Here is a 57,671-nt window from a genome sequence, read left to right on the forward strand (position 1 = left end):
AATGATATCAAGAAAAATTATAAAATGAAACCTTAAAAACAGTTTTAACTCAATATCTTTTAAGTTGCTTATTTAACTCTTATCAACTACATTTATATATACATATATGATAGAGGTGGCCCTTTCATGATTCCATTGCTTTTCACTTTATTAATTTTAATAATATTGTTTTCTTTATTTTTCAACCAATTTATAACTTTAAGTATAACTGGATTTATTTCTACCATTATATTAGGTTTTATAACTCTAATTTACCATCTGATTAGTTATTCAATACCTTATGAACTAATAGCAATAATAATAATGATATTTATGTATATCATATTAAAGCATGCCTCTATCTTTCGTAATAAACAAGTGCGTCGTTTTATTAAGCAAATGACTTTAAGTGGAGTTCGGTTAATCCTATTTATAATTGCTTGTTTCTACATTAGTACTTGTCCTATTCCAATATTGAATGGCATTATACTATGGCTTAGTTTCATTGGTTTGTCTACTTTATTCGCTTTCTTTTGTTATGTCTTTTGGTCTTCTGCATATGGTTCAACTCATTTTCAAAAACCAATCGATTTAATCATTATTTTAGGGGCAGGTATTTTTACTGAAGAAGTTACACCTATGCTTAAAGAGCGTTTAGATCGAGCATATGATATTTACCGACAGTTCCATAATTCTCCTATGATTTTAGTTTCTGGTGGTCAAGGTCCAGATGAACCTATTACTGAAGCTTTAGCTATGCAACGCTATTTAATTCATCGCGGTGTCCCAAAAGAACATATATTATTGGAACAACAATCAACAAATACAAATACTAACTTTATATATTCGAAAGAAATAATTAGAAAATATTTCAATATTAAACCCAAAATACTATGTGTAACTAGTCAATTTCATATTTTAAGAGCACTTAAATTGGCTAAAAATCATGATATTCATGCCTATGGTATTGGCAGTCATACACCATACCATTTTTTCCATATTGCGTTAATCAGAGACTTTTTAGGTGTAATGTACCAGTATCGTCTTTTACTAACCATATACTTTGCACTAACCTTTTGGTTAAGTATTATCATTTTATGGATTAAATAAAAGAGACAGTGTACATTCTATACGAATGTATTACTGCCTCTATTTTTATATTAATTTTTAATTAGTCCATCTTCTAAGTAAATAACTTTATCTGCATATTCAAACAATCGCTGATCATGTGTCACCATAATCCCACACATTTGATTGTTTGAAATTTCTTTTTTAATGATTTTTACAACAGATAATGCTCTTTTAGCATCTAAACTTGCTGTGGGTTCATCAGCTAATAATACTTTAGGATTATTCATTAGCGCTCTCATAATAGCTACTCTTTGTTTTTCACCACCTGATAACATATGGGGGTAAGCATTCATTCTTTCATACAATCCTATATCACTTAATAATTTTTCTGCACGACGATATGCTATTTTTTTAGACATTCCTGCTTCACGTCCTACAATTATCAATTGATCAATGACGCTTAAATAAGGTACTAAGTGAGAAGATTGGAAGATAAAGCCTATCTCTGATAATCGACGTTCACTATTTTGTTTAGACGATGAAAATAAAGGTTGTTGTTCATAGTTTATATCCCCATCAGTAGGAGAAAGTAGACCTCCTAATATAGATAACAATGTTGATTTACCCGAACCTGATGCACCTGAAAGAATTACAAATTCACCAGGCTCTATTGTTAAATCGATACCTTTTAATACTTCTGTCTTAGTACTACCTTCTCCAAACGTTTTAATTAATTGTTTAACTTGCAATGTCACTATTCTCCACCTCCAATAGCATCTAATGGATCGATTTTAACGACTTTAATAAATGATAGTAATGAGCCTATGCATGCTACGAGAATGAAAATGACAATAACTAAAATGTAATTAGCGTAGGCTAAATGAAATGGCATTGTTACTGGTATTATGAACGAAACACTTATAATCATAGCGACTGATATTAAAACTGATAATAATGTAATCATTAAAATTTGTGAGGTTAAGGATTTAAGCAAGTGTCTTGTCTTTATACCAATCGCTTTTAAAATACCTATTTCTGATACTTTTTGGATTGTCATGACATAAAAGAAGGCACTAAGAACAATAGCAGAAATAACGAATAAACTCACTATCATCATGTTTAGTGGTGCTTGTTCAGCTTTATAACTAGCAATATTATCTTTTAATTCATTTTCATCTGTAACTTGGATACCTGTAATATCCTTTAGCTGTTGTTGTTCATGCTTCGATAGTTTATTGATTGGATAAAATGTAGCATACTGTCCTTTAATATCACTGAATCCTTGTTGATTCATCATTACGATTGAACTATGTGAATACATCGCATCTTTAAGAAATCCTGTTACTTTATACGCTTTTTCTTGATTTTTAAATTGGACTTGATCTCCAATATTTATCCCTTTTCCTGTTAATTTTTCATTCACAACAATTTGATTATCGTTTTTCGGATAATGGCCCTTTGACAATTTAAACTTATGTTGTAATGAAGAATCGATTGCTAATACATCTTCATTATTTTCTCCTTTAACATTTAAAGTTTGTTGTTTCATTTTCAAGGGTTTAGTGTTAATGATATTTTCAACCTTAGATTGTTGTTTTTTCGTTAATTGAGATTTTTCAATTTGAGGTGCTTTCATATCTTGGATAATATAATGTTTTGATTTAAGCTGACTAAATAATGAAACATTTTCTCTGCCAAGCCCTTGTGCTAAACCACTAATAAATAACACCATCATACTTAATAAGACAATAATTAGCATAATCAATATATATCTTAGCTTATAAAATTTTATTTCATTCCATGCTAATTTCATTTATATTCACTCCTATTCGATATTTTCACTAGTTGTATATTAATTACTTTTTATGAACTGAATATGAACAATTTCACACATTGTTTTATAAATTTTGCTCATAGTATAATTAAGTAAAAAAGATAGGAGTGTGTATATGAATCATTGTCTTATCGTCGATGATGATTTAAAAATATTAAATTATGTCTCGACACATTTAGAAAAAGAACACTTTCAAACTTATACTCATATGAATGCTAAGGATGCACTTGAATGTTTAAATCGTAATCAAATAGATATTGCTATTGTCGATATTATGATGGAAGGTATGGACGGGTTTGAATTATGTCAAATTATCAAAGAAGATTTTGAGTTACCTGTCATTATGTTGACTGCAAGAGATGCACTAAGTGATAAAGAACGAGCATTTCTAAGTGGTACGGATGACTACTTAACGAAGCCATTTGAAGTCAAAGAACTCATATTTCGTATTAAAGCTGTTTTACGTAGATATGATATACATGCAGAAGAACAATTAGTAATAGGTGATTTAACACTCCAACAAGCGTATATGGAAGTTATAGTAAACGATAAAACGATGATGTTACCGAATAAGGAATTTCAACTTCTTTTTCTATTAGCCACTAATAAGAAGCAAATACTTACAAGAGAGCATCTTATTGAAAAAATATGGGGGTTTGATTATGAAGGTGATGAAAGAACAGTTGATGTCCATATTAAGCGTTTACGACAACGTTTAGCTCAATTACATTCTAATGTCACAATTAAAACAGTTCGTAGACAAGGATATAAGGTGGAAGTAAATGTTTAAATCTTTATATATTCGAATTGCTGTTTATACAATCGTCGTCATTTTATTTAGTGCGTTTATCAGTTTTATTTTCACGAACATTTATTATCATTTTAATCTAAAACCCTCTAATGATGCGAAAATTATGAAGACATTAAAAGAAGCTAAGGAATTTGAAGATAAACAATCATTTGAACATATTAATACATATTTTAAACACTTGGGAGATATGAATTATCAAATTATGACTGTTGATCAACATGGTAACAAACACTTTTATGGCGCTCCTTTTAGAAAAGATAGCTTACCCAAACATGATATCCAAAAGGTTTTACACGGCGATACTTATCATGGGATAAAAGAGAAGCCTTTTAAACTTTTTATAACAGGTTTCTTTGATAATGAAACTGATAATACTGTAGGTCTTCAATTTAAAAATGATCATCAAGCTATTGCAGTATTTATGCGTCCTGATATAGGGGAAACATTTAGCGAATTCAGAATATTTTTAGCAGTGCTATTAGCATTATTGTTGATAATTTCAATCTCGTTAGTTATAGCTTCTACCTATTCTATAGTAAGACCTGTAAAACAATTGAAACGTGGTACAGAAAGATTAATGAATGGAGATTTTAACACGCCGATTAAACAAACACGAAAAGACGAAATCGGCACATTACAATATCGTTTTGACACAATGAGACAATCTTTAAAGCAAGTTGATGAAATGCGACAACACTTTGTACAGAATGTTACTCACGAGATCAAAACGCCCCTAACTCATATTAAACAATTATTAGTGGATTTAGAACAAACCGATAATGAAAATAAACGACAAAATAAAATAGAAGAAATCAATCAAATTACAACTCAACTTAGTGATTTAACAAGAGAATTGTTATTATTATCGGAACTTGATAATGCACAACATCTTACATTTTCAGACAATATACAACTTAATATATTGATCAAAGACATTATTCGACATGAACATTTCGCACTAGATAATAAGTCATTAATGATAATGTCTAACTTGGAATCTATTTATTTCCTTGGAAATGAAAGACTATTACACCAAGCTATAAATAATCTTATTATCAACGCCATTAAGTATGCTTATCACGATTCAGTTATTAACATTGCATTAACGCAAACATCACAACATGTTTTAATTCAAGTTACTAATCATGGTGATGTTATAAGCGAAACACAACAATCACGAATGTTTGAACGCTTTTATAAACTTAGCCATGATAACAATAGTAATGGCTTAGGTTTGGCAATTACAGAATCAATTATTAAACTTCATCACGGTAAAATTTACGTCTCAAGCACTCAACATGAAGGAACTACATTTACGATTCAATTACCTAACACTTAAATAGCCTATAATATACGATATGCGGTTAATATGATTATATTTTAACCGCATATCTTTATATAGCTACCACATATCTCAATTTCGAGGTATATATACTTAATTCATGATTAAATATGATGTATAGAGGAGGTTAACATTATGCAATTAAAGTTATTTATCAGTCCTAAAGAAAAAGAGCGTTTTGTAGAGATTCATTCCCCTAGTATGGATAATGATATCAATCACATCATTGAAGCCGTCCAAAATACTGAAAAATTAACTGAAATCAATGGAAGACAAGAAGAAGATATTTATAATTTGAAAATTGAAGATATCACTACATTTCGTACTTTTAACAAACAAGTTATAGCTATTACAAAAGGCGAAATCTATTACATCAAATATAGACTTTATGAATTAGAGCAACATTTGCCAACATCATTTATTCGTATATCCAAGTCTGAAATCGTAAATCGCGATGCAATTATAAAACTTCAATTAGAACCTAATGGATTGATTCGCATTTATTTAAAAAACTTAGATAATGATTTTACATACTCCTCTAGAAGATATTTAAAATCTATAAAGGAGAGATTATCATTATGAAAAATATTTATAAATCTCTATTCATTAGTTTAATGATTGGATTAAGTTTATCTATTATATTTAGTTACCTTTATGCTGAGGGAAATTATCATCCATTATCACCAGAATCAACAATAGGCAAAATTTATTACCAACATTTAACAGAACCAATCATCATGCTTTTATCTATCATCATTTGGATGCTAATAGGTTTATTATTCTCTATTAATAATTTGATATTTAGTGCAACAGATTGGGGTATTACAAAAGCTACTATTGTCCATTTTATTTGTAGCTATTTCCCTTTTACCATACTAGCTATTTTAGCCGGATGGTTCCCATTAAAATATGATAGTTTAGTTTTCTTCACATTCACCTTTATCATTATTTATATTATTATTTGGTTTGTTAGCTATATAAAAACTAAGAAAGAAATTTTAAAAATAAACCAACAACTTAAAAACTCGCATTCCAAATAAACAAGGATCTGGGACATAAAGTTCTTGGACAAATGAAAAAAGGTAATTTCTATTTTATTTTAATAGAAATTACCTTTTTATTACTTCTTTAATTTTTTAATATGAAATCACATATAAATACGTAGTATTTATGGCAAGACTCCTGAGGGAACAGTACTAGTTGAAGACCTTAGAAATTCTCACAAATTTATCTGTGTAGTATTTCTGGCTGAAACTGTACCATAGGAAGGGACCCAACACAGAGAAACTGATTAAATCAGTTTCTACAAGCAAAGCAAGTTGGGCATAGCGTATCCATACAATACGAAGTATTGGCATAAAGAAAGTACTAAGCTTATTAACATAAATCACCTTAATGCTATTATTTTGGATTTATGTCCCAGCCTCTTTACTATTTATTTAACTTTCAAATATTTAACTATTTCTTTATTAACAGCATGATAAACATCTTCATGTTCAGTTAATTTTAATCCGAATGAAGGAACCATTTCTTTTATAGCAGATTCCCAACTGTCAAAGTCATCTTTATAACATTTTTGAAGTACATCGAACATAATATCTACAGCAGTAGATGCACCTGGTGATGCACCAAGTAAAGCAGCTAACGTACCGTCTTCTGATGTAATTACTTCAGTACCAAATTGTAAATTACCTTTTGAATCTTTAGTATCTTTAATCACTTGAACACGTTGTCCTGCAGTAATAACTTCCCAATCTTCATCTTTAGCATTTGGTAAGAATACACGTAAGTCATCTATTCTTTCCTCATTAGAAAGCATTAATTGTGATACTAAATATTTTGTTAAGTCAAATTCTTTAACACCTGCAGTTAACATCGTAACGATATTATTAGGTTTCACTGATTTAATTAAATCTAAATATGATCCAGTTTTTAAGAATTTTGCTGAGAAACCTGCAAATGGTCCAAATAGTAATGAACGTTCACCATTTACAAATCGTGTATCTAAATGCGGTACTGACATAGGTGGCGCACCCACCTCAGCTTTACCATAAACTTTTGCATGATGACGTTTAATAACATCCGGATTTTTACATCTTAAGAATAAGCCACTAACTGGGAAGCCACCGATATGTTTAGATTCTTTAATTCCAGTTTTTTGTAGTAATGGTAGGCTTGCACCTCCAGCACCAATAAATACGAAATCAGTTTCATAAGTTGTAACTTGATTATTAGCTAAGTTTTTAACCTCAACTAACCAAGTTCCATCATTTTGTTTAGTTATATCTAAAACTTCATGTTTATAATTAATATCTACATTTTTTTGTTGTAAATTACTAAATAACTTTTTAGTTAGAGCTCCAAAGTTAACATCTGTACCAGTTTCATCATAAGTGATAGCAATTGGTTCTTCGTCTGTTCTACCTTCCATCATGAGAGGTACCCATTCAGCAATTTTATTTTTATCTTCAGAAATTTCCATTTTACTAAATAAAACATTCTTTTGAAGACTTTCAACACGTCTTTTTAAGAAATCAACATTATTCGCACCTTTAACGAAGCTCATATGAGGTACTGTTTTAATAAAGTTTTCTGGATTTTCTAATTGTCCTGTTCTAACTAAATAAGCCCAAAACTGTTTAGAAATTTGAAACTGCTCGTTGATTTTAATCGCTTTAGTAATATCTACAGATCCATCTTTACCTTCTTTAGTATAATTCAACTCACATAATGCTGAATGCCCTGTACCAGCATTATTCCAAACATTTGAACTTTCTTCACCGGGTTGATTCAACTTTTCAAATATTTTAATTTCTTTATCAGGTGATAATTCTTTCAATAATGTTCCTAACGTTGCACTCATGATACCGCCACCGATTAAGATGACATCTGTTTTGCTATGTTGTGTACTCATAACAAATACAGTCCCCCTTTTTTAGTTGATTAATAAAACTATCAAATGACCTAGATTTATATTAAAGCGCTTTCTAAATAGGTAAAAAAATAAAATCAACGATTTCCATTAATTCTAAACAACTTTTATTTTAGATTTATAATTAATGTAATCTAGTCATAATTACTCAATACATTACCTAAAATATGACACTTAAAACATTTAATATTGTACCATATAAACAATACTTAAATGAAATAAACACCTATTTGAAAATGTCAATTTCTTAGTAACATCACACATAGATCAAAATGATATATCTCATTTATTGTTAATACTTATATTTTAACATATTCATTTAACTCATTTGTGAACTATGTCATGATATAATCAATATAAATTCATAAAAATTAAGAGGTGTTCAAATGAAGTCGTTCACATTTTTCATGCATAACATCTATGCAATGGGCGGAACGGTTAAATCTATTTCACAACTTGCTAATGCATTAGCTGAAAAAGGTCATCCAGTTACTATTATTTCTGTCTTCAGAGGTGCCGACAAACCCTATTTCAAATTGCATAAAGATATCAATATTAAAGTATTAATTGATTACCGTATGAAACCATCTAATATTAATGCTATTATTGCCAATCGTATTAAAAAATATACACCGTTCTTAAAACCTAAACAATTATCACAGTATGAACCTGGACTTAATCAATTTTCGAGTTATGTTGAGAAGAAAATGATAAAAGCTATTAAACATGTTTCTACGGATGTTCTCATAGGTACAAGAGCAAGTTTTAATATTTTAATCGCTAAATATCAAAATAAAAAAGTTACAACTATCGCTATGGAACATATGAATTTCAATGCACATGATACAAAGTATCAAAATCAAATCATTAATGCATATCGAGAAATCAATAAAGTCACAACTTTAACTTCAGCAGATCGCGATATTTATCAATCAAAACTAAAAACACCTGTTTATGTTATACCTAATATCATTGATAACAAGAGAATTGCTTCTCAAAAGAAAAATATTATTATTGCTGCAGGAAGATTAGAATATGAAAAAGGATTCGATCTTTTATTAGAAAGCATTAGATTAATTCAAGACGATTTGAGACATTTAAACTATGTATTGCACTTATATGGCGATGGACAAGAAAAAGACTCATTAATTCAATTTATAAATCAATATCATTTACAAGATATTGTCGAACTTTATCCATCAACACCTAAACTTGATCAAAAGCTTGCTCAAAGTAAAATTACTGTCGTTCCATCAAGAAATGAAGGCTTTGGTATGGTCTTACTTGAAGCGATGGCTCAAGATAACATTGTCATTAGCTTTGCTGGTAATACTGGCCCTGATTCTATTATTAAAAATGGTAAAAATGGTTATTTAGTAGAACATGATGATACATCTCAATTGGCTAAACGAATTGATTTAACGATGCATAATGATAGTGAACTCCAATATATCATCAATGAGGGTCGACATACGCTAGAAAATTATACTGCCGAAGCTGTTTATAAAGATTTCATGAAAATGTTCAGCTAAAGTACATTATTAATTAATATTAGCTTTAAAATTTTTAACAGTATATACGTCAAGACACCTTAAAAAGCATATTAATAATATACAAAAAACTGATTTCTCGATATATGAGAAATCAGTTTTTTAAGTTTAACTACTAAATTTAATTTTATAATAATACTGATAAGATGAATGTCCAAATACAGATGAATATTAGTAAGCCAATACTATATCTCAAAGTCATTTTTAGTAATTCAGATTCTTTACCTACTTCTTTAACAGCTGCAGTTGCAATAGCAATAGATTGTGGTGAAATTAATTTAGCTGCAACCCCACCAACTGTATTAGAAGCAACAAGTAATGAACCACTTGTACCAATTTGTTGTGCTACAGATGCTTGGATAGGCGCAAATAATGAGTTGTTATTAACTACTGATCCAGTCATGAACACGCCAATCCAACCTAATATTGGAGAAAGTAATGGGAATACGTTTCCAGCTTTAGCAATACCTTGACCCATTGCACTACTTAATCCACCATAAGTAGTTATTTTAGAAATAGCTAATATGAAGCAAATTGTTAAAATAGGTAACCATAATTCTTTGAAAGTTACACCGAATAAACGTCCCGCATCACCAAAGCCAACTTTTTTAGACATTAATACTGTAATAATAATAGTGATTAAAATCGCAGTACCAGTTTGACCTATAAGATTTAATGATAATGTAATTGGTTTATGTGCAACTTCACTAAATGTTCCCGGTAAATTAAAGTTAAATACTAATCCAGAAAGTTTACCATTAGGTAAGAATAAATTCTTAAATGATGGTGCGCTCCAAATCATAACGATAATTGTTAAGATAACAAATGGGCTCCATGCATAGAAAATTGATTTTGCGCTATGATGTTTAACTGGTTCAGGTTCAACATCTTTTTGTATTCTAAATGTATGTTTCGGTTGGAATTTTCTTGAGAATAAAGCTAAAGCTAACATTGATGCTAATGGAGGAATAATATCTGCTAATTCTGGTCCATTAAATACAGTTAGTAAAGCTTGTAATACAGTATACGTAATAGAAACGACTAATATTGAAGGTAATGTTTCTTTAATTCCTTTAAAACCATCAATTATAAAGATTAATAAAAATGGTATGAAGAAGTTAATAATAACTAAAGTAAATACTGATGTTTGGGATACTCCCATTGCTGTTACACCACCAGGTAAATGAAGTGTATCAACGATCCCCACTGGAATACCAATGGCACCAAATGCACCTGAAGCTGCGTTAGCTACTAAACACAACATAGCAGCTTGTAAAGGTTTAAAGCCCAATTGCGCTAATAATAAAGCACAAATTGCAATCGGAACACCAAATCCTGCTGCCCCTTCTAAAAAGGCATTAAATGAAAAACCTATCAATAATAACTGGATACGTTGGTCTTGAGAAATACTTGTAATACTATCTTGAATCGTAGAAAATTGTCCAGATTCTAATGTGATTTTATATAGTAATACAGCCATCATTACAATATAACCAATTGGAATGATACCTTGGAAGAAACCTTCCACTACCGCACCTGAAGCAATTCCTACAGGTAATTTAAAGAATGGAATTGCAATCAATAAAGTAACGACTAATGTTGTTATAGCAGCATAAATCCCTTTCATTTTGAAAACAGTTAAACATAATAAAAATAAGATAATTGGTACTGCAGCAATAATACTTGATAACACTAAATTATCAAATGGATTGAATGAATTTACTAACATAGTATGACTCTTCCTTTACTTTAAATTTGTTTGTCTCTAGCTAGAGTTATATCAAAATAAAAATATTTATTATCTTTGATTGTGAGTCTTCTTCAAATTGAATTCATTTATAACTTGTGAACTTTTTCACAATTAAAATATATCATCTTATCGTTAAAATTACAACATTGATTTTATAGTTTTGCCCAATTATTTCCCTTTATTTTTTTATTCTTTATTTTTGTGTCAAAAGCTTGTGATGATAACGCTTACATAAATCATTAAACGTCCTCATTATGAATTAATGTGTTACACATGATAAAATAAGAAGAATAAATTTAGCCTAAAGAGGTCAGCGATATGATAAAGCAAATTAATATAACTAGTTTAGAAAACTTAGATATTCAACTCATGAAAGCTTTAGATGAAGGATACACACATTTTGTTCCATACTCTAATGATATAATGCTTCATCAAAAAATGCTTGATGCTGTTGAATTAAAGAGCACTTCAATTATTGTTGATTATACAATAGATAAAACCTATTTAAATGATTGCAGATATTTTGGGTTAGAAACAGTTGATTTTATAGATTGGGTTAAAAATATTAATCACTTTCCTAATGTGATTTATGAAATTAAATCTGCCCTAGTTCATCTTGAAAAATTTAATATTGAGACTATTTTTGATTTAGCTTTAGTAACCATTTTAAAAGGCCAACTTGCAGTAGATGGACATGTTGTCTTTGATTTTAAAACACCTATTTATACTAGTAGTCAACTTTGGTCATCTATTGATAAAAATAATATTAGTAAAATAAATCAATTTTATTTAAACAAAATCGCATATGAACATCGTCAAAAAATCCCATTCCCTAGATTTACTTATAATGATCATAGTGAATTAAGATACTCAGATTCTGTATTGTTAAGTACAAAATTCAGATTACCTAAGTGGATGTTCAAACCATTTAAAAATCATTCTTTAAAAAAACATAGAGAATTAAGTTATATCTATGATAAAGATAAGTCATTGCTTAAAGAACATGTTGTCTTTATGGGATTTGATTATGGTTATCGTGGTAATTCTAAATACTTATTTAATTATTTTGTTAAGAGAAATCCAACCATCAATACTTATTTTGTGACAAATGATAGACAAGGGCCACATTTTATATCACCTGAGGATTCTGAAACAAAATCTATGATAGAAACTGCTAAAGTAGTTGTCACGGAAAGTTATATTCCAGATGACATCAAACCAAATGGTACTATTATTCAACTTTGGCATGGTACTCCAATTAAAAAATTATTTTTAGATAGTCATGAACCAAACCAAAACTTAAATATATATAATTATAGAGCTCGTAAATATAACAAGTTAGCTAAACAAGATTACTTAGTATGTGATTCAAAATTTGCTATGGATATGTTCCATACAGCTTTCCCTACTCATGATACTGAAGTGTTACCTATTGGTTATCCACGCGTGCAATATTTACTAAACAAACTAAGTGAGTCATCATTTTATGAACAACTCAAACGCGACTTAAATTGCGATCTAAATAAACCAATATTACTTTATGCTCCAACTTGGTTATCAAATAATGAGTTAGACCCAACATTACCAATCACCGACCAATTATTGGATAAATATAACGTTATATTTAAAGGTCATGTCGAAAGTAGTCAAACCGTAAACTTACCTGATGAAGTGATTATTCCTCAAAAAGGAGTAGAAACTCAAGATTTACTACTTATTTCTGATATCGTACTTACAGATTATTCATCTATAGTATTTGATGCACTAACAATTGATAAACGTGTATGCTTATATACACCTTATCATGACCAATACAAGGAAGAGCGTGGTATTTATAATCGTGTGATGAAAAGCTTAGCTAATGTTTGGTATATGGACCCTGATTTATTACTAAATGATTTAGTAACAGATATGATTCCTAAAAACGATAATCCGTATATCAATAAAAATAATCAATCCTTACAATATCTTACGAAGCTAATTCAAAAAGAGTTAAAATAACTAGAAACTAATGTTCTTATAAAGGCGTATCACAATGTATTTACATTTGATGATACGCCTTTTTTATATCTATATATTTTGAAATAACATACTTTTATTTTCCATAAGCTGGGTCAACAACAACTGGTTCGCCTTGGCTATTTACAGTAACTATAGAATAAACACCATTTTGTTGTGGGTCTTTGAAACTAAATACATATCTATAATTGGCATTCTCACCTTCAATTGCATAGTCATTATACGTTTTATTACTACTGCCATATAAATTTGCTTCTTGTCTTGCTAAATCTAAAGCAGTTTGGAAGTTAGGTAATTGTTTTAATGCAGTTGATTGATTAACATTTGATTTTGATAAATTTCTAGCTACTGATGTGGCATTTTCTGATTGATATGGTGCTACGTAACCACTTGTACTTTGTGTTGATTGTGAAGATTGATTTGATGTTTTTTGATTGTTAGTATTACTAGCAGTTTGGTTTGAATTATTATTAGATGTATTCGCGTCATTCATATTATTAGATTGCTGAGTTGAATTGTCAGTACTTTTAGCTTGTTGATTTGAATCATTTCCACTATTATCATCTTGATTCTGACTTGTTGAATCATTACCACTTGTATTGTTTTGGTCATCGTTTTGATCATTATTTTGGTCATCTTTACTTTTTTCAGAATTCTTTTGATCATCTTTATTTGATGTTTTATTTTTTGAATGATCATTAGACTTCTTGTCCTTTTGTTCAGTTTTAGATGACTCATCTTTAGAGCTGTCTTTATCTTTGTTGCTATCATCATTCGAACATGCTGCGGCACCTAATAAAAGTGATAATGCCAACAAACTCGTATATAATTTTTTCATCAGTACAACCTCCTAAATAATATTTTTTATTTCCAAAACATCTTCTCACCCTTTTTGTATTTATCTCTTTTTTTAAATATATGAACACACCAATGTCTTGGTCTACAATTAAGCATGTATTTTTCATAAAAAGAAACGAATATAAAAAGGGTATAATATTTAATTACTCATAAATATTATACCCTAAATTTATTAATTTTTCGTGTTATTTTATTAAAGTTTATTCTTCAATATTTTTATGAATTAATTCACCAATATATTGTGATGCTTTACCATCATCTACTGAACAGAATCGATTATAAAAGGCATCAATTTTATCTTGATAATCATGTTGAACTTTATCTAAGTCTTTAAGTTGTTTAGCTAATCCGTATGGTTCAGTAAAAATAGGACCTGGTAAATCTTTTTTATAATCCATATAGAATCCACGTAAACCTTTATCATACTTGTCTATATCATATGCAAAGAAGAATTGTGGACGTTTTAAAATGCCGTAATCAAACATTACTGATGAGTAATCTGTGATTAGACAATCACTGACTAAGAATAATTCTGAAACATCATTATAATTTGATACATCGATAGCAAAGTTTTCAAATCCAGTTAAATCGATAGCATTTGAAATTAAATAATGCATACGTAATAAAATGACATAGTCTTCTCCTAAATCGTTGTATAGGTTGTCTAAGTCGATTTTTAATTCAAATAGATACTTACCTTTACTTACGAATTCATCATCTCTCCAAGTAGGTGCATACATGATGACTTTTTTATCTTCTGGAATGTTTAAATTCTTTTTGATTTCATTTTTAAATTCTTCGTCGTCTGCTCTATTTACTAAAACATCATTTCTAGGATATCCAATTTCTAAAATTCTTGGTTCATCCATCCAGAACGCACTTTTGAATATTTCTGATGAATATCTATTAGGTGAGATTAAATAATCCCATCTTGACGTTTCACGGTTGAAATTACGTTTATATTTTGGTGTTGTGGTACCTGGCATACGAACTACTTTCATATCATTTGCTAAACGTTTTAATGGTGTACCATGCCATGTTTGGATGTATGTTTGATTTTCTTTTTTATTTAAATATAAAGGCAATCTTGCATTTGAAACCCAGTGACTAGCTTCTGAATAAGCTTGATAAAATGCTTCTGAATTACGCTTAACCACTTCAGCGTCACCTGGGATAACATGGTTATTTGGGTTTTTAAATGACCATACATAACGATAATTTGGATAATATTTTTGCATATATTCATAAATATATTTTGGACTATCACTATAATTTTTACCACCGAATGATTCAAACACAATCGTTTTAGGTTTTACGTTTTCTTGTTTATCTGTTAATTCATAAACTGAACGATTTTTATTTTTATTACGTAAGACAATATTTTTCACATGTCTTAATGTTTTTCTGAACTGGTTAACTTGGAACGCTTTGTCAGTGTCATCATTAATCAGAAGAATCGTCTCAATTTTATTAATAAGATGTTGATGTTTGATTAAATTAACGTTTAAATAACGTGCTAATTCAACTAATGTTTCTTTGTGTGCAGCATATCTTTTCTTAATATCATGATGTGTTGGATCAAAATCTCTTGCAATTTGTTGTTCCAACTTGTCAATAATGAATGTTTTTGTTTCTTTAATTGTGACACGATTCATAGCATCGTAGAACATTTTGACATAATCTTCGAATAAAATATCAAAGTCTTGTTCACTCAATGTTGTACCTTCGAATGGGTCATATACTTCTCCTCGATAGTAGAAGGAGAAATTAGTAATTCTCATGAATTTATTTACATATTTAGAGTATTCGATGACGAAAGACCAATCCGTATATACACTCAAATCTTCGTTGAATTCCAATTGATGTGCTTTTACAATTGCTGTTCTAAAAATAATATTACAAGCTGTTTGCTTTCTTAAAAATGAATTTATATTACTTTTACCAACATAATAATTAACTTTTACTCTATCTAAATCAACAAATTGTGGCTTTTTAAGCGTAAACGAATGTATAGGAGCTATTAAACCATCAGTGAAATTAAATTTTTCCAAATAAAAAGTAATGGCATAAGATGCAAGTTCATCATCTGCATCTAAAAACATGAAATAAGGTGTTTCTACTTCTTTCATTGCAACATTACGAGCATGTGCATGTCCTTGATTCTCTTCTAATTTAATGTAATTGATTTTCTTATCATAATCTTTAAGTGACTCGTTCATTAATCTCTCAGTTTGATCGGTAGAACCATCGTTTACAATGATAACCTCAAAGTCCTGAGTACGTTGTTGCTTAATACTTTCTATACAATTTTGGATATATTCCTCTGAATTGTAATAAGTGACAATAATCGTCAATGAATGCATCTAATACGTCCTTTCCAACGATAAATCTTTTATTTATAACAATATATTTTAAACATAATTTAAAAAATTAACGTCATCATTATATCTGAATTTGAACTAAGATGCGAATATTTCAATACTTTTAATTGATTATAAAAGTCAATTATTTGAAATTATAATTCTTTTTCCATAATAATATCTCTATCAACAACATCACCTGTATAGAATTCATGTTGACCAGTCTGAACAAATCCTCTTGATTTATAAAATTGAATTGCATTTGGATTATGTTCCCACACACCAAGCCATATTTTAGATTTTCCAAATGATTTGGCTTTTTCTACAGCTAAATTAATCAATTCTTTACCTCTTCCTCCACCTTGATGAGTTTGATAGAAGTAAATACGTTGTACTTCTAGGTAATCTTCTCCATTAGGTTCAGTTTGTGCGTTATCAATATTAAATTTCGTATATCCAACAATTTCATTATTTTCTTTAAAAAAGTAATGGAAAGATTCGGGATTGTTTAATTCTGTTTTTAACTTTTCAATATTATATGCGTCCTCAAAAAACTTTTGTAAATTTTCTTCAGTATAATATGGTTTAAATGTTTCATAAAATGTATCAATAGCTATTTTTTGAAGTGCTTTAACATCTTCAATATTAATTTCTTCAATTTGTCTCATTATATGATAATCCCCCTTTAGTAATGCAATTTAACAATACTCTATATTATTTTTCAGAATATTTCATTTATTATATATTATAAACTAGAATAATTGAAGACGATTAAACTATTTTGAGTGAAATGCATTTAATATAACTACGACGATTAAATTACTACAAAAACCAAATTATTTATTGATAATCTTTATCAATAAGTATAAAGTTATAATTAATCAAGTACTATTATAAAGGATGATAAAAATGGAAAACATGTTTGTATTAGGAATCGCTGGACCAACAAGCCTTGTCATTATAAGTATTATTGCATTAATTATTTTTGGACCAACTAAATTACCTCAATTTGGTCGTGCTATTGGATCTACGTTAAAAGAATTTAAATCAGCTGCTGAAAATATAGATGAAGATTCTACAGAAACTCCCAGTAAATCTTCAAAATCACAACGTGAACAATCAAAATAGTGCTACTTTACTAGAGCACTTCACTGAATTAAGACAACGCTTAGTACGCGTACTCATATCATTTATTGTCGCAACTATTATCATTTATATATCGTCTCATTGGTGGATTAAACCTTTTTTACATTATATAAAGCGTTCAGATGTAACATTGCATACATTTTCTTTTACTGAAACGATTCAAATTTATATTATGATTATCTTTTCAGTAGCTGTATGTATCATCGCACCCATCATCTTCTACCAACTTTGGGCATTTATTGCACCAGGTTTACACCACTATGAACGCAAATTTATATATAAATATAGTATTTTTTGCGCTGGATTATTTTTAATTGGTGTTGTATTTGCCTTCTTTATTGGGTTTCCGCTTATTATTAATTTTTCAATTAATTTATCGGATGCTCTTAGTATTGAACCTATTATCGGTTTAAAGGCATACTTAGGTGAATTAATACGATGGTTACTTGTCTTTGGATTTTTATTCCAAATACCCGTGTTATTTATGGGATTAGCTCATTTTGGTTTGATAGATCCTCATCAATTAGGAAAATATCGTAAATATATTTACTTTGCTTGTTTTGTTGTAGCAAGTATTATAGCACCACCAGATTTAGTTCTTAATTTACTATTAACGTTACCTTTAATCATCTTATTTGAATTTAGTATGTTAATTGCTAAAATCACTTACAAAAGGCAAAAAATCTCGAATGAAGTCTAGTTATTATAACTTCACTCGAGATTCTTTTTTTATTTTTTACGTCTTTTTAAGACAAATGCAAGTATAAGTATGATTAAAATCACTTGTGCAATAATTGTTTCTACACTTGGATAAAAACCAATCCAACTAATTGTTGGTAAGCCTTCAATACTATGTTGGGACATATAACCTAGTAATTGTAATTTTTGAATACTTACACCTAACATTTTAAATGTCATAACAAATATTAATATGGATAATACTCTGAAAATAAAGCGTACTGGGATTAATTTAACAATAAATCTAAATGCAAAAGCAAAGATAACTAGTATTACTATTGCTAGTGCTATACCTAGAATAAAATCTTTTGTAGTGATACTACCTATCATACCCATATAGAATATGATAACTTCAACGCCTTCTCTTAATACTGAGATAAGACCAATAGTACCGAGAAGTATTAAGTTTCCATTGCTCATTGCACTGTTATACATATTTTGAATCATTTCATTCCAACGTTGTGCATTAGATCGACGATGCATCCAAATACCTACAATGTACATTAAGACAACAGCAACAATGCCGAGCACCGATTCCATACCTTCTCTGACAACGCCATTATTACCTATTGTATAAATAAAGGCAATACCTAGACCAATACTTAAAGCAAGCCCTAATAATCCACCACCAATAACACTTGATGTACCTTTAACATCATTAACTTTACGTGTCATTGTTGTTAACGTCATGATAATTAATAAGACTTCTAGACCTTCTCTTAAGAAAATAATCATTACATCAACAAAAGAATATTCACCTTGACCAACTGTATCTTTAATTTCTGTATTCATTTCTTGTAGACCTTTTTTCACACGATCTTTATTTGAATCATCTAAAATACTTTGGTAATAAGGAATTTTGTCTTCTATTTTAGTGTATAAGCTACTATTTTTAGTTTGAATTTTACCCTCAACGTAAGGCCATATTTTAACAAATCTTGATAATGACGCATCTGCTTTATCTAAATCATTATCATTGATTCCAGCGATAGCTTTATCTAATTCATCATTAAGTTGAGTTACTTTGTATTTATCTGAATCTGTATCAGATTGCTTTTGATCAACAGTATCAATACTATCTTTAAATGTAGACCATGTAGATTTAACTTTATCCACATCTAAAGGTTCTTTTTGCACTGCAACTCGTAATTGCATTAAGTTCACTTCGATTTGGCCATATTTCCCGTCATCATAATTACGAATAACGGTTTCATTACTTGTCCAAATTGTATTCAGTTGATTGTTAAGCGATTGTAACTCTGTTTGATTTTTATCTTTGATTGCTTTTTTCATTGGTGCATCTTTTGCATCAACTGCTTGCTTTAACTCTTTGATTTTTCCTGAAGCATCTTTTGAAGATTGTTTATCTTCATAAGCAATAAGCGCCTTTGTTAACTCAGAAAGTTTATCAGCTTTAGTTTCATCTGATGAAGCATTTTCAACTTCCTTCAACTTACTGTTAACTTTCTTGCCTTCTTTACTATTTTTTATTTTTAAAGATTTGATTTCTTTTTTTACTTCTTTTAGTGCTTTAGATTTATCTGATGCACTTTTATCTTTATCTTCTATTGTTGATTTTGCATCTGTAATAGCAACATATGTTTCGCTCATTGAAGAAGTTTCGGCATAAGCAGGCGCAAACTTAAAGATAGTTAACCCAAGAATGATAATAGTAACAATCTTAATTAAATAGCGATTCACCTAGGTAGCCTCCCTTTTGTACACCTGGTAATACAATAAATGTTGCAGTTCCTCTATGTGTAATATATTCATTCAATTTGTCTTGATGTCCTAGATGATTTTGAATATCAATGAATTGTTGTGGAGACTTTTGGAAACAAATAAATAGTAGACCTGTTTCTAAGTTTCCTGTTTTCTCATTTGTTCCTGCCGTATAGTTATATGCACGTCTTTTTATTGACGTTTTAGCCTCTTTCGCTAAACGCGCATGTGCATCTTTAGGAATAACATATTCCCCTGTACTATCTTTAGCTTTAAGATCCATTTCATCAAATTCTTTTTTACCTGTTAACGGTGCACCAGAAGCTCTTTTTCTACCAAATGTAGCTTCTTGTTCTTCTAGTGCTGTACGATCCCACGTTTCAATATGAATTTGAATTCTACGTATAATGCAATATGTACCATTTTTAGCCCAACCATCATCAATATATACATAATCCTTATATTCATTTGTTTTGCGTGGATTGACTGTACCATCTTTAAATGCCATTAAGTTTCTAGGTGTTTCTTTTCCTTTGACTGATACAAAACCATTTTGAGACCATTTCACTTTGATTAAATCTCTAAATGGACGAATTAAATTATGCACAGCATGAAACGTTACCTGTTCATCATTTGAACATGCTTGAATCATGATATCGCCATCACTGTAATCATCTGTAATTTGGTCATTAGGGAAATGCGGTAAATCTTTATAATCTTTTCTAATTTTATTAGAAAGACCTAATTTTTTTAAAAATGATTTACTTACTCCAAAAGTGATGGTTAATTTACTGGCACCTAATCCAATAGCTTCACCTGTATCAACAGGTGGTAATAATGGATTTTTACTATCCTTTTCTACTGCATCGCCATCTGTCATATTGGCAGCCATCTTAGTCCATTCTTTAAACATATCTTTGATTGCATTTTTATCTTTAGATTTCAGTTCTAAAGATACGAAATTACAAGTTTTCTGAGTTGGTGTAGTAACACCCGCTTGCACTTTACCATAAAACTCGTAAGCATCTTTTTCTTCATCTTCTGGAGTGTCAAACATTGATTTAAATGAAAATACACTTCCTGCACCACTAGCACCTATAACGACACCGGCGCCACCTATACCCATCATTTTTAAAAATGATCGTCTAGTTACAGATGATGACTTTTGATTGTCTAGTTTACTCATTCAGTAACCACGGCCATTTTACTTAGCGGTTCTCCTAATGAATTCACAGCATCTGAAAGTGCTTTTCTATCTTTCTTAGTTACATCATTATATGATTTATAGCCATCGCCATCTTTATATTTATCTAGTAATTCATTTACTTTATCAAAGTTCTTTTGAATATCTGCACTTAATTTTTTATCTTTTTTCTCTAAAGTTGGTTTGAATAACTCATAGATTTTTTGTGCTCCTTCAATATTAGCTTTGAAGTCATATAAGTCTGTGTGTGAATAAATTTCTTCTTCACCAGTAATTTTAGAAGTAGATACTTCGTTTAATAAATCTACTGAACCTTGTAGCATTAATTTAGGTGTAATATCTAAAGTATCTGCTTTGGCGTGTAATTCTTTGGCATCTTTAAGTAATTGTTTAGCATCTTTTTTAGTTGTATCATCAATTTTGTTGTCTTGGTAAAGTTGCTTTTCAATTTTATGATAACCAGTCCATTCGTCCTCTTTCTTTTCTTCTTTCATATCTGCTAAACGCGCATCAATTTTAGGATCTAAATCACCAAAAGCTTCTGCAACTGGTTCAGAACGTTCATAATACATACGTACTTTAGGATATAATTCTTTAGCTTTATCCATATCATTGTTATCAATAGCATCTACAAATTGTTGTGTTCCTTTTAAGAACTCGTCTAATTGTTTGTCTGTGTATTTTTCATATTTTTTAGTAGCCTCTTTTAATTCGGCTTTATTTCCACTATCATTATTGCTCTTATTAGAACTATCTTTACTACTATCTCCGTTATTTCCACACGCTGCTAAAAGTAATGACGACGTTAATAAAATCATTGGTAATTTTTTCATTATTACACCCCTACATAAATTTTTATTATTAAAAACAACTAGTCGCAATTGATAATCATTATCAAAATAATTATATGTTTCTCCTTTAATTGTGTCAATAACAATTCTTTTCAAAATTTATGAAACACTTTTTTTAACAATTTTATTTCTAAAACTTTATGACAATTCGTCACAATTTATATTAAAATAGTCGTGGCTAATTTTTGTCATTTTAAATTAAGGAAAGTTTTTATCATTTTAATAAGTAGAAGAAAACTTTATAATGAAGGTCATAAATATTGAAGGAGTGAACTTATAGTGTCAGAAAAATTTAAAGCTTATCTCGTAGATAGAGACGATGAAGGAAACGTCTCTTCAGATTTTAAGCAACTTACAGTAGATGATTTACCTGAAGGTGATGTACTGATTAAAGTACATTATTCAAGTATTAACTATAAAGATGCATTAGCTACTCAAAATAACAATGCAATTGTAAAACAATACCCAATGGTACCGGGTATCGATCTATCTGGTGAAATTGTTGAATCAAATGCACCAGGCCATTATGTAGGTGATAAAGTTATAGTAACTAGTTATGATTTAGGCGTAAGTCATTTTGGAGGATATAGTGAGTATGTTCGAGTTAAAAGCGAGTGGATTATTGATTTACCAGAGGATTTAACTTTAGAAGAAGCAATGATCTATGGAACAGCAGGCTATACTGCAGGATTAGCCATCGAACGTCTAGAAAATGATGGAATGACTATTGAAAAAGATAGTGTACTTGTCAGAGGTGCTTCTGGTGGTGTAGGTATGTTATCTGTTTTAATGTTAAATAAATTAGGTTATGACGTAGTTGCTAGTACTGGACGTAAAGATGTAGATGATAAATTAAAAGCGATTGGTGCTAACGAAGTTATCGATCGTTTACCTGAATATGATCATAAGCCTCTAGCATCTAGAACATGGCAAGCAGCCATCGATCCTGTAGGTGGTGATAGTTTATCTAATATTGTAAATAGACTCGATAATAATGGTAGTGTCGCAGTAATCGGCATGACTGGTGGTACTAAATTTGAAAGTTCTGTCTTTCCACTTATTTTAAGAGGCATAAGTGTATTAGGTATTGATTCGGTATTCACTCCTATCAAATTGCGTAAATTAGTTTGGCGTCGTCTAGCCAAAGATTTAAAACCAAAACAACTGCATGATATTAAAGATGTCATTTCATTTGAAGATTTACCAAAAGGTATCGAACGTGTGATGAATCATCAACACATGGGTCGTATCATCATTGACTTTGGTGTTAAATAAACCTTAAAAATAAAATAAAGACGTGCTCGTTCAATATAATGTAAACTCAAAAAGTTAGATTAAAAGTTCTAAATTTTTGAAGTTCATTACAATGATGAGTACGTCTTTTTATTATCCTAAAATAGGATATACATACCTGTTGAATGGGGTTCAGTAGACTGGAACCCAAATTTTTCATATAGTTTATCAGCTGGATAATCGGCCATTAAGCTTACATATGTACCTGTTACAGCATTTTCTTCCACATATTTCATAATATGTTCCATAATTGTACGGCCATAACCTTGTCCTTGATAATCAGGATGTAGTGCTACATCGACAACTTGAAGTGTAGTACCACCATCACCGGTAACTCTTCCCATCCCTATCAAAGTTTTATCATCATACAATGTGACATTGAAACATCCATTCGGCAATCCTTTTTGTGCCGCTTCTACCGACTTAGCACTCATTCCTGCATCTACTCTTAATTTCAAATAATCATCTACAGATGGTGCTTCATATTTAATGTTTATCATTTTGTTCCCCCGTTTTATATTAATATAGATATTGATTCATAATTTCTTTGTTTGATTCTTTAAATATTTCATTATGACTTGAAACATATCCTTCTGCAGCAGCATCAGGTTGGATATAAGTTTTAGCAAGGTTAGCAGCATTACCTGCGTCACTAAACGCACTTGCAATCAAATGAACCTTAGCTTCATGATGAACAATATCGCCACAAGCGTAGATGCCAGGAATATTAGTCGTTGTATTTCCAAATCCTTTTACTCGATATTCATCATACAACTCAAATTGAGACGTACAATCTTTTAATAATGGATTTTCATGATCGAATCCATGACTTATAATAACATCATCAAATGAATGAGTCGAAGTTAAACCGGTTTGTAAGTTAGTTAATTTAACTTGATGAATATAATTGTCTTCGTCGTTACCAATCAGTTCACTAATTTGTGTATAAGGTATCAACTGAACGCCTAAATCTTCAAGCACCTTAGTCATCGCTTCATAACCAGTTATCTCTGGTTTTCTATAAACTACGGTCACACTTTCAGCTATTTTAGCAATATCTCTCGCCCAATCTAATGCTGTGTTACCCCCTCCAGAAATAAGCACATGTTTGTCTTTAAATCTAGAGAATGATTGTACAACATAATGTAAGTTTGTAAGTTGATAACGCTCAGCACCTTTAATTTTCAGTGGTTTGGGATTAATAATACCTCCACCAATAGCAAAAATTACAGCTTTTGAATGATATACTTGTCCTTCTTCAGTTTCTATTTCAAAATGTCTTTCGTCTATTTTTCTTATATCAATAACACGTTCATTTAAATTCACTTTGGGATTAAAATGTAGGCCTTGCTGAATCATATCTTTAATGACTTCATGACACGGCTTAGGTGCTACGCCACCAATATCCCAAATTATTTTCTCTGGATACACTTGCATCTTACCACCAAGCTTATCTTGAACATCAATAATTCTCACAGACATACCTCTAAGCCCGGAATAAAAGCTAGCAAATAAACCTGCTGGACCGCCACCTATAATTGTAACGTCTTCCATTTAGTTTCCCCCTATTTAAACACTGTAAATAACATTTATATCATTTCTAAATGAAAATAATTATCATTCAATACTTTTACATTATACTATAAGGTATTTTACATATGAAGCAAATCATTTTATAAAAAAACTCGTGAGTCACTACCACTCACGAGCTGAAATTAATCTTTAGGTTCTTTAATGATTGCTTGTCTTAATAAGAAAAATAGTATTAATAATGCTGCTAACATAGCAGTATGACCCATTCCTGCAAATCCAGGGAATGAAGCCGGTACTGTTTTTCCTAATACTTGATAAGTACCTTTAACTGTCATCATACCAACTGTTACTAGTACACCGATATGATATATAACAAAGAACCAATTAAATAAATAATAACTACTTAATTTAAATGACTTTTCTAATGATAATAGTAATAAAAACATAAACATACCTAAAATCAATGTATGTGTATGTACTAATGATAATTGTGTATCACCCGTAAAATGATGTGCTTTAGTTAGTTCTCTATAATAAAACCCACTAAATAATCCAATAATCATGTAAAAAAGAAATGAGTATAATAATCTTCGCATGATTCTTCCTCCCTCACGATTATATTATAAAACATATTCATTATTATGAAAGTGACAAAACAACAAATATTTAAGTTATAAAAGAGGACACGACCTATCAAAATCGCATCCTCTATGTTTAATTATTTTTTTGATTTTTTGAAAATAGCTACTAGAGAAAGTAAAATTGCTACAATTGATACAACCCATAACGCGATAGAACTACCACTTGTTGATGATTCATCACTTTGTGAACCAGTTGGGTTAGCCCCTTTTTTCACTGTTGTAATTGGTGCTGGGTGTTCACTATCTTCTTTACCGTCCCATTTAACAACATCGCCATTGTCATATGTTTGAACAGCTTTCCATTTAAAGCTACCTTCTTTATCTGGATTAGCTGCAACAATTGGGAATTCTATAAATTCATTAGGACCGATACCCTTACCAGTCGCTTTCCAAGTTACTTTAGTAATGTTACCTTTTTTATCTTTTTCAAATGAATGCTTAAATCCTTCAACTGGTGCTACATTCTCAAGATTAACGCCTTTTGGTACAGTTAATTCAACTTTTACCGTATTGTCATTTTGTTCAACTGGCACTCTCACATCATATTTATCATAAGATTCTGGTTCGCTTTCATTTGGATTTAAAGTTACATGTGCATCTGCAACCTTAAAAATTCCTAACGTAAAAAATAAAATAAAACTCATTGAAATTAATTTTTTTAACATAATTCGGCTCCTTAACCTGGTATATTGATTTGACTCATTATCACACCTACGAATATAAGTATGATTCCTATAATTAATTCTATTATTAACGTCACTTTATTAACTTGTTGACGTTTACCTAAAGCTTTCGTGGTTTGATATAAACCTAAAGCCATCATTATTAATGTACCAATGACTTTTACAAGTATTAGTATTGTCCATGTTTGCATGTTGGACCAAATTGCTAAAATATTCGTTTCATCAATAGCCATTAACACACCTGAAATAATTATCATTGCAACAGCAATAGTATTCACCTTAAATAGCATTGAACGTATATTTTTTAACCGCTCAGATGAATTGTTATTCACCATATACCAAACAAGATATGCAAGTGCACCTAACCATAATGTCATACCTGCAATATGTATCGTTCTAATTGCGATAGACCAAATTGGAATTGATTGAGACCACGCATGACCAGACATACTTATTGTTAGTATCATTACTATTGAAACTAGCCAATACCAAATTCGATCCATATTTCTAATTATAATCAAAGCATATAATACTATCATTGCAATTGAACTTAAAATAAATGGAAATTGCATTAAAACATCAATTTTAAGTGATAATATAGCATCTACAACATCTGAGGTTAATGTCATCATGTATAACAATAATGCCATTATATACGCCATTATCATCATAAATGAAATACTCATTTGTTTAGGAAATAATTCAAATGAATGTAATTGCCGACGTTTAGCAATACCGTTTAACCAAAACAGACCTACTAAAATAATGGTTGTTCCTTCAGCAATATATCTCATTACTCCAAACCAAAAACTTGGTTCTGCATAAAAAGCGCTAGATGTATCTATATCTTTGGCAGTTACTTTACCTACCGAAAATTCAAATTAATCTCCTACTTCATGCCCGTCAGCTGAGATGGCTTGCCATTTAATAGTATGCGTACCTTTACCAACTTTATCTGGTGAAAACGTTAAAGTTTTTGCCCAGCCAGATGTTGATGGCTTAACTTTACCTAATTCCTTACCTTCATCATTATATAAAGTGATATTGGAATACTTCGAATTTACTGGTTCATTAAATTCTAATTCAATTTCTTCAGGCATTTGTTTTACAACGCCATCTTGCTTAGGATTCGTCTTTTCTAATGTTGCATGAGCTGAAGCTTGATTCATCATGGAAGGTAACAAAGAAAGAAAAAACATCACCATTACGGCAATAATAATCTTAGGGTACTTATTAATATGTACCATCGAACCCCCCTTATCTAAATAACTCGTAAATTATTCCATATTACATCATAACGATTACTACTTTAATTCACAATAATATTGAAAATTGTTCATTATTTAGTCACAAAAGAAAAAGGACAACCATCATTTTAATAATAATGATTGTCCCTTTATTTACAATTATTCTTCTAATAAAGCTTCTTTATCAACTGTTAATTTATTTCTTAATAAGTAAACGATTAACATCGCTGCTAAAGCACATAATGTTTCTGCAATTAATAGTGACCATACTACCCCTGTTAAACCAAACAAACTATTCATGACAAATAATACTGGAATGATTACTGTACCTTGTAAAATAGCCATAATTGTTGCACCGCGACCTTGTCCAGTCGCTTGTAACATACCAGTGAATAAGAAACCAATACCATTTAATAATAAAGATGTCATTGTCACTTGTAACATGAATGTAGCAAGATCAACGATGTGTGGATCTGTACTAAATAATTGAATGATTTGGTGACCAAACACAAATACTATAATCATACTTACTGCAAAAATCGCAAAGATAGAAATGATAACAGCTTTAACCGTATCTTTCATTCTTGATTTATTAGCAACAAAATTATAAGCAATCAAAGGTACAACGCCTTCACTTAATCCCATAATAATTAGTTCTGGAAATTGTACTAATCTAAATTGAATACCATAACTGGCAATAGCATAGTTACCATAATTAGCTAAAAACAAATTCAATACTAATCCAGTTACACCCATAAGTACAACCATTAAGAAAGCTGGAATACCAATTTTGAAAATTTCTGCCATCATTTCTTTATTTGGTTTAACAAATTTAACATTTACAGAAAGTGATTCAATTTTTTTCATAAAATAAAGAATAAAGAATATTGCAGCTACTAAGTTTGAAATTGCAGTACCTAAAGCAGCACCAACTACATTTAAATCAAAACCGAAAATAAAAATCGGATCTAAAATCATATTTAATACAACACTTGCTAACATTCCTACCATAGAAACTATTGGTGCTCCCACTGCACGTGCAAATTGTTCTAAAATAAAGAATAAAATAACAAATGGGGAACTTAAGAACATAATTCTTAAATAATCACTTGTAAATTTGATTGTTTCACCGTGTGCTCCTAAAACTTGTGCAATTTGATCAGTAAACGGTAATGTCACTAATGCAATAATGACGCCAAGTAATAATCCTCCATACATTGAAAAGCTACTAACGTATTTACTTTTACTGTAATCTTTGGCTCCTAATAATCGTGAAATATAAGTTCCACCCCCTACACCAAATAGATTACCGAATCCCATTAATGCAGCAAATATTGGTAATGTTAGTGATATTGCTGAAATCATATGGCTATCATCTAAAAATCCTATGAAATATACATTTAAAATCCCATAAATTACACTTAATAAACTTCCTATCATCATTGGTAATGAGAAATGCATCATTGCTTTAAATATTGGTGCTTTTTCAAAAAAATACAATTGTTCGTCTTTCATTATTCTTACTCCCTTTTAATTAGATGGCTAACAGTTAGATTTCTAACTATATATCGAAAAATATAGTGGCTATTACTCTAAATAATAACCACACATTATTTCAAGTTTTTCATCATTTGTTCTATAATTTCTTTAAATTTCAGTTGATCTTCATCTGAGATATTTAATAGTAATCTTTCTTCAATTTCATCAAATACTTTAGTAAAAGATTCTACTAGTTCTAGACCTTCGTCCGTTAATTTCAAAATTTTACTACGTGTATCTTCTGGATTAACTTTCCTAAAAACTAAATGATTTGCTTCTAGATTTTTTATTATACTGCTGACCGTTGAACCTTTTCTACCAAAGAATTCCATTAATTCTTTTTGCGATATACCTTTTTCTTGATAACGATATATATATCCTAATGTATGACTTTGTTCTTGTGTAATTCCAAAATCATCTAATCGTCGATCTGCATAATTCTTCATCTCATGCGCTAAGCTTCTTAATAGAAATTGATATGTCACTTCCATCGCTTCACCTCATTTAGTTAGATATCTAATGAATATATTAACACGGTTTTCAAAAATTACAACCGATATATTAAAGTTCTAATTTTCTGATTATTTATCGTTTATTTTAAAATATAAAGAAGGTAATCTCTATATCATTTGTAATAGAAATTACCTTCTTTATTAGTCTGATAACATAATGTCTTAGACCTTTTAAAAATTACAATATTTAATTAGTGATTAACACGTTTCCAAACTAATTTTTGGTTTGGCACATTACCATTAACAATGCTTAAAGTGTCACCTTCAAGTTCGAATAAACGTGGTTGTGTATCGCCTAACCAAGTTGGGTTCATACTTACTTCCATAGTGTGATAAACTGTTGAATTTTCTTCATCTAATTCATATTTACCTGAGTAAGCAACATAACCATGTGCAGCTTCTGCCATTTCATCTTTTGTACCAGTGTGTAAGTCACCAGAAGCATAAGCAGATCTACCTTGTTGCATTAATTGAGCTGACATATAACCATCTGGATTATACATAATAAAACCAGTTGCATCTTTACCTAAAGGATAGAAGATATTACCATTTTCATCTTCATCTTGATAATTAACTAATGCCCATGTTCCAATTAATTGTTCTTTTAAATTACTCATATTTATTCCTTCTTTCTATAGATTTTGAAATAATGAATTATGCGTTAGAGCCACCAGATACACTAATAGTTTCACCAGTAATAGCTGAAGCACCATCAGAAGCTAAGAATAGAACAGTATCAGCAATTTCATGTGGTTCTAATAAACGATTCATTGGCATTTTACCAGTGATATATTTTTCCATAGCTTCTTGTTCTGTTGAATTATCTTGTTCTGCTAAGTTAGCAAGTTGATTTTCAATTAATTTAGTACGAACTGGTCCTGGTAAAACTGCATTTGATGTAATACCAAATTTAACAGTTTCTAGTGCTACAGTTTTAGCAAATCCGATTTGAGCAAATTTTGAAGCTACATATGCAGATTTGAATGGGTCTGCCATTTCACCATGTGCTGAAGAAATAGTGATGATACGTCCTTTTTCTTGTTGTTTCATACTTGGGATTGTATGTTTTGTCATTAAGAATGTACCTGTTTGAATAACACCTAATACTTGGTTCCATTTTTCTAATGGGAAGTCTTCAACTTTAGAAATAAATTGGATACCTGCGTTATTAACTAATACATCAATTTCACCATATTTACTTCTAATGTCAGCGATAGCAGATTTAATAACTTCTTCATCTGTTACGTCAACTTGATAAGCTACACCATTTTCTAATGAGTCTGCTGCTTTTTCAGCTGCATCTTTACTCATATCAAAGATAAATACACGATCGCCTTGTTTATCAAATCCTTGTGCGATTGCGTAGCCAATTCCTTGTCCTGAACCTGTTACAATTACGTTTCTAGTCATATTAAATTCCTCCTAAAATGTTTATATAAATGCGGATGCGATGATTACAACAATAAGCGCTAATAAATTGGCACCCGTATTAGTAATAAATAAATATTTAAAGCCATTTTTGTGATTTAAACCTGTCAATGCGAATAGTGTTAATACAACACCAGTATGTGGCATAACAGTAAATACAGAAGAAGACATTACTGCAACTCTGTGAATTGTATCAGGGTCAATACCCATATCAACATACTGTTTACCAAATGCTTGCATGACAATACCTAATGAACCTGAAGCAGAACCTGTTATAATACCGAATAACGCAGAAGCTACAGATAAACTTATTAATGGATTTCCTGGTATATTTAATATTAAAGATTTAATACTTGAAAATCCTGGTGCTAAAGTAACTACTGTACCAAATGCAATTGCAGAAGCAGTTAAGAACATTGGTGTTACTGAACTACCAGCACCTTCGTTAATAACTTCTCTATGGATATTGATGTGTTTATGGAATAAAATGGCAGATAAAATAATTGAAATAGCTAAACTAATAAGAATAACGTTATCAATTTTTAATATACTACCAATAATATTGATAATAATTAACACAACGATAGGTAAAATACTTAGATAAAAATTAGGTGTAGATTTTTCTTCATTTTCTAAATCTAAATTACTCGTATTAAAATCATCAAAAGTTTCACCTTTTGCAAGACTTTTATTTAATGCATGTTTCATGTACCATAAACCAAATACTATGGCAACGATTGTTCCAATGATTCCTAATAAAGGTGCTGCTGTTAATGTTGTACCCAAATATTTAGTTGGTACAACATTTTGTACTGAAGGTGTACCTGGTAACATTGTCATAGTAAATGTTCCTAAACCTAACATGATAGGAATACAAATCAAATTCCATGCAATATTCAATTGTTTGAATAAAGGTTTTGCTAAAGGCACGATAACGAAGACAACCACGAATAAGCTAATGCCTCCGTATGTTAAAATTGCAGTGATTAAAAATATAGAAACTAATATAGAATATGGATTGCTAGTACCAATTTTACTAATTATTTTAGAGGCGATAGAATGTGCTGCGCCACTTTGATCCATGTATTTTGCAAGTAATGAACCAAGTAAGAACACGCCAAAGAAACTAATAATAAATTGAGCCAATCCAGTAATATATGATTCTTTAGTTCCAATTAAGGAATTAAAGAAAGGTAAACCGTTTGTTAAAATAACAATAATTGAAGCAATTGGACCTACTATTAAAATAGAATATCCATTCATTGAGAAATAGATAATGAATAATATCCCGATAATAATACCAATTGTACCGATGATTTCCATATTGGCCCTCCCTTAAAGTAGAATTTCAAGTTTAATTTTTGTCTATTTGATGACAATTAATATTATCAACCCAAAATTAGGTTTTGTAAAAGATTGTTTTAGGTATAAAAACTATAACTAAAAGGTTATATAGAGGAAAGAGTGTCTAAATGATAAACACAAGATCAAGTAAATATTTAGAGGAAATCAATAGATTTGGTAGTATTTCCCAAGCAGCAAAATATTTATACATTTCACAGCCGTATTTAAGTAAGTTTATTAAGGAATTAGAAACTGACTTAGGCACAGAGTTATTAAATAGAGAGAAAAATCCAATTACTTTAACGTACGCTGGGGAACGTTATATAGAATATATGAATCAAATTAAATATACGTATGATGAAATGAAATCGGAATTACAAATGATTTCTGGATTAAAAAAAGGTCGTTTAGTCATAGGAATTAATCCTATACTAGCAGCCCATGCATTATATAAGATATTGCCAGAATTTATAAAAGAATATCCAGGTATCGAATTAAAGTTAATAGAAGAATCAGCTCATCGAATTGAGCAATTACTTATTGATAATAAGATTGATATAGCAATTACGATTTTGCCTTTTTATCAAGGTGTATTCCAGTTTGAAACTCTATCTAAAGAACCCATATATTTGATGATTCCATCCAATCATTCATTAATTACAAATGATAATTACAAAAACAAATCAATTTTTGAAATTCATCAAGAACTAGTAAATGATAATTTTATATTGTTAAAACCGAATATGGCTTTGCGTAAAATCACTAATCAAATATTAGAAGACAATGAGCTTGAACCCAATATTGCTATGGAAACGATTAGCATTGATAATGCATTAAGATTGGTAAATGAAGGTTTAGGGATTACTTATGTACCAGAAAGCGTTAAAAACAGTAGTAAACATTTTGAAGGGTTAAGTATTAAATTAGAAAACCCAAGCTATTTTAATCAAGTTGTAGTGGCATATAAAAGTGATAAATTTAATCACTTGTCTAAAGCTGCACATATGTTTATAGAATTAGCTAAAGCTACATATAATAAAAATGAAGATGAATGAATTTAAAATTATAGCCTGAGACATTAATTGTCCCAGGTTGTTTTATTTTATATAAATTTCAAGAGTAGTAATTATATGAAGACACCAATTAAATAGTGTTTTTAAGTAGCAGTTGAATACAAATGAGCATTCATTTATGTTTCTATGGTGACCTTATTATTTAAAAAATGTAATATGAAAATAAAAATTTATAAAAGTAAGCGTTTGCACTAGGAATTTCATATATCTTATTTTAAAATGGATACATACATAAACATAAGGAGATGGATTAAATGTCAGTATTAGATAAATTCAAATTAGAAAATAAAGTAGCTATCGTAACAGGAGGAGCTTCTGGTTTAGGTAAATCTATGGGAAAAGCTTTAGCTGAAGCAGGTGCTAATCTTGTAATTGCAGATATGAATTTAGAAGTTGGACAACAAACTGCTAAAGAATTTGAAGAAGAAACAGGAAATAAAGCCATTGCATGCAAAGTAGATATAACAAATGTTGATCAAGTAAACGACATGGTAAAAGAAACAATGGATACATTTGGTCATATTGATATCTTGTTCAATAATGCAGGTATTAATGAACATGTTGATTTTGAAGATATGCCATATGAACGTTGGAAAAAAACAATGGATGTTAACTTAAACAGTATGGTACTAGTTACAAATGCTGTTGGTGAAGTCTTCCGTGAACAAAAGAGTGGTGTTATTGTTAATACATCTTCAATGTCAGGTGTTATTGTAAACACACCACAACCACAAGCAGCATATAATACTTCTAAAGCAGCTGTAATTATGCTTACTAAAAGTTTAGCAAATGAATGGGCTAAACATAATATTCGTGTAAATACAATTGCACCAGGATATATGAAAACAGAATTAACTAAAGATTATTTCGCTAAAGGCGGAGATATGATTGATACTTGGATGAATATGACTCCTATGAATCGTCCAGGTGTACCAGAAGAATTACAAGGTGCAGCACTATACTTAGCTTCAGATGCATCATCATTCGTTACTGGTTCAGTTATTACTGTTGACGGTGGTTACACAGCACTTTAATCGTATTCAAAATTGAAGTGTCTGAGACATTAAGTTTTGAGACAAAGGATAAAAGGCAATTTCTATTGAAAAATATAGAAATTGCCTTTTTCTTTGATTCAATATATACATTACTGAGTAACGAATACATGTTTTATTAACATTTATTTACACAAAAAAACTGCCGATAAGACATATATCTTATCGACAGTTATTGAAATTTATCGTGCTATATTATGCTGGAATTTCAGTACGTTTGTTACTATGTTTTCTAAGAGCTGCTGCTAATAAGCTTGATACTACTCCGAAAATCATGAATCCAATAAGCATCCACATTGTTGTATTTAACTCTAGATGATGATTCATATAGATAATTTCTTTTAAGCTTGTTGAGTAATGTGCAAATGGGTTCCAATCATAAATATATTTTTGATAGAACTCAGGTAGCATTTGTTTTGGTAACATTACTAATTGCATACTAAAGAACATTGCAATGAAGAAGATTGGTACTGATTTCATACCTAACCATGTCATTGTTCCAAGAATTAATCCAACGAATCCCATAATAGCTAATGCTACAAATATAGAAACTCTATTTGGATGATCAAAATGGAAATCTAACGCACCTTTCATGAAATATACATATGCGAAACTACCAGCAAATGCTGTAATAGCTGTAAATATCATTTGTGCTACAGACGCAATTAAACGATGTGCAATTTTAACGTTATTACTAGTTCTAAATGCAAAGAATAATAAGATTGATGCAACAATAGAACCCATCCAAACTGGCATGAACATTAAGAATGATGCATTACCGCCACCTTGGTGATCTTTAACTTCATTAATTTTATCGTTATTGATTTTAACTGGATTAGTTACAGCGTTAATATCTTTTGCATCAACTTTAACATTTTGTTTTTCTAATGTTTGAAGACTTTGTTTTGTAATTTGATTATTAATATTGTCACCCATACCTGACAATACGCTACTAGCCATTTGAGAACCTTGTAAACTTGTTCCTTCACTTACAATTGTTTTAAATTGTGCTTTTTTAACGTCAACTTTTTGGTTGCCCATTTTTTTAGCCATTTGTTGTGCTTGTTGAGCTGGAATTTCACCTGATTTTACTTTATCTTGCATTTCAGATTTTTTACTATCCATTACGACTTTTTGAGTTTTACTCATAGCATTTTTTGAAAAGTCATTTTCAAAAATTGCAGCCCCATAATATTTCTCTTTTTCCATACCTTTTTTAGCGTCTTTTTCACTGTCTACTTTAACCCATTTAACAGCGTCAGAATCGCTATCTAATAGTTTATCTTCTAATTTATCACCAATATTTGTTTTCTTACCTTGAATAGAAGTACCTTCATCGTGATTTACGATAGCAATTGGCATATCTTTTGGTTTAGGATTAAACGCTGGGTAAAATGCAACCGCGAAAATCATTAATATTAAAATGATTGCTATAGGCGTCAACCATAATAATTTACTTTTAAATATATTCATAACTTTTTTTTCCTCCCTTGAAACAATTCAACAATTTGTTGAACATTTATCACTTTTACAATTATAATGAGTTTAAATAAATAAACAACAATCAATTAATAGAAAAACGTCTTTTATTGAACACTTCGGTGTATATTGTCTATTAATTATGGGAGGTTTTACATTTTTGAAGGAAGATCGACGTGTCCGTAAAACGTCCGTAAAACAAAATCAGCAATAAAGCATGCCTTTATACAATTATTAAAGGAACAAAATATTGAAAATATTACAGTGCAAGACATTGCAGATAAAGCTGATATAAATCGAGGTACATTCTATTTACATTATGAAGATAAATATTTATTATTAACCGATATGGAAGACGAATGTATTGCTCAAATATCTAAATTCACCACCTTTTCAGAAATTGAAGGTGAAAATGTTGAAATGATTTCGACACTATTTATAGATAAAGTATTGCGAAACATCATTCAACATGTATATGATAATCTAGACTTTTATAATACGATTCTTAATTTGGAACGAAAAAGTCGTTTAGAAGAAAAAATAAGCGACCTGATACAATATAATATGAAGAATCAGATCAGTATTAATAATGAAATTGAAGGCATACCAGAAATGTATTTTCATAGTTATGTGTCAGGTGCCACAATCTCAATTATCAGATATTGGGTATTAGATTCTAATCGTATTTCTGTTGATGACCTTGTCACTCATATTTTCAAAATTATTTATTATGGTCCGTTACGAATTATGGCAGAACAAAAATACAATCAGTCTCGTTAAACACATTGCTCGTAAAATATTGTGATGCGTTTGAAGTTAAAAAGCTTGTGAAAGGACTTTTACAAATGATCACTGCATATAAACATTCAAATCAAATTAATAATGAAATTATCGAAACGACTCTTGATCAACAAGCATTGTGGATTAATGTAGTTGAACCTGATAGAGAAGAAATAGAACATTTAATGGAATATTATAATTTACCAGAAGACTTTATTCGAGATCCACTCGACTCAGAAGAAAGTGCTCGTATTGAGTATGACGAAGATACTGGATACTCACTGATTATTATCGACTTACCTCTAGTTAATTCAACAAATCGCAGTGTCCTATCCTTTATTACTATTCCATTAGGCATAGTCATTGGTAATGGTATCGTAATGACTATTTGTGACGCTGAAAATGAATTTTTAGAGAACTTCTCTAGACAAGACAATATTAATCTGAAGTTTCATAGTCGCTTTGCACTAGAAATCTTAACAACGATTGCGAATCATTATAATAGAAATTTAAGATTATTGAATAAATCACGTATTCGTATCGAAAGAGAATTGAAAAATAATATTACTAATAAGCAACTTTTCAAACTAATGGAAGTCGAGAAAAGTTTGGTATACTTCTTAGCAGCTTTGAAGGGTAACGATACAATAATTAAAAAGTTATTCCGTTTACCTGCTATTAAACGTTTTGAAGATGATGAAGAATTACTAGAAGATTTAATTATAGAAAATAACCAAGCAATTGAAACAACCGAACTACATCAACGTATCTTAGAAAGTATTACAACTTCTTATGCGTCATTATTATCTAATGATATGAATACGATTATGAAAACATTAACTATGTTTACTGTATTATTAACCCTACCTACACTGGTATTTAGTTTCTTTGGAATGAATGTACCATTACCACTAAGTGATCATAGTTACATTTCTTGGATTATCGTTGTCGTTATTTCTCTTATTCTTGTTGCAATCGTCAGTGTTTATTTATGGCGAAAACAAAAGCTATAGCTATAACAAAATTTAAAAAATCACTTGGGACATAAATCCCAAAATAATAGCACTAAGACGATTTATTTTAATCATCTTAGTGCTTTCTTTATACCCAATACTTCGTATTGTATGGCTCTCTTTGCCCAACTTGCTTTGCTTGTAGAAACTGATTTAATCAGTTTCTCTGTGTTGGGTCCCTTCCCATGGTACAGTTTCAGCCAGAAATACGGCACAGATAAATCTGTGAGTATTTCTAGAGTCTTCAACTAGTACTGTTCCCTCGGGAGTCTCGCCATAAATACTACGTATTTTGTGTGTAATTTTACATTATAATACTTTTAAAGAATAAGGCCTTCCGTATAATTTAATAGATATCATCAAAGTAAATTAACGAGTTGTCTTTTTTATAACCTATTTTATTGAACTTCTTTATATTTATTTCTTTTAGATAGAACAAATGTCACAAGAACTGAAACGACAAATGCTATTACCATTCCTATGAGGTAATGTAGCCAGCCACCATGGTTTGGATTGATTGATATAAATCCAGGTATACCTGCTGTACCTAAAGCTATTGCTTTAACTTTAAAGAATGAAATATACGCTGCACCAAGACCTGATCCTATAATAGCACCTATGAATGGGTATCTTAATTTAAGATTCACACCGAACATCGCTGGTTCCGTAATACCTAAAACTGCTGAAATACCTGCAGCTGATGCAACACCTTTTAATTTTTTATTATTTTTAATAATAAAGAATGACGCTAACGCTGCACCACCCTGAGCGATATTTGACATGGTAGCAATTGGGAAGATAAATGAACCACCAGTTTTAGCCTGGTCAGCAATTAATGTTGTTTCTACTGCAATGAAACTATGATGCATACCAGTGATAACGATTGGTGCATATAATAAACCAAAGATTAATCCGCCTATTGCACCACCAAATTCGTAAAGCCATGTTAAGCCATCTGATAACCAGTATCCTAATTGTCTTGTAATAGGACCAACAAATAAGAATGTAATAAATGCTGTTACAAAGATTGATAATAGTGGTGTTACTAAATTATCTAATACTGTTGGTATGACTTTGCGAAGCCATTTCTCAATAGTAGCTAATATATAAGCTGCCACTAACATAGGTAAAACTTGTCCTTGGTAACCTACTTGATTAATATGTAATCCAAATACATCCCAATATGGAATTGATTTACCCGCTTCTAATGCTTTCGGAAAATCATAAGCACTCATCAAACTTGGATGTACTAATATCATACCAAGTGCTGCGCCTAAGTATGCATTACCGCCAAATCGTTTTGCTGCACTAAATCCAATTAAAATCGGCAATAATGTAAATGGTGCATTGGCAAAAATATTAATCATCTCTGCTAATCCAGCAAATTGATCATGAACTTCAATCAAAGATTTGCCATCATAAAATAAGTCCTTAGCAGTTAATAAATTGTTTAGACCCATCAACAAACCACCGGCAACGATTGCTGGAATAATCGGAACAAAGATATCAGATAACATTTTCACAAAGCGTTGTAATGGATTCATATGTTTAGTTGACTTCTCTTTTACTTCAGAAGTTGTAGACGCTTCTTTACCAGTAATATTCTCCATTTCGTTAAATACTTTATTTACAGTCCCTGACCCAATAATAATTTGGTATTGACCACCAGTTGAGAATGTTCCTTTAACGACATCCATTTTAGATAATGCGTCTTCATCTACTTTACTTTCATCATTTAATATTAATCTAAGTCTCGTCGCACAATGCGCCATTGAATCTAAATTCTCTTCTCCACCTATTGCAGTTAATATATCTTCTGCTGATTGTTTATAGTTCATTTGTATAAACCCTCCCAATTTTTTGGAACCAGTTCCAAAATTACTAACTTTATTGTAAACGGTTGCAATAATTAAATCAACCTCATTCAATAAAGTTTTAAATTTAATCGTTGTCATGACAGTTAATTAACTTATATTAATTTACTCTTCAAATGGGTATAAGAATATAAATAATTAAAATTGAAAGGAGTTAGTTTATTGAAAGAACGTGGATATATCGAAAAATTATGGCGTGAAGAGAAATATCGTGTATTACTCCATAGTCAAAGCCATTACAATGCCATACGTGAAAGACTTAAACATAATCCCTCATATAATGAAATTAATCTAGTGATAAAAGAGGCAATTCAAATAACCCCTAGTCAAGGAAGTGTTATGAATGCTTACGATCATATGTGGGGATATTTCAAAAAGTTAGCTACAGAAGAAGAAAAGGAAACTGCTACAAAATTAAAGCATCAATTTAAACATCAAGATATTCCAATAGAAGATTTATTATCATTTTTAAGATTTTTAGCGTATCAATATGATGTTCAATATTTAAAAGAAAGCTCAGTATTAAAAGCATAAAAAAGACAAACCACACTTTTATAAGTGGTTTGTCTTTTTTATAGGTAAAGGTAATAAACCTTTATTGACTCATTAAATGTACATTATTATAAATGTCTGAAGAAAGATTAATTCTAAGTTGTATCACTAAATAATTATAAACAATATAAAGGACTTATTTTTACATCCAGTGAAACGAATTGTCATGCTTCATTTAATTTGTTAGTACTTCGGGGGGAGTATTTCAAATTAATGTTTTTAAAAATCGCTACTTAAATATTGATGTTTCATCATACTTTAATTTTCAGAAGATGGTTATTCATTGGATGTCGTTTAAATATTTCTACCAAATATGAAATATGTTGTTGATTCTTGTTGTCATTGCTTCATATATTCAACATTGTTTCATGATGTCTAATTACTAGTTGCTAATGTGTTAGTAAAAATATTTAAAGTATGAATATAATCCTTGTTGTTTATACTAATGTTAAGTTAATCAATTTTTATTCACTAAATATGGTATATGTGATTCTATGTTGTCTCTCTCTTTTTGTTGTTATATCTAAGTTGTGTATATAACGTACATTTAATACCATAGATTACAACCCTTAATCAATTTAAGTTTTTTAAAATTTCTTTTGGATTGGAATCTATATTTATTATGTACTAAAAAATGAGATTACACGCTATTGAAAATTTCCAAATATACAATACTATATTTCTAAAACTCCTTTTATGTTGCAAACAATACAAAAATGGCTGCGTTTTCACAAAATTTTTACTATGAACTTTATTTTTAACTATTACTATTTGAAGGCGAATCTATTATAATATCAATTATTATTTAATCGCGTATTAAATGCCACAGACATTGAATATCATAAAAACTATTCAATGCAAACAATTTATAAGTGATGATTTTTTTAGATTTTCAAAACAAACATAGAGGAGCTTCGTAATATCATATGACATGTAACCTAAACCTTTTTCATCAGTACAGCACCAAGCCATTTCGTAATATTAATAAAGTCATCATCTTATTTTCATTAACTAATGACTTGAACATTAAAATCAACGGAGAAGTTAAAGATTTAGATGCACACATTGCTATAATTAATCATGGTGACATATTTGAAGTTGAAAATGCTCATAATATAGTACAATTAACGATTCCGATCTTTTATTTTTATGTAGAAGATGACGACTTTTTCCAGTGCTATTTCGATAGACATTTATTACAATCTAGTGGTTATATCAAAACGCTTATTCTACAAACTATACAACAATATTCAGAGGACCAAACGGTTGATCATCAACTTTGTTCCAAAGTAATTCAGACCTTGTATAAAGAAGCAGTTATAAAATACGATGTTGATTATATCCCCAATATGTCAATTAGTAATACTTTGTTTTCAGAGTGTTTACTTTTTCTTCAAGATAGAATAACTCAAACTATTTCTTTAAAAGATGTCGCTATAAATAGTAGTATTTCAGAATCTTATTGTTCAAATTTATTTATACGTTATTTAAATATGAATTTTAAAGATTACTATACAAGTTTGAAAATTCGTCATGCTATTAAACTATTAATGACTACTAATTTATCAATTAACACTATATCAGAAGAATCTGGGTTTAGTAGCCATACTAATTTTACAAATCAGTTTAAAAACTATTTGAATTTTAGCCCAAAACAGTATCGCTCTTATATAGTCAAAATGGATACTTTGCCTCATTTAAATATAGAAGATAAGGATTATTCACCTTTTTTACCATTAATTAATCATTTTGATTTTAATAATCAATTAGCTACAGAGATTACTGAAATCAATATAGATAACTTTGATCCTAAAGATTATTCCAAACCCTCAAAAGCATTTATTAGACTTGATAATTTTAATGAATTATTTCATTTTACGTTCAATGAGTATTTTGATATTGATTTTTCATTTTTACCTGAACCAGTCATTCTTATTGAAAATGTTAGCGACGTAACTTCTAATCAAATTAACTATCATTTGTTACATAGATGCCTTGATAAATTATTTGAGAGACATATTGGTTTAGCAATAAAAATTAAATCTACAAATCAATTTAATGTAGTTAATCAATTTATTTTGAAGTTTTTACAAGGACATAATGACTATAAATTAAATAAAAAAGTCGTAAAATTAATGCTTATTTTTGATTCGTCTAAAATGTCTACACAAGATATACATCTTTGTCATTTAAAAATTAAAAATAAAAATAAAGATATCCAATATGGTATGACTGTAGACGGCCTATTACGTCAAAATCAGACTGTAGAAAAAACATACGATACTTTAAAAAGACTTAATTTTGATTACTATTTAATTGATATTGAAAATATTGAAACGAAATTATCTTTAATTAATAAAAGAAGAACATATAATCATTCGACGACACATTTTGAAAATTATAAGCAGTTCATTTTAGATTCAGGCATAGACTCCACTCATTTTGTGTATGATTATTTATCTTTGAAATGTTTCAAATATGCTAGCAATAGTTCTAATCCTTTACAACTAGCTGATTTAGTTTGTCATATCATTGCTTTACTACGCTATGGTGGTGGTATTAGTTACCAACTCATTGCAGACGAAACGAAGTACTTGTCATTATTTAATGAATTCGGTAATGCATTACCTCTAATTCACATTTATAAAATGACTCACCCTTTTGTAAATGAAGAATTACAAATTTGTAATAACTACATTATGAGTCGTAAAGATGGCAATTATCACTTCATATTATTTAATAAAATAAACGATCGTTATTTATCTGATAGTCAACAAAAATTTATTTTCAAAAACACATTGAAATCACATTCATTGACAATAGTTCAAACTTTGAATAGTGAGCATGGGACAATAGATAATTTATTACCACAAACTAAAGAACAACTATTTCTTGATAAAGATATTATTAATCAATTGGATCAATGCAATCATCCAAAAACAGAACTATTTATTCAAGAAAATGATAATCAAGATGTTAATGTTGTTCTCAAACATGATGAAGTAAAATATGTATGTTTCAAACCTATTTAGCCATCGATTGTAGAATGATGTTGTCATAAGTTTAACAATCTCTGATTAAGGATATATTTAGTATTAAGGAGATGATAGGATTGGATAATCAAAAAGCAACTGAAGCAATTGAAAATGTATTAGACCATTCAAAAGTGGGTGTATTATCAACCGCTTATAATAATAAACCTAATAGTAGATATATGGTATTCTATAATGATGAATTGACACTATATACTAAGACAAATATTAATTCTATAAAGGTTGAAGAAATTGAAGACAATCCTTATGCTTATATTTTATTAGGCTATAACGAAACGACTAACAATAGTTTTGTTGAAATCGATGCAACTATTGAAGTTGTTAAAGATGAAAAAACAATTGACTGGTTATGGGAAACTCAAGATAAATCATTTTTCGATTCTAGTAAAGACCCTGAATTATGTGTATTAAAAGTAAATCCTAAATCAATTAAATTGATGAACGACAAAGATTTAGACACACCCTTCACAATTGAGTTATAAATGAATGATTAATCTCAACTTAAATAAGTTGGGATTTTTTGATGTGATACAAATTCGTATATTTGATGAAAATTTCAAATTATAATATCCACTTATATTTTAAATTTAATTGCAAATCACTCTATTTTTCTGTATAAATAAAATAGTAGATAGATAAACAATATCAAAGGAGATTTTGCTAAATGAAAGGTAAAAAAGGACTCGCTTATAGCCTTATTGCAATCATGGTCATTATATGTATTGTTTTAGTTATTGCTATGATGGCAGGCGGTAAAAAAGAAACATATTATGGCGTAATGAAGAATGGTACAACAATTGATAAAATGATTAGTGAAAAAGACGAAAAAATCGAAAAGAACGTTAAACTTCCATCAGATGCTGATGTATCTGTTAAAAAAGAGGATTTCGTAAGAATTACTAAAAATGAAAAATCTGGCAAAATTGCTAGTGTTAAAAAAGTAGATCATGATGATGTACCACATGGATTAATGACTCAAATCCATGATATGGGCGATATGCATATGTAATTTTAAAAGAAGCAAGTCGATAATGACTTGCTTCTTTTTTATGTTATACGAACGAATATGTTAAGTTATAATCTATCAACCACTGCCTCTAACCATTAAAATGGAAGTACTTTTAAGGGTCACAGTAGCTTTCGCTACTGCTTAAAGGATATATAGTTACTCTCCTGAATTAATTAGTCACTTTTAATCTATGGTGTTTATTAATGGAACACATGAGGTGAACTCATGTGTAAGAAATACTAATTTCTAAAGAAAAAGTATTTCTTTAAATGCATAAGAGCCCCTAATCGCTAAAGCGATTTTCTTCTTGGTTCGCCTTAGCTTTGCTAATGCATAAGAGCCCCTAATCGCTAAAGCGATAAGGGGCTCTAAAATGTCAGATTTATTATTTTATAATGTTTTTAAGTACTCTTGACCTTGTTTTTTATCATAAACGTTTTCCCATTTAGCAATGACAACTGTAGATAAAGCGTTACCCATAACGTTAACTACTGTACGTACCATGTCTAATAAACGGTCAACCCCTATAATTAAAGCAAGTCCTTGAGCTGGTAATCCCATTGCACCTAATGTTGTTAATAACACAACGATTGAAGTACCTGGAACTGCTGCCATACCTTTTGATGTAAGCATTAACGTTAACATTAAAACTAATTGTTCAGTTAATGTTAAATGCATGCCATACATTTGTGCTACGAATAATGCAGCTATAGATTGATATAAAGCTGATCCATCTAAGTTAAATGTATAACCAATTGGTATAACAAACGATGTAATATCTTTCGGCGAACCGAATCTTTCCATCTTTTTCATCATTACTGGTAATACTGCTTCTGAACTTGAAGTTGAGAAAGCCAAAAGTATTTCGCTTTTTAGTATTTTCATAATAGAGAAAATACTAATGCCACACATTCTAGCTACAATTCCTAATACTACAACTATAAAGAATACCATTGCGAAAATTACAACTAATACTAGTTTTAGTAAAGGAAGTAACGCTGATGCTCCGAATGTAATGATTGTTGTACAAATAAATGCAAAGACACCAAGTGGTGCTAATTTTAATATTTTATTAATCATCCAGAAAACTGCTTCTAAAGTTCCACTTAAGAAAGATTTTACTGGTTCTGCTTTTTCGCCAACGGCAGCTAAACCTAAACCGAAAAATACAGCAAAAAAGATAATAGGTAATAATTCACCTTTGTTTAAAGCTTCAAAAAAGTTTGTTGGTACAATGTTTACTATAGTATCAATAAAATGATTACCATATGTAGTTTGTTCTGCAGCATGTGCAGATGTTTGATATTTAGAAATATCGCCCTTTGGTAATTTTGATGGATCTAATCCAGAACCTGGTTTAAATAGGTTTCCGAAAATTAATCCAAGACCAATAGCGATTGTTGTTATAATTTCAAAGTATAATATTGTTTTCCATCCGTAGCGACCTACAGTTTTCGATTCCCCAACGTTCGAAATAGATAGTGCTAAAGAACAGAATACAACTGGAATAACAATCATTTTAATTAAGTTTAAAAAGATGTCTCCAAATGGCTTTATGTAGTTAGCCGCTTCTTCATTTCCATATAATATAAGTCCAACGACAACACCTAGAACCAATGCAATTAATACTTGCACAGGTAGACTGATTTTTCTCTTAAACAGAGCCATATTGCAAACTCCCCTTCATCTGACATCACTTAATTATATCAGATAAGTTAAAAATAGCTATAATTATTTATATAACAAATATAAATAATTGTATTGAAATGTTTTAACTTTTATGAATCAAGAGTAGTTTACTATGTTTATTTTTAAAGGTTCTTCATTTCTATTCTTTAATTTTAACTGATACCCAAAATAAAAAAGTTACCAAATGTTTTTCAACTTGGTAACTCATCTTATTGCAATTATTTTGAAGGTTTATAGTTTTTATTAAAGTAATTATGCTTAGCACTTTTTATACTTTTCTTAGTTTCAGTATCAAAACCTTCGGCAAAAACACCTTTTCTAGTACTAATAGGTTGAATGACATAAGTTATTTTAGGTTCATCTTTAAAAATAACTTCCTTATAATAAACACCCTTTTTAGCGCTATAAAGAGTTTCTTGTTTTTTAACTTTATCTTTTAAATGGTGTTCTTTTAAATAACTATCAACCATTTCAATATTTTTGTGACCTTGATATGATTTAAGCGCGAAGAAAAACGCAAACGCAATCACTAATGAAATAATTAATATAATAATAATTCTGATTAATTTCTGCTTCTTACTCATTTTATAGACTCCTTTTGCCTTATCTTAATTAGTATGAACGAAATTTATGCATTTTTAAAGTCTTATAAAAATTTTGTAACAAAATATTCTTAACTCATTGATATAATGCAAAGATGATTCATATGTTAATTAAAGATACTGTCTTACATCGTCGAGTGGTAAACGTACTGATTCATGGGCTTCTTGTGCACCTTTACCTATAGCAATTGCTACAACTGGTACAAATCGATCGCTATCTATCCCTAACACATTCGCAATATTAGCTTTATCAAATCCGCCTATAGCATTAGTATCGTAGCCATGCGATTTAGCCACAAGCATTAATTGCATTGCCATTAAACTACTATCAATATTAACGATATCTTTCATACCTTCTCTAGATAATCCTTTATAATGAGGCAATACCCAACTTAACATCTTATCTTTAATTTCTTCTGTCATATGATTCTTGCTTACTGCGTCACCGTATATCTGTTCAGCTTTTTCATAATTTTTCAAGTCTCCAAATATGATTATCATAGCTGAAGAAGTATTGACTTGTCTCGAATTCTTACCGAAAGATGGTAATATTTTCTCCTTACCTTCATCAGAATCTACAACTATTAATCTCCATGGTTGCATATTCACTGAAGATGGTGCTTTTGTTGCTTTTTGAATGATATCATCCATTTCTTCATGGCTGATTTTATGTTCTGTATCAAATACTTTTACTGATCTTCTTCCTTTTAATACATCGTCAAATTGAGTGATTTTCTCCATTATATATACTCCTTATTTTTTATAAGTCATTGGATTTTTCAAATCAATAATCTTTAATTATGATTTTCTAATATTTAAATGAAAAGCAATTTAACTTTACTATCAAAATAGGCACTTGACAAGTCACACACTTCATAATATGGTTACCTTAACAAGGAGTGATTTAATGTATGTCGAAAATAGTTATTTAAGCAAACAATTGTGCTTTTTATTCTATGTTTCATCAAAAGAAATTATCAAAAAGTATTCCAATTATTTAAAGGAATATGAACTCACGTACACTGGTTATATAGTGCTAATGGCGATTGAAGAAGATGAGAAACTTAACATCAAAACTTTAGGTGATAGAGTTTTCTTAGATTCAGGCACTTTAACACCATTACTAAAAAAATTAGAAAAGAAAAATTACGTTGTTCGAACTCGTGAAGAAAAAGATGAACGAAATCTTCAAATTTCACTAACAGAACAAGGTAAAAGTATTAAAAAACCTTTATCAGAAGTTTCGCAAAAGGTATTTGGCGAATTTGATATAGATGTAAATGAAGCTAAGGAATTAGTTAACCACCTTCAACTTTTTGTTTCTAAAAACTTCGATAAATCCTCAGAAAAATAATCTTATATAGAGAAAAAAGGCAAAAGTAAACTTGCCCATTTTCATCCCTTTCTTATGCGTTGATAAAATCAAGTTTTGTAAACTTTTCTCTATATTCTCTAGTACGAATTATCACTCTATTAATAATCCATTTTACTTTACCTCATAACAAACGCTTCATATAATGAATTTACAATTAAATATAGTTAATTTATAACTGTAAAAGGAGCTAATAATATGCCAAATAATGACTTCTTTAATAATTCATTTTTGAAAAATGATCCAACTGATTTATTCAGAGATTTAGGTAAACAAGTATTCAATCAATTTTCATCTCAAGCTTTCCCTGTTAATTTATATAATGAAAATGATCATTACTTAATTGAAGCTGAACTTGCAGGTGTGAAAAAAGAAGATATTTCATTAACTTTTGAGCAACATACGTTAACTATTAAAGCTAATAAATATATTGAATCACATAATGGACAAACGCAATTAAATGAACGTTCTAGTGGTGAATTAGTGCGCAGATTTGAATTCGAGGATATAGACAAGTCTCTTATCAAAGCAACATTTGAAAATGGCATTTTAAGCGTACGCTTGCCTAAACAACAGCAAGAAGCTGAAGATGCAACAACAATTTCAATTTCATAATATAAAATAATAGACCTTGTTATGGATTTACCATAGCAAGGTCTGTTTTATTAATGAATTGTTTTCGCGTCTTTTTTATTAACTAAAAACATTGTAATTACAGCAATAATAGCAAATATTGCTAATAATATAAATGCGAGATGGCTTGTACCAGTGATACTAGATACATAAGTGATTACTATTGGTGGGAAGAATCCTCCTAAGCCACCCATCATTGATACGATACCATTTGCTGTCCCAGCTTCTTTTGAAAAGTATGATGGTACAAGTTTAAATATTAATCCGTTACCAATACCTGCACATATACTAATTAATAAGCAACCTATTGTAAATAATACAATGTGAGAAGAAATGCCCAGGATTACTGCGCCTATAATCATAGCAATGAAATCTAGAATTAATACTTTAACAGCATTTAATTTATCACCAAGCATGCCTCCGATTGGTCTAAGGAATGTTGCTAAGGCGATAAAAATACCTGACCGAATTCCTGCATCTACTTTATCAATACCAAAATGATTAACTAAAAAGTTAGGTAAGAATAGACCAAATGCTACAAATGAGCCAAATGTTATAAAATACCATAAGCTTGTATAATATAATTTAGGATTTTTAGCTAATATTTTAGTTTGTGCCACTAAAGGTACTTTAACTTTTGTTTCTTTATTATCACCAAAAATAAACATTAATATAGCAAATAAAGCAATAAATATTAAATACATTCTTACTGTTGTTTGCCAACCGATAATGCCTGCAATAGGTGGTGCTAAGAATGATGAAACTGCTGTCCCTATGTTCCCCATTCCGTATATACCATTTGCTAACCCTACTTTTTCTTTAGGGAAGTATTTAGGAATGGAAGTGACACCTACTGAAAATATAGCGCCCCCTACTCCTAAAAAGAACCCTGAAAGCATTAGCATTCCCGGAGATTTAGCTTGAGCTAAAAAGAATATTGGGAATAATAGTATTATGAAACTACAGAAGAAAACCCATTTAGCTCCAATAATATTTGTGAGATATCCAAACGGAACTCGTAAAATGGATCCTAAAATTACAGGTATTGCTAAAATAATCGATAGTTGTGATGCTGGAATTTTAATATCTTGTGATATGTAAGGCATTAAAGGAGATATGATACTCCAAGCCATAAATCCAACTACTAAACTTAACGTTTGTAAACCTAGTTGAAAACCACCTTTTCTTTTGTCCATGTCTTCACCTTCATAAATTATAATTATTTAGTACTTTAATGAATAAATCATTTAATAATTGTGAGTGTTACTACTTCTATGCAAAGTACTAACTATAACTATATTTTAAGATGTTTGTGAAAAATTGAACATTAGTGTAATCCCTTATTTGTTTACCTTTTTCCCCTATAAAAATAAATGAGTTCAGTAAAATTAAAAGCATTTATTATTAGAATATATGAGACAATTTCATGCGTTGGAAATACTAGTGGTTATAGTGGAACACATGAGATGAACTCATGTGTAAGAAATACTAATTTCTAAAGAAAAAGTATTTCTTTAAATGCATAAGAGCCCCTAATCGCTAAAGCGATTTTCTTCGGTTCGCCTTAGCTTCGCTAATGCATAAGAGCCCCTAATCGCTAAAGCGATTTTCTTCTTCGGTTCGCCTTAGCTTCGCTAATGCATAAGAGCCCCTAATCGCTAAAGCGATAAGGGGCTCTAAAATTCTAATAGTTTCTTTTTCATAGCGTATTCAACTAATTCTGGTTTTGTTTTTAATCCTAATTTGTTCATAATATGTGTTTTATGTGCTTCTACTGTTTTTACAGAAACAAATAATTTTTCAGCAATTTCTTTATTACCGTACCCTTTAGCTATCAACGGTAATATTTCTAATTCGCGTTTTGATAAAATTTTAAAGGGATCAGACCCATCAGTAGGTTCTTGGTTGTTGTTATTAACAAATTCATTAACAAGAGATGTTGTTAATTTCATATCGACATAAGTATCTCCTTGATAAACAGTTCTAATCGCAAGAATTAATTGTTCATCAGGCGCATTTTTTAAAATATAGCCCTTTGCACCATTTCTAAGTACGTGAAATAAATATTCTTCGTCATCATACATTGTTAATATTAATATTTTAGTCTCCGGAAAACTTTCATTGATTTTGCTTGTCGCTATTAAACCAGATTCACCTGGTGGCATACTTAAATCCATAAGAAGAACGTCTGGTTTATGTTCTAACACCTTTTGATATGCTTCAACACCGTCAGCAGCTGTAGCCACTACTTCCATATCTTGTTGATAGTTTAATATCATGGAAAAACCTGTTCGAACAACTGCATGATCATCAGCTATCACAATTTTCAATTTAATTCCCCCAAAAATTTTCACAAAGGTACTTCTAATGTAACTATTGTACCTTTATCAATATGTGTTTCTATATCTACATGCCCGTACACTAATTCAGCACGCTCGCGCATACCGTATAAACCTAGTCCAGATCCTTTTGGTTGAGAATTTGGATTAAATCCGTATCCATGGTCAATAATTTCTGCAATTAAATTATCATTATTTTTTTGAATCATTACATCTACTTCACTAACACCTGCATATTTTAACGCATTATAAATCGCTTCTTGAACTACACGATAAACAACTGTTTCAACTTCACTATCAAAACGTTGCTGTGAAATATTAGATGTGTAATTAATTTGCATTCCGAAATTTTCTTCAAACTGTTTAAAATAAGATTTAAATGCGGCTTCTAAACCTAAATCATCTAATGAAGCTGGTCTTAATTCAACAGATAAATTTCTAACATCATCGACTAATTGAGACATGATGCCCTCAATATTTTCAACATCATTCAATATTTTTTCTCTATCCTGTTGGTACTTTAATAAGCGTAATTGAACGTTTATATTTAAAAGTTCTTGAACTAGACTATCATGTAATTCTCTCGAAATACGTTTACGTTCATTTTCTTGTGCAGAAATGGTTTTTCTTATCATCCTACGTTGGTTCATTTTTTCTTGACGTTCAATCTGAGGTGCAACATCTTGCAAAGTAAATGCATTGATACCTTTTTCTTTATCAATTGTTTGATATGTAGCAGTAAATGGTGCAATTTCTCTTTGATTAGTTTTCATAAAAACTTGAAATGTAGATCTATTAGGTTGTTCTACATCTAAAAAACAATTTTTACATGATTGCAAATCAAATTCATTGGTATAACCTTCACATCTACGACATATTGCATTGGTCATCGTACTATAATTATCTTCCATTGAAATCACTTCATTAGCTGCTTCATTCATAGCTATTACTTTGCCATCATTATTAACAAACACAATTTTCTCATTTGTGCACTCATAATATTTTTTCAATAAAGTTTCAAGTTTGATATCATCATGTCCCAACAATTTAATCACCTAATATCTTCTTTTAATTCACCTAGTCGCTCATTGATAATAATATTTTCTATATTATCAGGCAATGGTTTGTGATTTCTTTGGCCAAATAGTATTACACCATAAACTTGGTTATTAAAGTAAAGTGGTACTGCTATCACCGCTGTTAAACTTTCACTTAATAAAATGGGATATTTTACTTTTTCATCTGGTGACAGCGCCATATCTACATTAGAAATTAGCATTCTTTTCCCTGTTTTCATGACGTTACCAGCTAATCCACGACCTTTTCGTAGAACGATAAGTTTATATCTATCATTGTTATTTCCGGATACATATTGCCATTTTATTGGGGAATAAGTACTTGAATGCTCACAAAATGCAATCGCTGCAAAATCGACGCCTTCTTCTTCTCTTAATTTATCAATATTATATTGAATATTTTGCAGTTTCATATTTAAACCTGGAGTCATTATCATTCCACCTTTGGATCATTACAATTTATTTTTTCGATATATAATATATCTTCTATTAGTATAAGATAACGGTACACTCCATACATGAACTAAACGTGTAAACGGCCAACATGCTAATATTGTGAATCCTAATAATACATGAATTTTAAATTGAAGTGGTACCTCTAACATTAATTCGGCATGAGGTCTAAATAAAAATAACTGTCTAAACCACACTGAAATTGTTTCACGATAGTTAAATCCTTCATTTGTTATATTAGTAACAAGCGTTGAGTAACATCCCATAAAAATAATTAAAAGTAATAAAAAATTCACGAAGATATCAGAAAATGAACTCAAGCGTCTTACATTTTCAAATGTTATACGTCTTGCTGTTAACAATAACATACCAATCAATGTCATTATACCAAAAATGCTTCCTATATAAACGGCACCAAAATGATAAATTCCTTCAGTAACACCTAATGCTTCTGTCCATGATTCCGGTATTGCCAAACCAACAACATGACCAAAAAACACAGGAATAACTCCTAAGTGAAATAATAGACTTCCCCATTTAAGTTGTTTCTTTTCAATTAATTCACTAGACTTGGCTGTCCAAGAAAATTGATCATATTTATATCTTGCAATATGTCCTATAATAAAAATCATCAAACATAAGTAGGGATAAATGACCCACAAAAATTGACTAATCATGTTGCGTCACTCCTTCTGGTGACTTTAGACATAATTTTAATGTCTTACGTAATGCTTGGATAACATATCCATAAGGATGATTATGTTTACCAAGCTCATTTGCCAATGCATACGTACCGTCTTCAATAATCATAATTACAAGTTGAATATTTTCTTCCGCTCTATCATCGCCATACCATTCGATAGTTTGTAGAAATTCTAACATTAACGGTAGATAATCAGATAATTCATTATCTACCATTTTTAATCCAAACATTTCGTATAATACTTTAAGTTTGGCTAACATTTGTCCTCGTTCTTTTTGAGTTTCAAATTTGTTATATGTCATATATAATGGAGAATTTTTACTGAAATCAAACGTATCTGTATAAATTTGTTTTGCTTCAGACAAAGTATAATTCATCATAACTTCTCTAAAATTAACAATATCTTGATAACCAGGATGTTGTGAAGTAATGGATTCATTAAACACATTTTCATTAAATGTTAATTTTTCTGGAAAGCTTAATAACATTGCTATATAACCAAAACTATCTTGATATTTTTTTAAATTATCGAAATTAATCACGGAATATCCCTCCATAAAAGTTTTCGTTATATATTTCTTGACCTGTTTTTCCAGAACCAACTGCAACGCCGCATCCTTCACAATTTGCACCGAAGTTCTCTCCACCATATCCTTGAGATCCTTGAGCATGGTAAGTATCTAAATATGTTTCTTTATGTGATGTTGGTATTACAAAGCGTTCTTCATATTTTGCTAAACCTAATAATCGATACATATCAGAAACTTGTCTTTCGGTAAGATCTAAAGCATCTAACTTTTTAACATCAAATGGTCTATTAGTCACTTTAGCTCTCATATAGCTACGCATCATTGCCATTTTTTGTAATGATTTTTTCACTGGTTCAGTATCTCCAGCAGTAAACATATTAGCTAAATATTCGATAGGTAATCTCATTTCTTCAATTGCTGGGAAAATCATGTCTGGATCTTGTTGTGTATTTTTACCTTCGAAATAACTCATGATTGGGCTTAATGGTGGACAATACCAAACCATTGGTAAAGTACGATATTCTGGATGTAATGGGAATGCTAATTTATATTCAATAGCCAATTTATATATTGGTGATTGTTGTGCCGCTTCAATCCATTCGTGGTTGATACCATCTTTTTCAGCTTGAGCAATAACATCTTCGTCATATGGATCTAAAAATAATTCTAATTGTTTTTCATATAAGTCTTGTTCGTTTTCAGTTGATGCGATTTCTTCAACGCGATCAGCATCATATAAAAGTACGCCTAAATATCTCATACGGCCTGTACATGTTTCTGAACATACAGTAGGCATACCTGCTTCAATTCTTGGGAAACAGAACGTACATTTTTCTGCTTTATTTGTTTTCCAGTTGAAGTAAACTTTTTTATAAGGGCAACCAGTCATGCAATATCTCCAACCTCTGCATGCATCTTGGTCAACCAATACAATACCATCTTCATCTCTTTTATACATTGCACCTGAAGGACATGATGCTACGCAACTTGGGTTTAAGCAATGTTCGCAAAGTCTAGGTAAATACATCATAAATGTTTCATCAAATTGGAATTTAATATCTTCTTCAATTTTTTGGATGTTAGGGTCTTTAGGGCCTGTAACATTAGCACCTGCTAAATCATCTTCCCAGTTAGGTCCCCATTCAATATCCATATTTTTCCCAGAAATAACGGAATACGCTCTTGCTACTGGTGAATGGTTACCTTGTTTAGCTGAAGTTAAATGTTCATAGTTATAATTCCATGGTTCATAATAGTCTTGTATTAAAGGCATATCTGGGTTATAAAAGATTTTACCTAAAGCAATCTTAGACCATTTACTACCTGATTTAAGTTGTAATTTTCCTTTTTTATTTAAAACCCAACCACCTTTGTAATGTTCTTGGTCTTCCCATCGTTTCGGATATCCTGTACCTGGTTTAGTTTCAACGTTGTTAAACCACATATACTCAGCACCTGGTCTATTTGTCCATGTGTTTTTACATGTAACACTACAAGTATGACATCCTATACATTTATCTAAATTCAACACCATTGCGATTTGCGCTTTAATCTTCAAGCCAATTGACCTCCTTCATTTTTCTAACTGCAACGTAAACATCTCTTTGATTTCCTATCGGACCGTAGTAGTTAAAATGATAGCTAATTTGAGCATATCCGCCGACTAATTGTGTCGGTTTCAAATGTATTCTAGTTGGTGCGTTATGTGAACCACCTCTTGTATCTGTAATTTCAGATCCAGGTGTTTGAATATGTTTATCTTGAGCATGATACATAAACATTGTTCCTTGAGGCATTCTGTGAGAAATAACCGCTCTAGCAGTAACAACACCGTTTCGGTTGTAAACTTCTAACCAATCATTATCTTTAATATCATGTGCCTCAGCATCTACATTCGAAATCCAAACATTTGGACCACCTCTGAATAGTGTCAACATATGTTTATTATCTTGATACATTGAATGAATATTCCATTTACCATGTGGTGTAAGGTAACGTAATACTAATGCATCCGTGCCACCTTTAATTTTTTTATCTCTTGTACCAAATACCATTGGCGGTAAAGTTGGTTTATATATTGGTAGACTTTCACCAAATTGTTGGAACACTTCATGGTCTAAATAATAACTTTGTCGTCCAGTTAATGTTCTAAATGGTACTAAACGTTCAATATTAGTTGTAAATGGAGAATAACGTCTTCCATTTTTATTTGAACCTGGAAATACCGCTGTTGGTATAACTTCTCTAGGTTGCGATGTAATATTTAAAAATGTAATTTTTTCAGAAGCTCTTTCACTAGATATATCTGCTAATTTCATACCTGTTTGTTGTTCTAAATCTTGGTAAGATTTTTGAGATAATTTCCCATTAGTAGCTGATGAAATATTTAGCATGGCATCTGCAACATTTCGTGCTGAATGAATACGTGGTTTATCATTTTTAATTGAGTCTGGATCGGTATCATTCCATGTACCTAACATACTTTTAAGTTCTTCATATTGATCTTTAACGCTAAAGCTAACTCCATGTGCGCCTATTTTACCTGTCTCAAGTTTAGGTCCTACTGTAACGTATTTATCATAGATTAGTGTGTAATCTCTTTCTACGATTGAAAAGCTAGGCATTGTTTGACCAGGAATCGGATCAATTTCACCTTTAGACCAATCTTTTACAATTCCGAGTGGCGTACCTATTTCTTGTTTTGAGTCATGACCTAATGGTGATGTAACCACATCTTTAAATGTACCTGGAAGATAATCTTTAGCCATTTCAGATACTGCTTTAGCTAATGTTTTATAAATATCCCAATCTGAACGTGATTCCCATAATGGATCAATAGCCGGATTAAATGGATGAACATATGGATGCATGTCTGTTGATGATAAATCGTGTTTTTCGTACCAAGTCGCTGCCGGTAAAACAATATCAGAATATAATGGCGTTGCTGTCATTCTAAAATCAAGTGATACTAATAAATCTAATTTTCCTGTTGTTTCTTCTCTCCATTTGATTTCTTCAGGTTTGTCATCTTCGTTTGGTGAAGCTAATAAACCTGATTTCGTACCTAATAGATGTTTCATGAAATATTCTTGTCCTTTAGCAGAACTTGATATTAAATTTGAGCGCCAAACAAACAATGTTTTAGGATGATTTTTTCTTAAATCTGGATCTTCTACTGCGAATTTAGTTTTCTTAGATGTCACTTCATCTATAGCGCGTTTAAGAATTGCTTCATTTGAATTGTCACCATTTTCTTTAGCTTCTTCACCAAATAACAAACTATTTTTGTCAAATTGAGGATATGATGGTAACCAACCTAATTTTGCTGCTGTCACATTATAATCAGCAGGATGTTTATGTTTAATATTTTTAGCTAAAGGTGATTTTAATTTATCTACATCTGATTCTTCGTATTTCCATTGATCAGTAGCAAAGTAAAACCAACTAGTTCCATTTTGTAAACGTGGTGGTCCTTGCCAGTCTTTTGCAAATGCAAGTGTATTCCAGCCTTCTATTGGGCGACATTTTTCTTGACCAACGTAGTGAGCCCATCCTCCTCCGTTAACGCCTTGGCAACCACATAACATAACTAAATTGAGTATTGCACGATAAATAGTATCTGAATTGAACCAATGGTTTACGCCAGCGCCCATAATAATCATTGAACGACCTTCAGTATCAATAGCATTTTGTGCAAATTCTTTAGCTACTTGAGTGACTAAATTACTTTTAATACCTGTTATTTCTTGTTGCCATGCTGGAGTATATTTAGAATCTTTATCTTCATAACTATCTGCTTCTAAATCATGGTTAAATCGACGTACGCCATATTGACTTGCCATTAAATCAAATACTGTTGTGATATATGTTTCTGTTCCGTCAGCTAAAGTGACTTTTTTAGTAGGAATAGGTCTTTCAAATATTCCATCACCATTACTATCAAAATATGGAAATTGAATTTGCTGTAATTCATATTCACTATCAGCCATGGATAATGAAGGA

At 30.3% G+C, this 57,671-nt stretch carries 52 protein-coding genes and 1 pseudogene (1 of these 53 running past the window's edge); 20 read left to right on the forward strand and 33 right to left on the reverse strand.

Features of this window, described 5'->3' with window-relative positions; translation table 11 throughout:
* The first annotated feature begins 126 nt into the window (after nt 1-126).
* Complete coding sequence (locus tag GVY01_RS08680) at nt 127-1,089, forward strand: YdcF family protein (RefSeq protein WP_017636511.1); 963 nt, start codon at nt 127-129, stop codon at nt 1,087-1,089.
* Nucleotides 1,090-1,139: 50 nt separating this feature from the next.
* Here GVY01_RS08680 and GVY01_RS08685 read toward each other — a convergent pair whose 3' ends face one another.
* Both GVY01_RS08685 and GVY01_RS08690 read right to left on the reverse strand, forming a co-directional pair.
* Nucleotides 1,140-1,805 (reverse strand): ABC transporter ATP-binding protein, encoded by a 666-nt coding sequence (locus GVY01_RS08685; protein ID WP_159333721.1) that lies wholly within the window; start codon nt 1,803-1,805, stop codon nt 1,140-1,142.
* Complete coding sequence (locus tag GVY01_RS08690; protein ID WP_017636513.1) at nt 1,805-2,863, reverse strand: ABC transporter permease; 1,059 nt, start codon at nt 2,861-2,863, stop codon at nt 1,805-1,807. Before GVY01_RS08690 ends, GVY01_RS08685 begins: the two co-directional genes overlap by 1 nt.
* Before the next feature lie 136 nt (nt 2,864-2,999).
* Between GVY01_RS08690 and GVY01_RS08695 the strand changes: the two genes are divergently transcribed.
* The 4 genes from GVY01_RS08695 to GVY01_RS08710 all read left to right on the forward strand — a co-directional run bounded on the left by GVY01_RS08695 (nt 3,000) and on the right by GVY01_RS08710 (nt 6,077).
* A complete protein-coding gene (locus GVY01_RS08695) occupies nt 3,000-3,674 on the forward strand; it encodes a response regulator transcription factor (protein ID WP_159333723.1) in 675 nt (224 codons plus the stop codon).
* Entirely contained in the window at nt 3,667-5,034 is a 1,368-nt protein-coding gene (locus tag GVY01_RS08700) for a sensor histidine kinase (protein ID WP_017636515.1), read from the forward strand. The genes GVY01_RS08695 and GVY01_RS08700 overlap by 8 nt, the downstream gene beginning before the upstream one ends.
* Nucleotides 5,035-5,169: 135 nt before the next feature.
* On the forward strand, nt 5,170-5,619 hold the full coding sequence (locus tag GVY01_RS08705; RefSeq protein WP_026083436.1) for a LytTR family DNA-binding domain-containing protein: 450 nt from the start codon (nt 5,170-5,172) through the stop codon (nt 5,617-5,619).
* The gene (locus tag GVY01_RS08710) at nt 5,616-6,077 is read left to right on the forward strand and encodes a DUF3021 domain-containing protein (protein ID WP_017636517.1); all 462 of its coding nucleotides are present in this window, start codon (nt 5,616-5,618) and stop codon (nt 6,075-6,077) included. Before GVY01_RS08705 ends, GVY01_RS08710 begins: the two co-directional genes overlap by 4 nt.
* 395 nt (nt 6,078-6,472) lie before the next feature.
* On the opposite strand, the gene mqo is transcribed toward GVY01_RS08710, so the two are convergent.
* Nucleotides 6,473-7,951 (reverse strand): malate dehydrogenase (quinone), encoded by a 1,479-nt coding sequence (gene mqo / locus GVY01_RS08715; protein ID WP_017636518.1) that lies wholly within the window; start codon nt 7,949-7,951, stop codon nt 6,473-6,475.
* A gap of 404 nt (nt 7,952-8,355) precedes the next feature.
* Here mqo and GVY01_RS08720 point away from each other — a divergent pair, with 404 nt between their 5' ends.
* Nucleotides 8,356-9,501 (forward strand): glycosyltransferase family 4 protein, encoded by a 1,146-nt coding sequence (locus tag GVY01_RS08720; protein ID WP_017636519.1) that lies wholly within the window; start codon nt 8,356-8,358, stop codon nt 9,499-9,501.
* A 145-nt stretch (nt 9,502-9,646) separates the two neighbouring features.
* Here GVY01_RS08720 and GVY01_RS08725 read toward each other — a convergent pair whose 3' ends face one another.
* On the reverse strand, nt 9,647-11,248 hold the full coding sequence (locus tag GVY01_RS08725) for an L-lactate permease (RefSeq protein ID WP_017636520.1): 1,602 nt from the start codon (nt 11,246-11,248) through the stop codon (nt 9,647-9,649).
* Nucleotides 11,249-11,587: 339 nt separating this feature from the next.
* On the opposite strand from GVY01_RS08725, the gene GVY01_RS08730 reads away from it, so the two are divergent.
* The gene (locus GVY01_RS08730; protein ID WP_159333724.1) at nt 11,588-13,270 is read left to right on the forward strand and encodes a CDP-glycerol glycerophosphotransferase family protein; all 1,683 of its coding nucleotides are present in this window, start codon (nt 11,588-11,590) and stop codon (nt 13,268-13,270) included.
* Nucleotides 13,271-13,364: 94 nt separating this feature from the next.
* Here the strand turns inward: GVY01_RS08730 and GVY01_RS08735 are convergent, their stop codons facing one another.
* The 3 genes from GVY01_RS08735 to GVY01_RS08745 form a co-directional block, all read right to left on the reverse strand.
* Nucleotides 13,365-14,126, reverse strand: coding sequence for a hypothetical protein (locus GVY01_RS08735; RefSeq protein ID WP_017636812.1), 762 nt, complete (start codon nt 14,124-14,126; stop codon nt 13,365-13,367).
* Between the two features lie 220 nt (nt 14,127-14,346).
* Nucleotides 14,347-16,509 carry a bifunctional glycosyltransferase/CDP-glycerol:glycerophosphate glycerophosphotransferase gene (locus GVY01_RS08740; RefSeq protein ID WP_017636813.1) on the reverse strand — a complete coding sequence of 721 codons (2,163 nt, stop codon included), beginning with the start codon at nt 16,507-16,509 and terminating at the stop codon, nt 14,347-14,349.
* A gap of 152 nt (nt 16,510-16,661) precedes the next feature.
* Nucleotides 16,662-17,177 carry a GNAT family N-acetyltransferase gene (locus GVY01_RS08745; RefSeq protein WP_196793771.1) on the reverse strand — a complete coding sequence of 172 codons (516 nt, stop codon included), beginning with the start codon at nt 17,175-17,177 and terminating at the stop codon, nt 16,662-16,664.
* 238 nt (nt 17,178-17,415) lie between these two features.
* Here GVY01_RS08745 and tatA point away from each other — a divergent pair, with 238 nt between their 5' ends.
* Nucleotides 17,416-17,634: a twin-arginine translocase TatA/TatE family subunit gene (tatA, locus tag GVY01_RS08750; RefSeq protein WP_017636815.1), complete on the forward strand. Its 219-nt coding sequence runs from the start codon at nt 17,416-17,418 to the stop codon at nt 17,632-17,634.
* Nucleotides 17,618-18,352, forward strand: a complete 735-nt coding sequence (gene tatC, locus GVY01_RS08755; RefSeq protein ID WP_017636816.1) for a twin-arginine translocase subunit TatC — start codon at nt 17,618-17,620, stop codon at nt 18,350-18,352. Before tatA ends, tatC begins: the two co-directional genes overlap by 17 nt.
* Nucleotides 18,353-18,381: 29 nt before the next feature.
* Here the strand turns inward: tatC and GVY01_RS08760 are convergent, their stop codons facing one another.
* The 3 genes from GVY01_RS08760 to efeO are packed head-to-tail and all read right to left on the reverse strand — an operon-like array spanning nt 18,382 to nt 22,149.
* Nucleotides 18,382-20,091, reverse strand: a complete 1,710-nt coding sequence (locus tag GVY01_RS08760) for an FTR1 family protein (RefSeq protein WP_159333725.1) — start codon at nt 20,089-20,091, stop codon at nt 18,382-18,384.
* Nucleotides 20,072-21,298 carry an iron uptake transporter deferrochelatase/peroxidase subunit gene (gene efeB / locus GVY01_RS08765; RefSeq protein WP_017636818.1) on the reverse strand — a complete coding sequence of 409 codons (1,227 nt, stop codon included), beginning with the start codon at nt 21,296-21,298 and terminating at the stop codon, nt 20,072-20,074. The genes GVY01_RS08760 and efeB overlap by 20 nt, the downstream gene beginning before the upstream one ends.
* On the reverse strand, nt 21,295-22,149 hold the full coding sequence (efeO, locus tag GVY01_RS08770) for an iron uptake system protein EfeO (RefSeq protein WP_029055778.1): 855 nt from the start codon (nt 22,147-22,149) through the stop codon (nt 21,295-21,297). The genes efeB and efeO overlap by 4 nt, the downstream gene beginning before the upstream one ends.
* 297 nt (nt 22,150-22,446) lie before the next feature.
* On the opposite strand from efeO, the gene GVY01_RS08775 reads away from it, so the two are divergent.
* Nucleotides 22,447-23,442 carry an acrylyl-CoA reductase family protein gene (locus tag GVY01_RS08775; protein WP_108016974.1) on the forward strand — a complete coding sequence of 332 codons (996 nt, stop codon included), beginning with the start codon at nt 22,447-22,449 and terminating at the stop codon, nt 23,440-23,442.
* A 116-nt stretch (nt 23,443-23,558) separates the two neighbouring features.
* On the opposite strand, the gene GVY01_RS08780 is transcribed toward GVY01_RS08775, so the two are convergent.
* The 10 genes and pseudogenes from GVY01_RS08780 to GVY01_RS08825 all read right to left on the reverse strand — a co-directional run bounded on the left by GVY01_RS08780 (nt 23,559) and on the right by GVY01_RS08825 (nt 32,366).
* Complete coding sequence (locus GVY01_RS08780; protein ID WP_017636821.1) at nt 23,559-23,960, reverse strand: GNAT family N-acetyltransferase; 402 nt, start codon at nt 23,958-23,960, stop codon at nt 23,559-23,561.
* A gap of 19 nt (nt 23,961-23,979) precedes the next feature.
* Entirely contained in the window at nt 23,980-25,014 is a 1,035-nt protein-coding gene (locus GVY01_RS08785; RefSeq protein ID WP_017636822.1) for an NAD(P)/FAD-dependent oxidoreductase, read from the reverse strand.
* Between the two features lie 161 nt (nt 25,015-25,175).
* Nucleotides 25,176-25,589, reverse strand: coding sequence for a DUF2871 domain-containing protein (locus tag GVY01_RS08790; protein WP_017636823.1), 414 nt, complete (start codon nt 25,587-25,589; stop codon nt 25,176-25,178).
* A 122-nt stretch (nt 25,590-25,711) separates the two neighbouring features.
* Nucleotides 25,712-26,299, reverse strand: a complete 588-nt coding sequence (locus tag GVY01_RS08795) for a YcnI family protein (RefSeq protein WP_017636824.1) — start codon at nt 26,297-26,299, stop codon at nt 25,712-25,714.
* 11 nt (nt 26,300-26,310) lie between these two features.
* Nucleotides 26,311-27,564 (reverse strand): annotated as a pseudogene (locus GVY01_RS12635) (copper resistance CopC/CopD family protein).
* Nucleotides 27,565-27,723: 159 nt separating this feature from the next.
* Nucleotides 27,724-29,079, reverse strand: a complete 1,356-nt coding sequence (locus GVY01_RS08805; protein WP_017636826.1) for an MATE family efflux transporter — start codon at nt 29,077-29,079, stop codon at nt 27,724-27,726.
* 95 nt (nt 29,080-29,174) lie between these two features.
* On the reverse strand, nt 29,175-29,594 hold the full coding sequence (locus GVY01_RS08810; protein ID WP_017636827.1) for a MarR family winged helix-turn-helix transcriptional regulator: 420 nt from the start codon (nt 29,592-29,594) through the stop codon (nt 29,175-29,177).
* 212 nt (nt 29,595-29,806) lie between these two features.
* Nucleotides 29,807-30,232 carry a lipocalin-like domain-containing protein gene (locus GVY01_RS08815; RefSeq protein WP_017636828.1) on the reverse strand — a complete coding sequence of 142 codons (426 nt, stop codon included), beginning with the start codon at nt 30,230-30,232 and terminating at the stop codon, nt 29,807-29,809.
* A gap of 37 nt (nt 30,233-30,269) precedes the next feature.
* Complete coding sequence (locus GVY01_RS08820; RefSeq protein ID WP_017636829.1) at nt 30,270-31,025, reverse strand: SDR family NAD(P)-dependent oxidoreductase; 756 nt, start codon at nt 31,023-31,025, stop codon at nt 30,270-30,272.
* A 21-nt stretch (nt 31,026-31,046) separates the two neighbouring features.
* Entirely contained in the window at nt 31,047-32,366 is a 1,320-nt protein-coding gene (locus GVY01_RS08825) for a GntP family permease (protein WP_017636830.1), read from the reverse strand.
* Nucleotides 32,367-32,515: 149 nt separating this feature from the next.
* On the opposite strand from GVY01_RS08825, the gene GVY01_RS08830 reads away from it, so the two are divergent.
* Together GVY01_RS08830 and GVY01_RS08835 are read left to right on the forward strand one after the other, a co-directional pair.
* Nucleotides 32,516-33,442 carry a LysR family transcriptional regulator gene (locus GVY01_RS08830; RefSeq protein ID WP_017636831.1) on the forward strand — a complete coding sequence of 309 codons (927 nt, stop codon included), beginning with the start codon at nt 32,516-32,518 and terminating at the stop codon, nt 33,440-33,442.
* A gap of 272 nt (nt 33,443-33,714) precedes the next feature.
* Nucleotides 33,715-34,494, forward strand: coding sequence for an SDR family NAD(P)-dependent oxidoreductase (locus GVY01_RS08835; RefSeq protein WP_159333726.1), 780 nt, complete (start codon nt 33,715-33,717; stop codon nt 34,492-34,494).
* 213 nt (nt 34,495-34,707) lie between these two features.
* Here GVY01_RS08835 and GVY01_RS08840 read toward each other — a convergent pair whose 3' ends face one another.
* Entirely contained in the window at nt 34,708-35,985 is a 1,278-nt protein-coding gene (locus tag GVY01_RS08840; RefSeq protein ID WP_017636833.1) for a YhgE/Pip domain-containing protein, read from the reverse strand.
* Between the two features lie 216 nt (nt 35,986-36,201).
* On the opposite strand from GVY01_RS08840, the gene GVY01_RS08845 reads away from it, so the two are divergent.
* Both GVY01_RS08845 and GVY01_RS08850 read left to right on the forward strand, forming a co-directional pair.
* Complete coding sequence (locus tag GVY01_RS08845) at nt 36,202-36,771, forward strand: TetR/AcrR family transcriptional regulator (protein WP_414075559.1); 570 nt, start codon at nt 36,202-36,204, stop codon at nt 36,769-36,771.
* A 65-nt stretch (nt 36,772-36,836) separates the two neighbouring features.
* Complete coding sequence (locus tag GVY01_RS08850; RefSeq protein ID WP_017636835.1) at nt 36,837-37,784, forward strand: magnesium transporter CorA family protein; 948 nt, start codon at nt 36,837-36,839, stop codon at nt 37,782-37,784.
* Nucleotides 37,785-38,182: 398 nt separating this feature from the next.
* On the opposite strand, the gene GVY01_RS08855 is transcribed toward GVY01_RS08850, so the two are convergent.
* Complete coding sequence (locus GVY01_RS08855) at nt 38,183-39,622, reverse strand: sucrose-specific PTS transporter subunit IIBC (protein WP_017636837.1); 1,440 nt, start codon at nt 39,620-39,622, stop codon at nt 38,183-38,185.
* A 198-nt stretch (nt 39,623-39,820) separates the two neighbouring features.
* Between GVY01_RS08855 and GVY01_RS08860 the strand changes: the two genes are divergently transcribed.
* The 4 genes from GVY01_RS08860 to GVY01_RS08875 all read left to right on the forward strand — a co-directional run bounded on the left by GVY01_RS08860 (nt 39,821) and on the right by GVY01_RS08875 (nt 44,272).
* Entirely contained in the window at nt 39,821-40,192 is a 372-nt protein-coding gene (locus tag GVY01_RS08860) for a YbgA family protein (RefSeq protein WP_126568283.1), read from the forward strand.
* A 944-nt stretch (nt 40,193-41,136) separates the two neighbouring features.
* Nucleotides 41,137-43,242 carry an AraC family transcriptional regulator Rsp gene (gene rsp, locus GVY01_RS08865; protein ID WP_108016969.1) on the forward strand — a complete coding sequence of 702 codons (2,106 nt, stop codon included), beginning with the start codon at nt 41,137-41,139 and terminating at the stop codon, nt 43,240-43,242.
* Between the two features lie 71 nt (nt 43,243-43,313).
* Nucleotides 43,314-43,745 (forward strand): pyridoxamine 5'-phosphate oxidase family protein, encoded by a 432-nt coding sequence (locus GVY01_RS08870; RefSeq protein ID WP_371683225.1) that lies wholly within the window; start codon nt 43,314-43,316, stop codon nt 43,743-43,745.
* Nucleotides 43,746-43,927: 182 nt separating this feature from the next.
* Entirely contained in the window at nt 43,928-44,272 is a 345-nt protein-coding gene (locus GVY01_RS08875; RefSeq protein ID WP_017637748.1) for a DUF4889 domain-containing protein, read from the forward strand.
* A gap of 390 nt (nt 44,273-44,662) precedes the next feature.
* On the opposite strand, the gene GVY01_RS08880 is transcribed toward GVY01_RS08875, so the two are convergent.
* The 3 genes from GVY01_RS08880 to GVY01_RS08890 all read right to left on the reverse strand — a co-directional run bounded on the left by GVY01_RS08880 (nt 44,663) and on the right by GVY01_RS08890 (nt 47,304).
* A complete protein-coding gene (locus GVY01_RS08880; RefSeq protein ID WP_017637747.1) occupies nt 44,663-45,940 on the reverse strand; it encodes a dicarboxylate/amino acid:cation symporter in 1,278 nt (425 codons plus the stop codon).
* A gap of 239 nt (nt 45,941-46,179) precedes the next feature.
* On the reverse strand, nt 46,180-46,545 hold the full coding sequence (locus GVY01_RS08885) for a DUF3139 domain-containing protein (RefSeq protein WP_017637746.1): 366 nt from the start codon (nt 46,543-46,545) through the stop codon (nt 46,180-46,182).
* Between the two features lie 129 nt (nt 46,546-46,674).
* Nucleotides 46,675-47,304: a nitroreductase family protein gene (locus GVY01_RS08890; RefSeq protein ID WP_017637745.1), complete on the reverse strand. Its 630-nt coding sequence runs from the start codon at nt 47,302-47,304 to the stop codon at nt 46,675-46,677.
* Nucleotides 47,305-47,470: 166 nt separating this feature from the next.
* Here GVY01_RS08890 and GVY01_RS08895 point away from each other — a divergent pair, with 166 nt between their 5' ends.
* A complete protein-coding gene (locus GVY01_RS08895) occupies nt 47,471-47,917 on the forward strand; it encodes a MarR family winged helix-turn-helix transcriptional regulator (RefSeq protein ID WP_017637744.1) in 447 nt (148 codons plus the stop codon).
* A gap of 216 nt (nt 47,918-48,133) precedes the next feature.
* Nucleotides 48,134-48,550: an Hsp20/alpha crystallin family protein gene (locus GVY01_RS08900; protein WP_017637743.1), complete on the forward strand. Its 417-nt coding sequence runs from the start codon at nt 48,134-48,136 to the stop codon at nt 48,548-48,550.
* A gap of 50 nt (nt 48,551-48,600) precedes the next feature.
* Here GVY01_RS08900 and GVY01_RS08905 read toward each other — a convergent pair whose 3' ends face one another.
* The 8 genes from GVY01_RS08905 to GVY01_RS08940 form a co-directional block, all read right to left on the reverse strand.
* A complete protein-coding gene (locus tag GVY01_RS08905) occupies nt 48,601-49,764 on the reverse strand; it encodes a nitrate/nitrite transporter (RefSeq protein WP_017637742.1) in 1,164 nt (387 codons plus the stop codon).
* A gap of 480 nt (nt 49,765-50,244) precedes the next feature.
* Nucleotides 50,245-50,898 (reverse strand): nitrate respiration regulation response regulator NreC, encoded by a 654-nt coding sequence (gene nreC / locus GVY01_RS08910; RefSeq protein ID WP_029055762.1) that lies wholly within the window; start codon nt 50,896-50,898, stop codon nt 50,245-50,247.
* Between the two features lie 20 nt (nt 50,899-50,918).
* Nucleotides 50,919-51,950 carry a nitrate respiration regulation sensor histidine kinase NreB gene (nreB, locus tag GVY01_RS08915; protein ID WP_017637740.1) on the reverse strand — a complete coding sequence of 344 codons (1,032 nt, stop codon included), beginning with the start codon at nt 51,948-51,950 and terminating at the stop codon, nt 50,919-50,921.
* 8 nt (nt 51,951-51,958) lie between these two features.
* Nucleotides 51,959-52,414 (reverse strand): nitrate respiration regulation accessory nitrate sensor NreA, encoded by a 456-nt coding sequence (nreA, locus tag GVY01_RS08920; RefSeq protein WP_159333727.1) that lies wholly within the window; start codon nt 52,412-52,414, stop codon nt 51,959-51,961.
* Nucleotides 52,415-52,435: 21 nt separating this feature from the next.
* Nucleotides 52,436-53,113, reverse strand: coding sequence for a respiratory nitrate reductase subunit gamma (gene narI / locus GVY01_RS08925; protein WP_017637738.1), 678 nt, complete (start codon nt 53,111-53,113; stop codon nt 52,436-52,438).
* Complete coding sequence (gene narJ / locus GVY01_RS08930) at nt 53,106-53,681, reverse strand: nitrate reductase molybdenum cofactor assembly chaperone (protein ID WP_017637737.1); 576 nt, start codon at nt 53,679-53,681, stop codon at nt 53,106-53,108. Before narJ ends, narI begins: the two co-directional genes overlap by 8 nt.
* On the reverse strand, nt 53,674-55,227 hold the full coding sequence (gene narH / locus GVY01_RS08935) for a nitrate reductase subunit beta (protein WP_017637736.1): 1,554 nt from the start codon (nt 55,225-55,227) through the stop codon (nt 53,674-53,676). Before narH ends, narJ begins: the two co-directional genes overlap by 8 nt.
* Nucleotides 55,217-57,671, reverse strand: partial view of a nitrate reductase subunit alpha gene (locus tag GVY01_RS08940; RefSeq protein WP_017637735.1) — the 3' portion only. It continues 1,229 nt past the right edge of the window; 2,455 of the gene's 3,684 nt are visible here — the last part of the coding sequence; its start codon lies beyond the right edge, outside the window — the gene reads right to left on this strand; the stop codon is at nt 55,217-55,219. Before GVY01_RS08940 ends, narH begins: the two co-directional genes overlap by 11 nt.

Origin of the sequence: Staphylococcus sp. 8AQ (assembly GCF_902506595.1) — a bacterium.
Classification (GTDB): Bacteria; Bacillota; Bacilli; order Staphylococcales; family Staphylococcaceae; genus Staphylococcus; species Staphylococcus pasteuri.

Bases quoted from the DNA above. Each gene is read 5' to 3' on its own strand.
- GVY01_RS08680 (WP_017636511.1), top strand. From the start codon at position 127: ATGATTCCATTGCTTTTCACTTTATTAATTTTAATAATATTGTTTTCT.
- GVY01_RS08690 (WP_017636513.1), bottom strand. From the start codon at position 2,863: ATGAAATTAGCATGGAATGAAATAAAATTTTATAAGCTAAGATATATA.
- GVY01_RS08695 (WP_159333723.1), top strand. From the start codon at position 3,000: ATGAATCATTGTCTTATCGTCGATGATGATTTAAAAATATTAAATTAT.
- GVY01_RS08700 (WP_017636515.1), top strand. From the start codon at position 3,667: ATGTTTAAATCTTTATATATTCGAATTGCTGTTTATACAATCGTCGTC.
- GVY01_RS08710 (WP_017636517.1), top strand. From the start codon at position 5,616: ATGAAAAATATTTATAAATCTCTATTCATTAGTTTAATGATTGGATTA.
- mqo (WP_017636518.1), bottom strand. From the start codon at position 7,951: ATGAGTACACAACATAGCAAAACAGATGTCATCTTAATCGGTGGCGGT.
- GVY01_RS08720 (WP_017636519.1), top strand. From the start codon at position 8,356: ATGAAGTCGTTCACATTTTTCATGCATAACATCTATGCAATGGGCGGA.
- GVY01_RS08725 (WP_017636520.1), bottom strand. From the start codon at position 11,248: ATGTTAGTAAATTCATTCAATCCATTTGATAATTTAGTGTTATCAAGT.
- GVY01_RS08730 (WP_159333724.1), top strand. From the start codon at position 11,588: ATGATAAAGCAAATTAATATAACTAGTTTAGAAAACTTAGATATTCAA.
- GVY01_RS08735 (WP_017636812.1), bottom strand. From the start codon at position 14,126: ATGAAAAAATTATATACGAGTTTGTTGGCATTATCACTTTTATTAGGT.
- GVY01_RS08740 (WP_017636813.1), bottom strand. From the start codon at position 16,509: ATGCATTCATTGACGATTATTGTCACTTATTACAATTCAGAGGAATAT.
- tatA (WP_017636815.1), top strand. From the start codon at position 17,416: ATGGAAAACATGTTTGTATTAGGAATCGCTGGACCAACAAGCCTTGTC.
- efeB (WP_017636818.1), bottom strand. From the start codon at position 21,298: ATGAGTAAACTAGACAATCAAAAGTCATCATCTGTAACTAGACGATCA.
- efeO (WP_029055778.1), bottom strand. From the start codon at position 22,149: ATGAAAAAATTACCAATGATTTTATTAACGTCGTCATTACTTTTAGCA.
- GVY01_RS08780 (WP_017636821.1), bottom strand. From the start codon at position 23,960: ATGATAAACATTAAATATGAAGCACCATCTGTAGATGATTATTTGAAA.
- GVY01_RS08785 (WP_017636822.1), bottom strand. From the start codon at position 25,014: ATGGAAGACGTTACAATTATAGGTGGCGGTCCAGCAGGTTTATTTGCT.
- GVY01_RS08790 (WP_017636823.1), bottom strand. From the start codon at position 25,589: ATGCGAAGATTATTATACTCATTTCTTTTTTACATGATTATTGGATTA.
- GVY01_RS08795 (WP_017636824.1), bottom strand. From the start codon at position 26,299: ATGTTAAAAAAATTAATTTCAATGAGTTTTATTTTATTTTTTACGTTA.
- GVY01_RS08805 (WP_017636826.1), bottom strand. From the start codon at position 29,079: ATGAAAGACGAACAATTGTATTTTTTTGAAAAAGCACCAATATTTAAA.
- GVY01_RS08810 (WP_017636827.1), bottom strand. From the start codon at position 29,594: ATGGAAGTGACATATCAATTTCTATTAAGAAGCTTAGCGCATGAGATG.
- GVY01_RS08815 (WP_017636828.1), bottom strand. From the start codon at position 30,232: ATGAGTAATTTAAAAGAACAATTAATTGGAACATGGGCATTAGTTAAT.
- GVY01_RS08820 (WP_017636829.1), bottom strand. From the start codon at position 31,025: ATGACTAGAAACGTAATTGTAACAGGTTCAGGACAAGGAATTGGCTAC.
- GVY01_RS08825 (WP_017636830.1), bottom strand. From the start codon at position 32,366: ATGGAAATCATCGGTACAATTGGTATTATTATCGGGATATTATTCATT.
- GVY01_RS08830 (WP_017636831.1), top strand. From the start codon at position 32,516: ATGATAAACACAAGATCAAGTAAATATTTAGAGGAAATCAATAGATTT.
- GVY01_RS08835 (WP_159333726.1), top strand. From the start codon at position 33,715: ATGTCAGTATTAGATAAATTCAAATTAGAAAATAAAGTAGCTATCGTA.
- GVY01_RS08840 (WP_017636833.1), bottom strand. From the start codon at position 35,985: ATGAATATATTTAAAAGTAAATTATTATGGTTGACGCCTATAGCAATC.
- GVY01_RS08850 (WP_017636835.1), top strand. From the start codon at position 36,837: ATGATCACTGCATATAAACATTCAAATCAAATTAATAATGAAATTATC.
- GVY01_RS08855 (WP_017636837.1), bottom strand. From the start codon at position 39,622: ATGAACTATAAACAATCAGCAGAAGATATATTAACTGCAATAGGTGGA.
- rsp (WP_108016969.1), top strand. From the start codon at position 41,137: ATGACATGTAACCTAAACCTTTTTCATCAGTACAGCACCAAGCCATTT.
- GVY01_RS08870 (WP_371683225.1), top strand. From the start codon at position 43,314: ATGATAGGATTGGATAATCAAAAAGCAACTGAAGCAATTGAAAATGTA.
- GVY01_RS08875 (WP_017637748.1), top strand. From the start codon at position 43,928: ATGAAAGGTAAAAAAGGACTCGCTTATAGCCTTATTGCAATCATGGTC.
- GVY01_RS08880 (WP_017637747.1), bottom strand. From the start codon at position 45,940: ATGGCTCTGTTTAAGAGAAAAATCAGTCTACCTGTGCAAGTATTAATT.
- GVY01_RS08885 (WP_017637746.1), bottom strand. From the start codon at position 46,545: ATGAGTAAGAAGCAGAAATTAATCAGAATTATTATTATATTAATTATT.
- GVY01_RS08890 (WP_017637745.1), bottom strand. From the start codon at position 47,304: ATGGAGAAAATCACTCAATTTGACGATGTATTAAAAGGAAGAAGATCA.
- GVY01_RS08895 (WP_017637744.1), top strand. From the start codon at position 47,471: ATGTATGTCGAAAATAGTTATTTAAGCAAACAATTGTGCTTTTTATTC.
- GVY01_RS08900 (WP_017637743.1), top strand. From the start codon at position 48,134: ATGCCAAATAATGACTTCTTTAATAATTCATTTTTGAAAAATGATCCA.
- GVY01_RS08905 (WP_017637742.1), bottom strand. From the start codon at position 49,764: ATGGACAAAAGAAAAGGTGGTTTTCAACTAGGTTTACAAACGTTAAGT.
- nreA (WP_159333727.1), bottom strand. From the start codon at position 52,414: ATGACTCCAGGTTTAAATATGAAACTGCAAAATATTCAATATAATATT.
- narI (WP_017637738.1), bottom strand. From the start codon at position 53,113: ATGATTAGTCAATTTTTGTGGGTCATTTATCCCTACTTATGTTTGATG.